The following is a 43,991-nucleotide window of genomic DNA, read 5'->3' as shown; positions in this document are numbered from 1 at the left end:
CGTGTAGCTGCCTGCCGCGCTGTAGCTCTTCGTGGCCGACACCCCGCTGGCGCTCGTGCCGTCCCCGAACGTCCACGCGTAGCTGGCGATCGGGCCTTCCGCATCGGTGCTGCCGGCGCCGGAGAAGCTCAGGTTCGCGCCCACCTGCCCACTCGTCGGGCCGCTGATGCTGGCCACCGGCGCCTGGTTGGCCATGCCTCCCGGCGTCCAGGCCTCCACTTCGACGATGCGCGAGAAGTTGTTCATCGCACCTGCTATCAGGACTCGAATACTGGTCGTACTAACCGATGCAAATACAAATTGCCGCCACACCTTGTCATTTCCGGTGACATTGCCGCCTTCTACAGTCACCCATCCGCCGCCATCCCAATACTGGACGTCGTACTGAGTGATTCCATATTTTGCGAAGGTCATCGCCAGCGTAGGCGCCGACGGCGATTCCTTATCATCCTGCAGTGTGAATACGTCAATTTCGCTGATCGTCTGCATGCCGTTGAAGTCGACCTGCACCCAGTCGGGATAGACACGCGACGTGGCATCGTTCCACCCCCCTCCGGCGCCCCAATTCAAACCCTTTCTATCACCGTCATTGATCGATTTAACCGGGTAATGGTCGTCATACACGCTGGAGGCAGATGCAATACCGCCATTGGCAGCCAACGCCACATTCGTGGCAACACCTGGAGGCGCTCCAACCGAAAACAAAGCGGTCTTCACAGAACTCAATCCATGATTATCCACCACCGTCAAGGCGACTTTATACGTGCCGATGTACTGGTATGTCTTGGCGACGCTGACTCCGACTCCGGTCGTGCCATCGCCGAAATCCCAAACATAAGAAGCAATGGAACCACCAGGGGCGCTGCTCAACGCAGCGGAAAACTGCGCAACCGCCCCTGCAGTTCCAACACCTGGCTGTATTTCAAAATTCGCGCTTGGCGGCGGGTAAGCCCCTTGTGAAACCACAACTTGCTGCGTAGCAGTAGATGTCGCACCCACGGAGTCGGTAACCGTCAACTGGACGGTGTAGGTTCCAGCGTTTGCATAAACCTTCCTAGCTGAAACTCCAACCGCGGTCGTGCCGTCGCCGAAGTCCCACCCATAACTTGCAATGTTGGCTTCAGCATCTGTACTCGCAGAACCGGAAAAGGTAGTGAAGATTCCGGCCTGCAAATTAACCGAGGGCACGGAAATGACCGCCACGGGGGGCGTGTTCGGCTGAAGGCAAAGCTCCCAGATGCCGAACAGCGCCGAGCCCCTGGAGTGGCCGTACACCGAGTAGCCGCACCCCGTGGAAGGTGCAAACGTAGTCAGCGCAAGAGACACGTTCCCCGGGTTTGTCGTCGGCACGTGCACCTCGGTCCACAAGAGGGTTCTCGTGTCGAAAGTCCACAGATCGTCCAATGCCGAACCGGAAGGCGAAACGCCACCAAACAGAACGACAACTCCATTTTTCGAGTCGAAATACATCTGCGCGTAGCTGCGTTCGCTCGGGCCAACGGCTCCGATTACTTCCCTCCAACTGTTGGTTGCAGGGTCGTACAGCCACGTGTCGTTTAAATAGGCATTGTTGATGCACCGCACCGACTGTCGATCAAAGCATACCCCTCCAAACAGCACGAATTGGCGACTGAAGGAGTCGTAGACAAACTGGTTCTCTATCTGGCCGCGGGGCTCAGGCGAAGTCCCTTGGCCAGCAGGGATCGCAAGCGTAAATTCTCTGGTCGAAAAATTCAGTTTATACAATGAATTATCATTGCTGGCACTTCCGAACATATAGGCATTGGCGCCATCTCCAGCGAACCCTGGGCTATGACGCTCTGTGGGCGCCAATCCGGTATAGCCCCAGTGACGCTCCATCAGCCTGATGTATTGCCCAGTACTCAGGGAGTATGCCCAAGCACCGCTTCCGAAGTCCGCGTATACGGAATAGGCCGCACCGGCGCCGATCCCGATATCGCGGTCCAACGTCAGCGTCTTGAGCGCCGCATCATAGGACAGGACCACGGCAGTCGGGCTACCGCCGTTTTGCACGAGCCAATCCTTGTAGAAGTCATTCGTCGTGGCTGGCAGCGTCGGATCTACCAACTTCGTGCCCGTCGTACCGGCACCAGCAGACCGCGTAAAACCCTGCTGGCTGGCACATCTGTAGCCACTACCACCATTCCAAAGCCAGAAATAGTTATTGATGGGATCAAATACCACGCCGCTTTCGTCTGAGCCATTGGGTTTATTGAACGAAGTATTGCCCGCGCAGCTGTTATTGGGATCGAGCAGCGTCCATGACTTGGCAAGAGGATCAAAAGCCCAAACATCGTTGAGATAGGCTCCGCCGCCGGCCCCTCCCCAAAAAACCGCCTGATTGAGCGAGTCCACCCACGTCATGGCGCTCCACTCGCGCCATGGGGGCGCATTGGTCGTGGAAATCTGACGCCATGTAGCAATAAATTCCGCAGCGCSCGCGTCGTTCGCCGCAAGTCCCAAGGAACAGATGCAAGCGCCGAGCAAGACCACGACTAGCCGGTTGAGAAGGACGCGCATAGGAACCGAAATCGAGATGTGTAAAGAATCCATCAAKACCTCAACGTGAAGCGGAGGTTCACGGAGCCCTCTTCCCTTGCGAGCGCGCATAGCGGACTCGCCTCGTCATCAAATGACCACTTTTACATCACACATGGACACTGGCGTCGACATTCCGCAACCCAAACCCTCGGCTCGGGGGTGCAGCAGGCACGTGTTGCGCATCGCCGTCGGCACACTCGCCGCCTGACCTTGGCCTGCACACCGTCATCAGAGAAGACCAGGCCCAGCCGCAGTTGCGGTCGTCTTGACCTCCAGCAACCGCAGCACGGCGGGGGCGACTATTGCGGCGCCAGTCATGCTGAGGTGGTTGTCGTCGAAGTACAGGCTGGCATCCCCCTCCAACACCTTACAACGCGGGCCGCCGCACAGCAGCTGGTCCAGCCCGACACGTTCGGCTTGCCCATCAGCGGTCAGCCGCTGCACCAGGGCCAGCGACGCGGCCTGCCGGATGCGGTAGTCGGCTGCCATCTGGYCCTGCGCGGCCAGCTCGTCTCCGCGTCGCCAGCGCATGGCGAGAGCCGCCGGCACCGGGTAGTGGTAGGTGGGCACCGGGTCCAGCAGCAACACCTGCTTGCCGGCAGCGTGCAGGCGCTGGATGCTTTGCACCAGGCCCGCCTCGAAGGCCGTCGCGCCGGGGCCGTCCAGATAGAACTGGTAGCGCGCCACCAGCAGCACGCTGTCGACACTGGTGTCAGCCACCAGCCTTTCCAGCAGCGCGCTGTTGACGGCCGCACAGCGTGGCCGGCCGGGGGGCTCGAAGCCCAACGCCGGCGGGCAGGTCGAGCCCGTCAGCTGAGCCACACGCCGGTCCGTCGCCTGGTCGCCCAACGCACGGGCGATCTCGACGCCATGGCTGTCACCCCAGACCGCCAGCGTCTTCGTGGCGGAGGCCGGCCCGAACAGGCAGCGGGCGTCGTAGTCCAACCAGCGGTTGCCGCTGGAGTGGCAGCGCTTGCGGTCGAGGCTGAAGTCGCTCGCGCCGGCACGCAGCACCGCATCGCGGCCCGGCTGGGCGGCACGCTGGTCGGACACGGCCGTCAGCGCCCAGGCCGCGGCCAGGCTGGCCACGATGGTGGACGCCCCCGCCACGAGCATGACCGGCTGCGCCACCTTGGAGCGCCGCACCGGTGCCTCCACCCAGCGCAGCGAGGCCCAGGCCAGCGCGACGGACAAGGCCACGGCCAGCGCGGCCTGCACCGGCGAGGGCTGGTCCAGCACCAGATGCCGCGTCAGCACCAGTACCGGCCAGTGCCAGAGGTAGAGCGAAAACGAATGCGCGCCGATCCAGCGCAGCGGCGCGGCCGACAGCCAGCGCGTCGCGACCGCCCGTTGCGTGGCACCGACCCAGATCAACGCCGCCGTCGCGAGGCAGGGCCACAGCGCCATCGGCCCCGGGAAAGCGTGATCGGCCCGCATCAGCAACAGCGAGGCGACGAGGGCCGCGAGCGCCGTCCAGCCCAGCCCCGAGTCCACCCAGGCCGGGCGCGCGGGCGGTGAATCACTGCGGCTGGACCACCAGGCCAGGCCCGAGCCGATCATCAGCTCGAAGGTGCGCGCTGGTGCCGCGTAGAAGGCCAGCTCGGCGTCATGAGGCATCAACCGCAGGCACCAGGCCAGCGACACGAGGCCCACGCCCAGCAGCACGATGCCGATATGCCGGCGCGCGAAGCGCCACAACAGGGCCAGCAGCGGCGGAAAGACGATGTAGTACTGCTCCTCGACGGCCAGCGACCAGGTGTGCAGCAGGGGCTTGAGCTCGGCGGCTCCTTCGAAATACCCGGTCGTCCGGTACAGCTCGATGTTGGAGACGAACAGCCCCGTGGCCCCCAGCAGTCGCGCAAACTCGCGCAGCGCCTGCGGCTCCAGCAGCAGCAGGCAGGCCGGCGCGACCAGGGCCAGCATCGCGAACAGCGCCGGGAAGATGCGCCGGATGCGCGCCGCATAGAAGGAGGCGATGCTGTAGCTGCCAGCGGCCAGGCGCTGCAGCAGCAGCGTCGTGATCAGATAGCCCGAGATCACGAAGAAGATGTCCACCCCGACAAAGCCGCCGGGCATGGCCGCGGGCCAGGCGTGGAAGACCACGACGGGCACGATGGCCAGGGCCCGAAGTCCCTCGATGTCGGGCCGGAATTTCATCCGCGAATGGTCAGGCCAGTGCCGCGGCCAAAGCCGCGACGACCTGGTCTTGCTGCTCCTCGGTGAGGTCGGCGCTCATGGGCAGGCTCATGACGCGAGCCGCCGCGGCGATGCTGTGCGGGCAGGCGTCCGGCTGGCCGTATTTGGCATAGGCCGGCTGGTGATGCAGCGGGCGCGGGTAATGCACGGCGGTCGGCACGCCGGCGGCCTTGAGCTTGGCCTGCACGGCCTCGCGGTCGTCCACGAAGACGGTGTATTGCGCCCAGACGCAGTCGCGGTCGGGCCGGACTTCCAGCAGCTGCAGGCTCGGGATGGCCGCCTGCAGCTTGGCGCGGTAGGCCTCGCCGAGCTCGAGCCGGCGGCGGACCTCCCACTCGAAGCGATCCAGCTTGCCCAGCACGACGGCGCATTGCAGCGTGTCCATGCGGCCACCCACGCCGACGCGAGTGTGCAGATAGCGCTGGCTCTGGCCATGGATGCGGATCTCGCGGCAGGCCTGGGCCAGCGCGTCGTCGTTGGTGAAGATGGCACCACCGTCGCCATAGCAGCCCAGCGGCTTGCTCGGGAAGAAGCTGGTGCAGCCGAAGGTGGAGGTGTTGCAGCTCTTCTTGCCGTTGTACGACGCGCCGAAACTCTGCGCGGCGTCCTCGATGACGGCCAGGCCATGCTTGCCGGCAATGGCGTTGATCTCGTCCATGTCGGCCACCTGGCCGTACAGGCTGACCGGCATGATGGCCTTGGTCTTCGACGTGATCGCGGCTTCGATGAGCTTGGCGTCGATATTGGCCGTACCGGGCTCGATGTCGACGAAGACCGGCACGCCGCCGGCCAGCACGATCATCTCGGCCGTGGCCGCGAAGGTGAAGGGGCTGGTGATGACTTCATCGCCGGGCTGCAGGTCCAGGGCCATCAGGCAGATCAGCAGCGCCTCGGTGCCGCTGGCGACGCTAATGCAGTGCTTGGCGCCGGTGTAGGTGACGAGGGCCTGCTCCATCTCCTTGACCTCGGGGCCCAGGATGTACTGGCCGTGGTCCAGCACCTTCTGGATGCGGGCGTTGATGTTGTCGCGCAGGGCCGCGTACTGGCTCTTGAGGTCGATGAAGTCCATCAGATGATCTCCAGGCGGTTGCCGCTCAGACGGTAACGGTCGCCGGTGTGGGGGCAGGTGGCGTCGACGGGCTGTTCGCTCGCGACGGGCAATTCCAGGCGCTCGCCGAAGCGGCTCATCCAGCCGATCTGCTTGGCGGGCACGCCCACCATCAACGCGAAATCGGGCACGTCACGGTTGATGACGGCGCCGGCGCCGATGAAGGCGAAGCGGCCGATGGTGGTGCCGCAGACGATCGTGCTGTTGGCGCCCAGCGTCGCACCCTGCTTCACGAGGGTGCGGCGGTATTCGTCCTTGCGCGTGACTGCCGAGCGCGGGTTGTAGACGTTGGTGAACACCATGCTGGGGCCGCAGAAGACGTCGTCCTCCAGCGTCACGGCGTCGTAGACGGAGACGTTGTTCTGGATCTTGACGTTGTCGCCGATGGCCACGTCGTTGCCGACATAGACGTTCTGGCCGAAGGAGCACTTGGCTCCGATGCGGGCGCCGGCGCTGATGTGCACGAAGTGCCAGACGCGGCAATCGGCGCCCAGCTGGGCGCCTTCGTCGACGATGGCGCTTGGGTGGATGGTGGTGGCCATTTCAGTAGGCCAGCGGCAGGTTGATGCGCTTGCCGTCGCGGGAGCTCATGTACAGCGCGATCAGCAGCTCCAGCGACTTCAGGCCTTCGCGACCGTCGGTCTCGGGGTGGGCCTCGCCGCGCAGCGTCTGGATGACGTTGTCGTAGTAGAGCGGGTGGCCGAAGCCGTAGACCGAGGTGGTCTGGTAGCTCGCGTCCTTGATCAGCGCGTCCATCTCATGGGGGGCATCGAATTCCCAATGCTGGATCTCGTTGACCGCCAAGCCGCCGACGCGCACCGAGCCCTTCTCGCCCAGCAGGGTGATGGAGCCTTCGAGGTTCTTGGGATAGGTCAGCATGCTGACGTTGACGGTGCCCATGGCGCCACTGCGCCACTTCAGCGCAGCCGCGCCGCTGTCCTCGACCTCGATGTTGCGGGCCAGCGTGCCGGTGTAGGCCATGACACTCTCCACGGGGCCGCAGACCCAGTCGAGCAGGTCGATGTAATGGCTGGCCTGGTTCATGAACGCGCCGCCGTCGAACTCCCACGTGCCGCGCCACTCGGCGCTGTCGTAATAGGCCTGGGGGCGGGTCCAGAAGACGTTGACGGCGACGTTGTAGAGCCGCCCGAAGCGGCCCTCGCTCATCGCGCGCTTGAGCAGTTGCAGCGTGGGGTTGCGGCGGTTCTGTTTGACGACGAAGAGGCGCACGCCGGCGTCGTCGCAGGCCTTGACCATGGCCAGGCCGTCCTGCCAGCGCGTGGCCATGGGCTTCTCCGTCATCACGTCGATGCCGGCGCGGGCCACCTCGATGGCCTGGCGGGGATGCAGGCCGCTGGGCGTGGTCAGCACGACGCAGTCGATGCCGAGTTCGGCCTTGGCAGCCAGCAGCTCGGTCAACGACGCAAAGCCGCGGCCCCCCGTCTTGGCGACGGCGGCCGCCAAGGCCGCGGGGTCGGTGTCGCACACCGCCACGAGCTCGGCGCGCTCGGCGTGCTTCTTGATCGCCTCCATATGGTTCTGGGCGATGCGGCCGCAGCCGATCAGCGCGAAACGGACCAGGCGGCCGATGACGGGAGGGCGGGACTGTTGCATAGGGTTCACCTGTGAGGGTTCGGTCTGTCTTGTCGGTCTAGGCGGCATTGTCGGCAGCTCGCCGCCAGAACCGCGTCAGTCTTGCAAAGGCCGGATCGGCGGCCAGCGGGTGGCGGCACCAGCCCAGCGCCAGCAGCCACGAAACGCAGCAGCTGAGGATGGCCAGCACGAACCAGAGGATAGGCATGGTCTGGCCAGGCTCGCGCGGGTGAAGCACCAGCAGCAGCGCGGGCGGCGCCAGCGCGATCAGCGCCACGGCCATGCTGCGCACGAGCTGGCCACGCAGCACGCGCCAGTCGTTGGGCAGGAACTTGCCCTTCACGACATAGACCAGCGGCAGCTGCAGCAGCATGGCCAGCGCCAGCCCGGCGGCGCAGGCCCAGGGCTCGCGCCAATACGCCGCCGCCGCGACGATGAGCGCCGCGCGCGCCGGCTGGAAGACCACCTCCATGCGGGTCAGCAGGTCCATGCGGCCCATGGCCACCATCAGGTTGCCGATCAGGCTGATCGCCGCGGCCAGCGCGCCGGCCAGGCAGAAGATGGGCACCAGCGGCGCCGCCGCGTCCCACTGCGGGCCGAACAGCAGCCGCAAGGTCTCCAGCCCGTAGAGGGCGACGAAGCCGTAGAAGGGCCAGGCCACCACGCAGACATAGGTGACGCTGGCGATGTAGAGCGGCTCCATGGCCTGCTGCTCGCGCACGGCCTTTGCGAAGGCGGGATAGGCCACGTTGCGCACGGCGCCCATCAGGTCGCGATGGAAGAGGTTCATCAGGCCCTGGGCGCGGCTCAGCAGCGCGACGGGCGTGAAGCCCATCAGCTTGCCCACGGCCAGGTCGTTGATGTCCATGGACACCGACGTGACGACGCCCACGACCGAGCTCTGGGCGCCGAACTTGAACAGGCTGCGCCATTGCGACAGCCCCGGCCGCAGCAACCGCCGCTCGCCCTGGGCCCACCAGGCGGCGAAGCCCGTGGTCGCACTGACGACCAGCGTGCCGGCCACGAGGCCGATGGGCCCCCAGCCGGCCCAGGACAGGCTGACGCTGGTGATGGCACCGGCCAGCGTCGCAACCAGGTTCGCGACGGCCAGGGCCTTGAAGGCGAGGCGGCGGCGCAGCAGCGCCAGCGAGATCGTCGAGAACGGCAGCAGCAGAAAGTTCATGGAGGCCAGCCACAGCAGGTCGCGCATGCGCGGCTCGCGGTAGAAGTCGGCCACCCAGGGCGCCACGGCAAAGACGATGAAGCCCAGACCGATGCCGATGATCAGCGTGACCCCCAGGGCCGTGCGGATGTGATCGTCGGTGAGGTCCTTCTCCTGGATCAGGTAGCTGGCGACGCCAAAGTCGCGCAGCACCTGGGCGATGCTCATGACAGCCAGCGTCACCGAGTAGACGCCAATCTGGTCCGGCGTCAGCAGCCGGGCAATGATCAGGTTGCTCGCCAGGTTGATGACGATCAGCGCATACCGCTCCGCGAAGGAGAACAGCAGCGCACTGCGTACGCCGCTCATCTCAGTGGCTCCAGGCACCGGCCGTCGGCGGCCGCGTCCAGCACGCCGGCCAGACGCCGTGCTGTCGCCGCGCGGCTGTAGCGCTCGATATCGCGCGGCGTGTCCACGCTGGCCTCGCCACGCAGCCAGCGCTGCAGCGTCTGGGCCAGACCCGCCACGTCACCCGGCTCGACGCGCACGCCGCCGCCGGTGCCGTTGAGCACCTGAGCCACCTCGCTGGCCTCGGGCACGACGGCCAGGATGGGGCGGCCGCAGCCCAGGTATTCGAACAGCTTGCCCGGCAGCGACGCGGTGGCGTAGTAGCCCGTCGGCACCGGCAGATAGAGCAGGTCGGCCTGCTTCATCAGTGTGACGGCCTGGCCGTGCGGCACGGGGCCCAGCTCCGTCACCCATGCGGTGACTCCAGCCTCAGCCGCCGGGCCTGGTTTGAAGCCAGCGGCCTGCACGCGCAGCCGCGAAAGCTCCGGGCAGCCTTGGGCCTGAAGCAAGGCGATGGCCGCATACAGGTCCTGCAAACCGTAGCCAGGGCGCCAGACGCCGGTGTAGGCGATGCGCAGCAGGCCATCAGCGACGGGCGAGGCCTCGCCAGCGAAGTCGGCCGGCTCGAAGCCGTTGGTGATCAGGTGCAGGTCGCCGCGGCCGCAGTCGCGGCCGATGCTGTCCACCAGTGCGTGGGTCACGGTGACGACGGCCGCCGCATCGCGCGCCGCCAGCCGCTCCAGCGCCGGGTTCTCGCGAGCCTGCTCGGCCGACACCTGCTCCCAGGCCATGTCGCCGCTGGGCGTCCACTGGTCGCGATAGTCGAGCACATAGGGTTTGCCGGTGCGGCGCGACACCTCGCGGGCGATGAGGAAACCGGTCCAGGGCCAGCCGCTGGCGTAGATGGCGTCAAAACCCACGCTGTCGCGCAGGGACAGGGCCCGCTCGACGGCGGGCTTGAGCCAGCCCGCGGCCTGGTCGGGCACTTCGGACCGCGCACGCAGCCGCCAGGCCAGCGCCGCGACGGCGCGCTCACGCAGGCGCCCGGGCAGCCAGCCGGCCCAGCGGCGGGCCAGCACGCGGCTCTGCAGCGGCACGCGCTCGACCCGCGTGCCAGGCCTGACCTCACTCAGCAGCTCCGAGTCGACGTGGGAGCGCGGGTCGGGCTCCAGGCTCAGCACCAGCGGCTCCCAGCCCAGATCGGGCAGATGGTTGGCGAAAGCGAGGCTGCGCCGCGTGCCGGAGTTGGTGATCGGCGGGAACAGATAGGCGATGAAGAGGACGCGGCGCATCAGCTGAGCAGGTTGCGCGCCAGCCGCAGGCCGAACTTCAGCCGGTCGCGATCCCAGGGCGTGAAGCGCGGGATCTGGAACACGTCGTCGCCGCGCCGCGCCGCGGCCCAGCGCGTGGACACGGCCGCATCGAAGCCGAGTTCGCGCACGAGGGCGGGATGCACCTCGGGCAGGTAATCCGTCCCCGGCTTGCCGTTGGGATAGGCGAACAGGCCGACCTTCTCGCCCAGCAGCTGCTGCAGCACATCGCGGCTGCGGCCGATCTCGTCGGCGGCCTGGCTGGCGTCGAGCGTGGCCAGGATGGGATGGCTGACCGTGTGAGCACCGATCTGCATGCCGGCACGACGAAGGCTGCGCACCTGCTCGCTGCTCATCATCAGGTCGTCCGGCGGGTTGACCTCGGCGCGCGCCGCGATGGCATTGACGCAGGCCAGCCGCGGCTCGGGAGGCAGGTATTTCACGCGTTCGATGAGCTTGCCCAGCATCGCGCGGCGGCCAGCGGTATCGCCCAGTGCCAGTTGCCCCAGGTCCTCGCCGCGACCGTCCTGCAGGCCGCGCAGGTCCAGCATGGACTTGGCGCTGAGCCGCACCGATTCGATCAGCGTGTCGTTCCACATGCGGCCGCCATCCAGAAAGCCGGTGGCGACAAAGAAGCTGCACGGCAGGCCGTGCTTCTGCAGCAGCGGCAGCGCGACGTCATGATTGTCGGCATAGCCGTCGTCGAAGCTCAGCGCCGCGGCACGTGCCGGCAGGCTGCCTTCGTGCAGCTGCCGGATCGCCGTGTCCAGCGGCAGCACGTTGAACCAGGACTTGGCCCAGCCCAGCAGTTCATCGAAGCGGGCCGCGTCGACCTCGTCGGGGAACAGCGGGTCGGGCTCGCGCAGCACGCGGTGGAAGATCAACACGGTCAGGCGCGCACGCGCGCCGGCCGGGGACAGCAGGCTGAACAAAGGCTTCATGGCAGGGGGATGCTTTTCTTCTTCTCGAAGCGCTTCTTCAGGAACTCGGGCCAGTAGATGACCGGCTCCTCCTTCTCCCGCAGCCACTCCTTGCGCTCCAGCCAGCGCCGGCCGACGACGGCCAGCACCAGCACGTTGTACGGCAGGTCCCAGTAGCTCAGGCTCAGGAAGGCGCCGCCCACGGCATAGCCGGCCAGGCTCACCTGCAGCATGCCGCCGAGGTCCGACAGCCATTGCGTCTCGGGCTTGCCGCGCGCCTTCGTGCGCAAGGTGCCGGCCGTGAACCAGCCCATGGTGAACAGCGCCAGGAAGATGAACAGGCCGACGAAGCCCTGTTCGCCCAGCACCATGAAATAGATGCTGTGGGCCGCGTGCACGTCGTTGGGGTCCGGGCCATAGACGGCAAAGATGACCCCCGTCCAGATCATGAAGCCGCCGCCGAAGAAGTTGGATTTCGCCAGATTCCAGGCCATGCCCCAGGCATTGATGCGGCCCATGGCCGACTCGTCCTGCTGGTAGGTCTTGATGGTGTTCATGCGTTCCCACCATTCAGCCGGCATCAGCGACAGCAGGGCCACCGCGACGACGACCATCGTGACCGCACCCACCATCTTGTTCTTGCCGCGCCACCACAGCACCAGCGCCATCGCGGCAATGGCCAGCAAAGCGCCGCGCGAATGGCTGCCCAGGGCCGCCATCGCCATCAGCACCATGCAGATGGTCATCGTCGTCTTGGCCCATTTGGCCTTCATCTGCATCTGCAGGAAGCGCATCAGCGGGATGACGATGACGATGGCCAGCGCGATCTCGTTGTTGCCTTCGATATAGGTGTTCTCGGGCCCCCAGACTTTGTAGCTGCCGCCGGTCAGGACCGTGAAGGCGCCCCCCTTGACACCGAAGAAACCGATGGAGGCGACCAGCACCCAGGTCAGCAGCATCATGTGGCGCTTGCTGTGCAGCAACACCATGGTGACCAGGATCATCAGATCGATCTTCATGACCCGGCTCCACAACTCGAAGCTCTGATCAAAGATCATCGAGAACGGCAAGGTGATGCACATCCACAGCATGAAGACCATCAGCGTGACGTTCTCGCGGTTCAACGAATAGTCACGTCTGTCCTTCGTGATGAAGAGGCCGATCAGCGTCGCTCCGCCGATGGCGGCGGCGAAGGGCATTGTCTTCAGCGCCCAGGACAGCTGGTGGGGATTCATGATGCTCAGCCAAGTCCAGCCGAGGATGCCAATCCAAGGCCGCCTGAACGCCTGCAAGAAGATCCAGCCCAGGATCACCAACAATGTCAGATCACGCATGCGCGGCCACTCCGGCGATGGACTTGAACAAAGCGATCTGACCGTCCGTCGTGGCCTGCCAGCTGAAGCTTTCGGCATAGCGGCGCGTGGCCGCGCGGTCTATACCCTTGGCCAGCAACGCCCCGATGGCCGCGGCGAACGCGCTGCCCGTGCGTTCGCTCACCAGCCCACCCGCCTCGGGTGCGGCAACAACCTCGGGCGTGCCCCAGATATCGGTGGCGGCGACCGGCGTGCCACAGGCCATGGACTCGAGCAGCACATTGGCCCAGCCCTCGCGGCTGGAACACAGCAGCAGCACGTCGGCGGCGCTGTACCACTTCAGCAGCTCGGTGTTGGGCAGCGAGCCCGTCAGGCGCACCTTGTCGGCGACGCCCAGACGCGCTGYCAGCGCCGTCAGTGCCGCCCTCTCCTCGCCCTCGCCGATGACGACGAGACGGGCTCCGGGCCGTTGCTTCGCCAGCTCTGCCAGCGCCTCGATAGCGATGTGATGGCCCTTGCGTTCGATCAGGTGCCCCACGGACAGCAGCAGCGGCTCGCCGGACACACCGAGCTCCGCGCGCATGTCGGCCTGCGGCAGGGGGCGGAAGCGCTCCAGGTCTACGCCATTGCGCAAGGTATTCAGCTTCGCCGGGTCATGGCCCCAGCCGCGCAGCACGTCCATCAAGGCGGCGCAGACGCCGATGGAGCCTGATGCGCGCTCGGCCGCCCACTCGATCATGCGTTTGGGCAGGACGTACTGGGGAATGAGGTTCAGGTCGGTGCCGCGCGCGGTGATGGTCAGCGGCTTGTTGAACCACCTGGACAGCAGCGCGGCGGCAACGCCGTCGGGATAGTAGTAATGGGCGTCGATGAGGTCGAAATCGAAGCCTTCGTCGATCAGTTTCTGCACCGCGCCACGCGCGCCCAAAGCCAGCGTCAGCGGCGCCAACGTCATGCCCACTTTGGGCAGCAACAGATAGCGCGGGTGCAGCACATCCAGGCCGTTGCGCTGCTCACGCGCCGGCGTGGCGGCGAACCTGGCGTAGTCGCCCCAGCGAGGGCTGGTGGACGGGAACCAGGGCACGGGGGCCACGACGCGAGATTCGACCTCGCCGCTCTTCATCAGCTCGCGCAGCCGCGTCTCCACGAAGATGCCGTGGCTGGGCCGAACACTGCTCGGGAACAGCGTCGAGAAGGTGAGGACCTTCAGCTTTCTCACGCGACGGCCTCCACGGCTTCGATCAGGATGCGGCCGAAGACTTCGGCGGCCACGCGGTGACCGAATTGGGCCTCGACCAACCGACGCGCCGCCTGTGACAGCTGCAGGCGCAGGGCGCCGTCATGGATGAGCCTGAGCGTCGCCTCGGCCAGCGCCTCGGCGCCGTCGGCGCGCAGAAAGTGGGTGCCGTCGTCAACGTCCAGGCCCTCGATGCCGATGCTGGTGGACACCACCGGCAGGCCCATGGCCATGGCCTCGAAGGCCTTGATGCGGGTGCCGCCGCCGACACGCAGCGGGATGACGAAGGCCTGGGCATCACGGGCATGGTCACGCACGTCGTCGACGAAACCCGTGAAGCTGACGCCGGGAACATTGCGCTGCACCAACGACGCCGGCGGATTCTTGCCGACGACGCGCAGCTGTGCATTCGGTACCTGGGCGCGCACACGCGGCCACACCTCTTCGATGTAGAAGCGGATGCCGTCGACATTGGCTTCCCAGTCCATCGAACCGGTGAAGACGACGGTTGGGCTGCCGTTAGCCGGTGCCTGCCAGGAGAAGAAGTCCAGGTCCACGCCGGTGGGGATGGCGCGGGCCGTCTTCAGCCCGTCGTTTTTCTCGAACATCTTGGCGTCGCGCTCGGACACAGCCACCACCCGCGTGAAGCGGGCCAGCGCCTCGCGTTCGAAGCGGCGCATCTTGGCCGCCTGCGAGGCCCACAGCCAGCGCAGCGGCGCGCTCGCCGCTGTCTTGGCATGGCGCTCGAAGATCTCGGCCTCGACGTTGTGCGTGAAGCAGACCGTCGCGCCTTTCAGCTTCTCTGGGCGCAGCACGGCGGCGTGGACGAAGTCGAAGACGACCACGTCGAAGTGCTCGGCTGCCAGCGCCTGCTCGACCGCGGCCACCGCGGCCGGCGTGCGGTCGTTGACCACGTTGATCGGTAGCGAAGACAGCAGGTCAGGTGCGCGCTGCCAGCGGGGGCGTGCCTCGCTCGGCTGCCAGCCGATGAAGCGTTCGCACAGACGGTCGAGTTCGCCCTGCCATTCGCGCTGCTGCTCAGGCGTGGCCGGCGACAGCAGCGTGACATCGAACCGGTCGCTCTCCTTCAAGCCGCGCAGGATGTTGCCCGTGCGGATCTTGCCGCCGGCATCGGCCGGGAACAGGAAGACCGGCGAGACGAACGCGACCCGAAGTCGGTTCACCAGCAGATGCCCTCGTACTGTGCGAATCCAGCGTCGCGCAGGTCGGCGTAGCCGTTCAGGTCGACAACGCGCGCGCGCTTGCCCAGCGCGATGATGCGCTGGCGGGTCTCGGCGTCGGCATGGCCGACGACGATGATCTCGGCGCGCGCCAGCACGGCGTCGGGCGTCTCCTGCAGCAGCTTGTCGAGGTGGGGAATCTCGCGGTCGATGTATTCCTTGTTCTTGCCCAGCAGGCGCGCGATCTTGACGAACTTGTCGTAGATCGTCAGATCGAAGCCCTTGCCCAGCAGCTTCTCGGCCAGCACCACCAGCGGCGAGTCGCGCAGGTCGTCGGTACCGGGCTTGAAGGCCAGGCCGAACAGGGCCACGGGCTTGCGGCCGTTGGCGGCGATCAGCTCATAGGCGCGGCCGATGTGGGCGTCATTGCTGTCCAGCAGCGCGCCGAGCACGGGGATGTTCACGCCGCGCTCGCGGGCGATGGTCAGGAAGCCCTTGACCTCCTTGGGCAGGCAGGAGCCGCCGAAGGCAAAGCCAGGGCGCAGATAGGCCTTGGAGATGTTGAGCTGGGTGTCGCGGCAGAACAGCTCCAGCACGTCGCGAGAGTCCAGGCCGGTTTCCTTCAGCACGGCGCCGGCTTCGTTGGCGAAGACGATCTTCAGCGCGTGGAAGACGTTGCACAGGTATTTGACCGACTCGGCCACGCCCACGTCGGCCGCGACGAAGTTGCCCGGCACGCCGGCATACAGGCGCTTCATGACCTCCACGCCAGCGTCATCCAGGCTGCYGACGATGGTCTGCGGCGGGTTGTGGAAGTCCGAGACCGACGAGCCCTCACGCAGGAACTCGGGGTTGAAGACCAGCGACAGCCGATCACCGATCTTGCGGCCGGCGGCCTTCTCCAGCAGCGGCGCGATGCGGGCGCGCGTGGTGCCCGGGGCGACCGTGCTGCGGATCACCAGTGTGTGCTGGCCGTCCTTCTTGGCGATCTCGGCGCCGATCTGGCCGACGACGGCGTCCAGCGCGGTCAGGTCGGGCATGTAGTTAGGCAGTGAGGGCGTGGCCACCGAGATCAGCGAGATCTCGGTGTCGCGCACCGCGGCGGCCACATCGCGCGTGGCCGTCAACTTGCCGGCCTTCACGGCGGCGCCAATCAGCTCCTCGATGCCTTCCTCGACGACCGGCGACTGCCCGGAAGCGATCAGCTCGACCTTGAGCGGGTTGATGTCCACGCCCACCACTTCGTGGCCGAGTTCGGGCAGGCAGGCGCAGGAGACCGCGCCGACGTAGCCGAGACCGAAAACCGAAACCTTCATGTCGTCCCTTTATCTCTTGAAATCGTTCAGGCCGCGGCGCGCGCGGTTGCGGCGCCCAGGCCTGCATTGCGCAGGAAGGCATCGAACATCAGCAGCACCCACAGCGGCTGGGCGTGGTCCATCACGCCGCGCTCATGCTGGTCCAGCAGGCGGCCGATGACGGTCGGGTTGAACCAGCCCGTCTGGGCCAGCGCGCCCTGCTGCAGGGCCTGGCGGGTCTGCTCGCGCAGCGGGCCGCGCAGCCAGCGTGCCAGCGGCACGGCGAAGCCCATCTTGGGCCGGTAGAGCACATCGTTCGGCAGCATGGGCTCCAGCGCCTTCTTGAAGATGTACTTGCCCTCCTGACCGCGCAGCTTCAGGTCTGAGGGCAGCGTCGCCACCCACTCGACGAGTTGGTGATCCATCAGCGGCTCGCGCACTTCCAGGCTGTGGGCCATGCTGGCGCGGTCGACCTTGGTGTTGATGTCGCCCGGCAGGTAAGTGTGGATGTCCAGGTACTGGATCAGCGCCAGCGGGTCGTCGGTGTTGGCGCGCTGGGCGTGGTGGTGGAAGACCTCGCTGGCATGCCAGCCCTGCAGGTCGCGCTTGAAGGCGTCGCTGAACAGCTCCTGGCGCAGCGGGTCGCGCACCAGGCCCATGGTGTTGAAGTAGGCATCGACCGAGTTGCGGGCGATGGCCTGGAAGGTGGTTTTGGCACGGAAGACGCGCGGTGCCCAGTCGGCTTTCGGGTAGAGCTTGGCCAGCGGGCCGAACACGCCCTTGCGCAGGGCCAGCGGGAAGGCGCTGCGCATGCGCTCTTCCATCATGTGCATCTTGTAGCGGCGGTAGCCGCCCAGGCTCTCGTCGCCGCCGTCGCCGGACAGCGCCACCGTGACGTGCTTGCGCGCCAGCTCACAGACGCGGTAAGTGGGAATGGCCGACGAGTCGGCATAGGGCTCGTCGTAGAGGTGGGCCAGCAGGTCGACGAGGCCGAAGTCGTCGCTGCTGACGACCTCGACGCGGTGGTTGGTGCGGTAGCGGTCCGCCACCTGCTGCGCGAACGCGGTCTCGTTGAACTTGGGATCGTCGAAGCCGATGGAGCAGGTGTTGACGGGTTGGTCGTCCAGCTGGGCCATGGCCGCGACGACGGCGCTGGAGTCCACGCCACCGGACAGGAAGGCGCCCAGCGGCACCTCGGCCTTCAGGCGCAGCTTGACCGACTCGGACAGGCGCCGGCGCAGCTCCTCGGCGGCCTCTTCCTCACCGATCTTGGCGTCGAGCGTGAACTTGACGTCCCAGTAGCGCTGCGGCGTGCCGATGGGCTGGCCGCGCTTGACGAGCAGGCGGTGGCCGGGGGCGAGCTTCTGCGCGTGGCGGTAGATGGTCCAGGGGTCGGGCACATAGCCCAGCGCGAAATAGGCCTCGACGGCGCGCGGGTCGATCTCCTGGCGCAGGCCGCCGTGGGCCATCAGGCTCTTCAGCTCGGAGCCGAACAGCAGCCAGCCGTCCTCGGTCATTGCGTAGTGCAGCGGCTTCACGCCCAGGCGGTCGCGGGCCATGAAGAGGCAGTCGCGCTTTCGGTCGTGGATCATGAAGGCGAACATGCCGCGCAGGTGGTGCACGCAGTCCTCGCCCCAGTGCTCCCAGGCGCGCACGATGGCTTCGGAGTCGCTCTTGGTACGGAACACATAGCCGTGGCCGCGCAGCTCGTCCATCAACTCCAGGTAGTTGTAGACCTCGCCGTTGAAGACCAGGGCCACCGTCTTGTCGTCGTTGAAGATGGGCTGCTGGCCGGTCGCGATGTCGATGACCGACAGGCGCCGGTGGCCGAAGCCCACGCCGGGCTCGATGTGCAGGTCGCCTTCATCCGGCCCGCGGTGATGCTGGGACTCGTTCATCCGGTGCAGACGCTCGCGCTCGGGGAGGCGCTGGCCGCGGGTATCGAACAGACCGGTGATGCCGCACATGGGTTGGACCTGGTTCAGCCAATCATTGGGTAAAGCCGCGCCTGCCGAAACGGCAAGGCACGGGGAAAGGCGGATTCTTACCGAGCTTGGTGACCGCGCCGGGCGTTCGCTGTCCCTGGTGTGATGTCAGGCACGGGTTATCCCCCTGTCCGGGGGATGCTTGACCCGCGGGCAAMGGGGGCTGCGGCCTGCCGGCAACGCCGATACTTCGGCGCCCTCCACCGCCCTGCTCCCAAAGCGCCGGCCATCTTGATCGCTCAGCTGTTCTCTTTTCTGTCCGTCGGCGTGCTCGCCACGGGCCTGCAGTACGTGCTGACGGCCGGCCTCGTGCTGGCGGGCTGGCTGCCGCTGGTGCCGGCATCCACCGTGGGTTTCCTGGTCAGCGCGACGTTCAATTACTGGGCCAATGCACGCCTGACCTTCGCCGCCCAGGGCAGCGCTGCGCGCAATCGCCCCCAGCAGTTGCGCTTCATCGCCATGGTGGCCCTGGGCTGCGCGCTGAATGCCGGCCTGCTGCGCGTCGCCGTGTCGCTGGGCCTGCACCCCGTCTTGAGCCAGCTCATCGCCACCGCCGGCGTGCTGGCCAGCAATTTCACGCTCAGCCGCCTCTGGGTGTTCCGCAAACCTTGACTGCCATCCCGCCATGGAACTGATCGACCCCGCCCAATTCCACCGTGCCAGCTGGGCCGGCGCCCAAGCGCCGGTCGTCAACTTCGTGCTGCCCTGCTACAACGAAGAGGCCGTGTTGCGCGAGACGGCCAGCCGCTTGGGGCTTTTGCTGAGCGAGCTCAAAGCCGAAGGCCTGATCGCCGCGGCCAGCTCGGCCTACTACATCGACGACGGCAGCCGCGACGGCACCTGGGCCCTCATCGAGACGCTGGGCCGCGAGCGCGATGACGCCTGTGGCATCAAGCTCAGCCGCAACCGCGGCCACCAGAACGCGCTGCTGTGCGGGTTGATGACGGTGAGCGGCGACGCACTGATCAGCCTTGACGCCGACCTGCAGGACGACCTGTCCATCATTCCGGACATGATCCGCGCCTTCCGCAATGGCGACGAACTGGTCTACGCCGTGCGCCGCCGCCGCGACACCGACACCTTCTTCAAGCGTTTCACGGCGGAGGGCTACTACAAGGTCCTGGCCATGATGGGCGTCGAGGTCGTCTTCAACCACGCCGACTACCGGCTGATGGGTCGCCGCCCGCTGGAGGCGCTGCGCAACTATGAGGAAACCCACCTCTTCCTGCGCGGCATGATTCCCCAACTCGGCTACCCCAGCAGCGTCGTCAGCTTCGACCGCGCCGAGCGCTTTGCCGGCGAATCCAAATACCCGTTATCCAAGATGCTCAGCCTGGCCTGGCGGGGCGTCACATCGTTCTCCGCCGCACCACTGCGGGCCATCACGGGCCTGGGCGCCATGGTGTCACTCGTCAGCGTGGCCTTCGGTCTTTGGGCGTTGTTCATCAGGCTGTTCACCGAGGTCGCCCTGCCCGGCTGGGCGTCCACGGTAATCCCGATGTATCTGCTCGGCGGCATCCAGTTGCTCAGCCTGGGCGTCATCGGCGAGTACCTCGCCAAGGTCTACGAGGCCAGCAAGCAGCGCCCGCGCTTCCATGTGGAGGCCATTTCGGGCCACTGGGGCCAGAAGTGAGCGGCACGGCGCAACGCGCCCGCCCGCTACAGCTGCTGGGCGTCGGCCTGGCGGTCGCGCTGGCCTACGCCTGGCTGTGCTCGGCGCTGAAGGTCGATGACGTCGACCGCTACTGGCACGAACTGGGCGCCAACAGCTTCTTCTGGGACCTGGGCCACCTGTGGATGCAGCCGCTGGCGATGCTGCTGTATCGCGCCAGCGGCGGCGCGCTGGGTGTGAACCACAGCCTGGAGGCGATCAATGTCCTCTCGGTGGCCTGGGGCTGCGCGGTCTTTTTCGCGACGCTGCGGGAGGCCGGCCATTCGATGCTGAAGAGCGTCGCCGCCGTCGTCTTTGTCGCGGTCAGCTTCAATCTCCTGACCCTCGGCCCCACGGCGCACATCAAGCTGATGGTGTTCCCGCCGCTGGCGCTGGCCCTGCACCATGCGCTGCGCTGGGAACGCGCCGAGGCCGCCGGCCAGCCCGGCACGCGCGACATGATCGCAAGCGCGGCCTGGTCGGGCGTGGGCGTGAACCTGCTCGTCAGCGTACTGCCCCAGGCCCTGCTGCTGGCCCTCTTCATGCTGATCCGCGGTGCACGCCGCCGGGGCTTCATGGTGGCACTTCGCCAGACCCTGCCTTATGCGATCACACTGGCCGTCGTGGGCTTTGCGCTGCTGCTGGCCGCCTATGTGATGGCACGCCAGACCGGCACGACGCAGGCGCAGGACCTGCTGGGCTTCACGCTGGGTGGCCTGAAGGAGAAGCAGGCCTTGCAGAACTGGCTGGTCTCCTGGAAGGAGATGCCGGTCCGCTTCGCCTTCAGCCTCATCAACAACTTCGCCTTCCTGCCGTCCCTCGGTACGCTGGGCCGGGCCTATATGTGGGGCTGGCTGCCCGATGTGCATGCGGTGCTGCCATCGTTGCTGGGCCAGGCTTTGCTGGCGGCGCTGGTGGGGCTGCTGCTGGCAGCCATCGCCGTCGTGGGCGCCCGCCAGGCGCTGCGCAGCGCCGAGCCCGGCCTGCTGTCACCCTGGGCCTTTGTGCTGGGCGCGGCGGCCTTCTCGTACTACTACAACCTCAACGACCCGGAGCACTGGTTCCAGTTCACGATGCCGGTCGCGGTGCTGGCGCTGCAGTTGCGCCGGCGCTGGCTGGACGTGTGGCTGCTGGGCGTCGCGATGCCGGCGCTGCTGGTCGTCAACCTCATCGGCTACGGCATCCCCAAGGCGCGGTTCGCGCTGGCCGAGCGCCAGCAGGCGCTGCAGGCGGCGCTGGGGCCGCAGGGCTTGTACGTGGGTTTTGCCGCCTACCCGGGTGAGCCGGACAGCAGCCTCTTCGACACGCCGGGCGTCGAGCGCTTCAACATCGACCTTGTGCAGATGAACGACACCAAGGCCGATACGGCGGCGCTGCTGGCACGCCTGGATGCGCAGGTCGATGCCGCGCTGGCACGCGGCGGTCGCGTGCTGGTGTTCCGTGCGCTGGACGAGCAGGACTGGCGCGGCCCGGTCATGCAGGTGGCGCTGGCCGGCTTGCCGCGCGCCAAGCTGCGCGAACACCTGGCGGCGCGCTATGCGATCAGCGGCCCGGTTGATGCCGGCGGGTTCCCCGCCTACGAGCTTCGGCCGCGCGCCGCCGACGCGTACAAGGCCCCATAGGCGGCGATCATGCCGTCCAGGCTGAACTGCGCCCGTACGCGGGCCAGCGACGCCTCGGCCAGACGCTGGCGCAGCGCCGCATCGTTGACGAGCCGGGCCAGCGCCGCGGCGAGCGCAGCGCTGTCCTGCACCGGCACGAGCAGGCCGTTCGCGTCGTTCTCCACCAGTTCGGGGTTGCCCCCCACGTCCGTCGCGACCGGCGCGCAGCCGCAGGCCATGGCCTCCAGCAGCGTATTGCTGATGCCTTCGGCCTGCGACGGCAGCGCAAAGATGTCGAAGTTCGGCAGCAGGGCCGCGACATCGCTGCGGTCGCCGGGCAGCCAGGCCTGATCGGCTGCGCTCCGTTCGGCCAGCCGCGTGCGCGCCGCGTCGAACAGCGGGCCGCCGCCAAGCATCACCAGGCGCAAGCGCGGCCAGTCGGCCGGGCAAAGCTCGCGCAGGCTCAGGAAGGCGTTGACGAGGTTGAGCGGGTCCTTCACGGCCTGCATCCGTCCCACCGCGCCGATGACAAGATGCTCGCCGCGGCGATAGGGCCAGGCCTCGGGCGGGACGGCCGCGGGCATGAACCGCTGCGTGTCCACGCCGTTGCAGATGCGCTGCACGCGCTCGGCCGCAAAGCCGACCGGGCCGGTCAGATAGGTTTCGATGGCCTTGGACAAGGCCACGAAGCGATGCACGCCAGAACCGTAGACACGGCGCAGGCGCTGGTTGGTGCGGCTGACGCCGCCGAGATCGTTGACGTCCCAGCCGTGCTCGCTGTGAACCCGCAGTGGCACACGGGCGGCCCAGGCCGGCAGCTGAAACTCCATCGCGCCGAGGTTGCGCGTGTGCACGACGGCGGGGCGCAGTTCGCGCAGCAGCCGGTAGACACGTGGATAGAGCCAGAAGCCCTGGCCAGGCGGCTTGTGCAGGGCGATGAACTGCGTGCCGGGCGCTTTCACCCGCTCCTTGAACGCAGTGATCTCGGTCACCGCCACCACCGCGTGCCGGAACGCCGGCAGGTGGTTGATGACGTTGACGACGCCGTTCTCCAGCCCGCCGGTGTCGAAGCGGTGCAGTAGGTGCACGACCAGGGGTCGCAGGTCCGCTTGCACAGGTCAGCGCCGCCCGGCCGCCCGTAGGCGCTGACGCGCCCCCTCGGGGGGCAGCGTGCGAAGCACGCGTGGGGGCTCCATCCTTACAGGCGCCAGAGGCGGAAGCCCGCGTCCACCAGCGCCTTGGCGTCGAAGGCGGCCTTCACGTCGATGAAGGCGCCGCCCTTGACGAGCTTCTTGCCAATGTCCGCGGCGCTGAGGCCGGCGTACTCGCGGTGCGACACGGCGGCCACGATGGCATCGGCCTGCGGCAGGTCCTCGAACTTCATCAGCCGCACACCGTACTCGTGCATGGCCTCCTCAGCCTCGGCCTGCGCATCGGTGACGAAGATCTCGACGCCGTAGGTCTTGAGCTCGTTGATGATGTCGATGACCTTGGAGTTGCGCAGGTCGCCGCAGTTCTCCTTGAAGGTCAGGCCCAGCACGTTGATGCGCGCGCCTTTCACCGGGCTGCCGCTGGCGATCATCTGCTTGATGGTCTGCTCGGCGATGAACTTGCCCATGCCGTCGTTGATGCGACGGCCAGCCAGGATGACCTGCGGGTGGTAGCCCAGCATGTCGGCCTTGTGCGTCAGGTAGTAGGGGTCCACGCCGATGCAGTGGCCGCCGACCAGGCCCGGCTTGAACTTCAGGAAGTTCCACTTCGTGCCGGCCGCCTCCAGCACCTCGGAGGTGTCGATGCCGAGCTTGTCGAAGATGATGGACAGCTCGTTCATCAGCGCGATGTTGAGGTCGCGCTGCGTGTTCTCGATGACCTTGGCGGCCTCGGCGGCCTTGATGCTGGACGCGCGGTGCACGCCGGGCTCGACGATCATCTCGTAGACCTTGGCGACCGTGTCGAGGGTCTCGGGTGTGTCGCCGGAGACGATCTTCAGGATCTTGGTGAGCGTGTGCTCCTTGTCGCCCGGGTTGATGCGCTCGGGGCTGTAGCCGACGAAGAAGTCCTGCTTCCATTTCAGGCCCGATTCGCGCTCCAGCACGGGGATGCAGACCTCCTCGGTAGCGCCGGGGTAGACCGTGCTCTCGTAGACGACGATGGCGCCCTTCTTCATGTGGCGGCCGACGCTGGTGGAGGAGCCGATAAGCGGGCGGAAATCGGGGATGTGGGCCTCGTCAACCGGCGTGGGCACGGCGACGATGATGACGTCGGCCTCGGCCAGCATCTTGGGATCGTCGGTGTAGACGGCGTGCTTGGCCGCCTGGACTTCCTCGTCCGTCAGCTCGCGGCTCGGGTCGGTGCCGCGTTGGCAGGCTTCCACCTTGTTCTTGGCGATATCGAAGCCGATGGTGCGCACCTGCTTGCCGAACTCCACCACCAGGGGCAGGCCCACGTAGCCCAGGCCGATGACTGCGAGCGTATTCATGGATCGTTTCTCGTTGCTGTGATTTTTGAAGGCGCGTGATTGTCACTGCTGGCGCGCGGCGTCGCGGTCGCGCACCCCGCGCAAAGCGGTGTCCAGGCTGCCCCAGTGCGCGTGCAGGAATTCGCGCAGCAGGGCGTCATCAGCGCCGGCGACGGTCTTGTCGGCATAGACCAGGATGACCGCCGCATCGTCGCCGTGGCCCAGCAGACTCTGCCAGGCGCCATAAAGCTTGGCCTGCCAGTCGCTGGTGAAGGGCCGGCCGTTGATCCAGTAGATCTGCCAGACGCGCAGCCGCGGCGCCATGTTGCCGCCGCCGCTGACCTGGTTCAGGGCCTGGCCGCGCAGCTCCCCGGTGCGCCAGGTCAGGCCGTCCAGCTGTGCCTGGCCGGCGCCCGTGCGCGACCATTCCTTGTCGTCCTCGTCATTGACGAGGTCGTTGACTGAGGTGACGAGCTGGCGACCATAACGCTGGTCGCGGTAATAGCCGACATAGACCCCCACCGGCGCGTCGCCGGTGGCGGGCGCGAACCGGCCACGCAGGACCGCTCTGGGGTTCTTGAAATGGGGGTTCCAGTTGGTCAGGGCTTCGGGCGACCAGGTCCAGCCCGCCAGTTGAGGCGCTGCAAGGCTGGGCTCGCCATGGGCACCCGAGTGCGCGGCCTGGGCCCGCATGCCCGAAGGCAGGGCCGCCAGCAGCAGCGCCGCCACCAGGACCGTCGCGAAGCGCGTAGGCGACAGCCCCAGTCCGGCCGCATCCGGCGAGGCCAGCACGGGCTCGGGGTCGGGGTCCGACCAGCGCGCCCCGATCATGAACATCGCCAGCATGATGAGTCCGAAGAAGACCCAGCCGTAGATGATGTGGTCTACGCCCACGGCGAGCTTGTTGCCCGAAAGATGGCCCAGCATGACGATCATGTAGGCGCGCAACCAGTTGGCCACCAGCGGCGTAACAATGGCCACGCCCACAAAGGCCCACCGCTTGCCGGTCGTGCGGTAATTCAAGTAGGCGAACAGCGTGCCCACCATGACCGAGGCCATCAGGTAGCGGATGCCGCTGCAGGCTTGCACCACGGACCACGAGCCCGACGGAATGACGAACTGCAGCGCCTCGCGGAACACCGGGATGCCGGTGGCGCGCAGGGCAACGATGGTGAAGTCGGCCGTGCGCTCCATCAGCCAAGGCGTCAGGAAGTCGCCGAAAGGCACGGCGAAGAACAGGAAGCCCAACGGGAAGGCAATGCGCCCGGCGGCCTGCGTGCCGATCAGCGCAGGCACCAGGGCCACGGCCATGCCGAGCAACGCGAATTGAGTTGCGGCATTGGCGGCGGCAAGGTCACCGATCAGCCACAGCAGGCCCAGGGGCAGCAAGGCCAGCAACCACCAGGGCGCTGGCCGCGGCGTGATCGACGCCAGCTCGGCGCGCCGACGCCAGACCAGCCAGGCCGAGATTGGCGGCACCACCCAGGCATGGGCAAAGGTCTCGGAACGGTTCCAGATCTCGACCATGGCGGCGCCGGTCGCGAAATACAGGATCGCGAGCAGCCCCCAGGCCAGGGCCAGGCCGAGCAGGGGCAGTCGCCAGGGCTTGGGCAGGGTGATCAAGCAACCTCCAGGTAGCGGTCCAGGCCAGCCAGATGGGCGTCCCAGCTGTAGGCGCCGAGCACGAAGTCGCGCGCCGTACGGCCGGCCGCATTGGCAGCCTCGTGATTGGAAAGCAGCGCGCCGAGGCGTTCGGCGTAGTCCGCTTCGGTATCGGCCGGCTGCAGCCCAGGCTGCACACCCGCCGCGATCGCACGCACGCAGGTACTGGCTGCGACAACCGGACGTGCCATGGCCATCGCCTCCAGCACCTTGTTCTGAATGCCACGTGCCAGCCGCAGCGGCGCAACAACCGCGGCCGCGTATTGCAGATACGGTCGCACGTCGGGCACAGTGCCGGTCACGTTGATGGTGTCGCCAGCGAGCGCCTGCACGGCGGGCGCCGGGCTGCGACCGACGATGTGAAAGCGCAGTGCCGGAAAGCGCTCGCGCAGCGCGGGCAGGATGTCGCTGGCGAACCAGGTCACCGCGTCGACGTTGGGCCAATAGTCCATGGCGCCAGTGAACACCAGCGGCAGCTCGCCGGACGCAAACGGGTTGGTGCGCGCCGCGTCCGGCGTGAAGAAATCGGCATCGACGCCGTTGCCCAGGGCCGCGAGGCGCAGCTCATGGCCGGGGCTCAACGCGCGGAACAGCGCGACTTCGTTGTCGGTGACGAAGAAGCTGCAGGCGGCGCCTTCTGCCACGCGCTGCTCGAAGCCAAGCAGCTTGGCGAACTCGCGGCGGTAGAGCCAGGACATCGGCCAGGCATGCTCGGGTGCGTAATCGCGCCACTTGGCGGAGTCGACGTCGACGAAGTCCACCAGCGTCTTCACGCCCTTCAGGCCGTGCGTGTATTGCGCCATCACGCCGCTGAAGACGACGACGGCATCGAAGCCGACACGGGCCGCGGCGTCGTCCACCCAGGCCTGCAGGCCGGCGTCGCGGTAGTACGGCAGGCTCAGCGCCTCGCCGCTGAGCAGGCCGCGCAGGCTCAGCAGCTTGGCCGAGCGCGGGTTCAGGCGCGCCACATGCACGTTCTTGCACAGCGCGCGCACGCGCGGCAGGTGCTGCTCGTCATCGGGGTCGTCGAGGAAGGTGCCGAGATGGACCTCGTGCCGCGCCGCCAGGTGCTTGAGCAGATGGTAGGAGCGCACCTTGTCGCCCTTGTTGGGCGGGTAAGGCAGGCGGTGGACGAGGTAGAGGATCTTCATGATCCGACGTTCACCCGAGGTTCTTCACGATGAAGGGCCCGAGCCAGTTCGCAAAGCCGATGGGCAGCTTGCGCCAGGCCTTGATCATCAGCTGGTACTTGGGGTTGTTCGGGTTGTTCTGGGGAATCGCGTCGCGCTTGAACAGCCGGTACTCGTAGCTCAGCGGCTGCGGCTCGAAGCCCCAGTTCTTCTTGAACGCATAGGGGCCGGTGCCCTGCTTGCTGCGGCCGTAATCGAAGACCTTGAGGCCCCGGGCGCAGGCCCGGCGCATCAGCTCCCAATACTTGAAATCGTTCGCCGCCAGGTCGCGTGCCGCTTCATCGTCACCGGCGTAATAGGGCAGGCATTCGTCGCGGAAGTAGAACGTCAGCACGGTCGACAGCGGCTTGCCGCTGGGGCTCGTGACGGTCAGCACCTCGGCATCCGCGCCAAATTCGTCCAGCAAGGCCTGGAAGTACTTCTTGGGCATGGCCGGCGTGCCGTGGCGGTGCACGTTGTCGGCGTAGAGGTCGAAGAAGCGATCGACATTCGCGTCGATCTCGGCCTTGAGCTCGTTCTTGATGCCCTTGCGCACCATCGCTCGTTGCTTGCGAGGGATGGCCAGCATGTTGGCCTCCTCCTCCGCAAGGATCTCCTTGCGGAAGGTCACGTAGAGATCCTGGCGCGGCCAGTCGGCGTGGCGCGTGGGGCCGAGGTTGCGGTATTCGAGGTGCTCGGCGCCCTGCCCTCGCGCGATCTTCTCGGCCTCGGCCTCCAGCGCTGCGGTAGCCTCGTCGTTCAGTGCGGCCACGCCACCGTAGACGCCAAAGGGCAGGCTCGTGACCGAGTGGCCGAACAGCCGGCTCTTGACCTCGGCCAGCGGCAGCACGCCCTCGATGACACCGTCTCGCTCGGCGTAGAGGAAGAATCCCTTGTGGCCAAACACCGACTGGATGATGCGCAGCCAGCCGCTGCGGTGGAAGAAGGTCGCTTGCGGGTGGGCGAAGACGAAGGCGTCCCAGCGCGCGGACAAGGCTTTGTCTTGCGCGGCCAGGCGCGCAATGCGAAGGGGGGAGTTCATTCAGGCCGGGCTCAGCGAGGGCGCCGGAGCGCGCGGGCTGGCCTCACGGCCGAGGAAGATCTCGTCCATCCGGCCCCAGCGGAAATCGCCAAGCAGCCGAGCGATCCGGTCATGGGTGCGCGGGATGTTGACGTAATGGCGGAAGCGCGTCTTGGCGTTGATGCCGGGGATGCGCGGCTGCTCGCTGTCGATCTCCCACGGATGGAAGTAGAAGACCGCTGGCTCGCCGTCAATCTCGTTGACGCGGCGGATCATCCAGCGTGACAGCGCATAGGGCAGCAGCCGGAAATAGCCACCGCCGCTGCTGGGCAGGTTGCGCGAGCCCATGCGCAGGGTGGTCACCGGGATCTCGAGCAGGCCCTCACGCACCGGGTAGGCGAAGCGGGGCGAGTCGGGCATGCCGTAGTGGTCATGGGCGATGGGATAGACGCTGCTGGAGTAGCGGTAGCCGGCATCGCGCAGCACGTCGAAGGCCCAGAGGTTGGCCTTGCCGATGGAGAAGCTCGGCGCACGGTAGCCGATGACGGGCACGCCGCCCAGGTCCTCGAGCATTTTCTTGGCGCGGCTGATGTCGTCCAGGAAGGCCGTCGGGCTGAGGTCGCTGGCACGCTCGTGGCCATAGCCATGGCTGGCCAGTTCGTGCCCGCCGGCCACGATGGCCTTCACCACCTGCGGGTAGCGTTCGGCGATCCAACCCAGTGTGAAGAAGGTGGCCTTGACCTGCTTGGCGGCCAGCAGCGCGAGGATGCGCTCGATGTTGCGCTCGACGCGGCATTCCAGGCCGTTCCAGTCCTCGCGCTTGATGTAGGGCGCGAAGGCAGAGACCTGGAAGTAGTCTTCCACGTCAATGCTCATCGCATTGCGCAGGGCCGGGGTCTTGGTGGGCATCAGCATGATCGGAACTCCATCAGTGCTGCTTCACGGCGTCCACCAGCTTCTGCAGCAGCGCCAGCGTCTGGAGATTGATGCGCTCCAGCCGCATCATGCTGCGCTCCAGGCGCTGCAGGCGGTCGGTGTGGTGATCGGCGCTGAGGGCCGCGATCTCGCTGGACAGGCCATCGACCTCGGCGACGCTCAACTTCAGCCTCGACACGTCCAGTGCGCCAGGTGCACTGTCCAGCGCACCGGGGCGGCTGTCGGGCAGTTTGGCTGGCGTGCTGTCCAGCGGGCTGACGTCGCTGTGGCGCGGGATCTCGCTCTCCTGGGCGATGTCGCGCAGCACTTCCTTCACGTCCGCCAGCGTCAGATGGCTGCGGCCCTGCATGAAGCCCAGCAGCAGCAGGCGGTCGCACAGGCGGTTGATGCGGCGTGGGATGCCGTTGCTGGCCTTGTGGATGGCCGGGAAGGCGTCGTGGTCGAAGGTCGGCTTGCCGGCGGAGCCCGCGCACTTCAGGCGGTGCTCCATGTAGCGCTGGGTCTCGTCCTCGTCCAGCGGGCCGATGTGGCAGGTCGCCGCGACGCGCTGGCGGAACTGCTCCATCTCGGGCTTCTGCAGGATGCCGCGGAACTCGGGCTGGCCGACGAGAAAGGTCTGCAGCAGCGACTGGTTGGCAAACTGGAAGTTGGACAGCATGCGCAACTCCTCGACCGCGCGGGCCGTCAGGTTCTGCGCCTCGTCGACGATGAGCAGGCAGCGCTTGCCCTGGGTGACCTGGTTGACGAAGAAGGCTTCCAGCGTCATCAGCAGCTCGGACTTGGGCGCATCCTTGACGCGCACGCCGAAGGCCGCGCCCACCATGCGCAGTGTGTCCTCGGCGTCGAGCTGGGTGGTCACGACATTGCCGATGACGACGTTGCTGCGGTTCAGGCTGTCCAGCAGGCCGCGCAGCAGCGTGGTCTTGCCGGCACCGATCTCGCCGGTGATGACGATGAAGCCGTCATTGCGCAGCACGCCATAGTCCAGGTACGCCTTGGCCCGGCGGTGCTGCTTGCTGCCGTAGTAGAAGTTCGGGTCCGGGCTGAGCTGGAAGGGCTTGCTGCTCAGGCCATAGAAGGCTTCGTACATGTCAGAACTGTTGCGTCAGGTTGGCGTAGGCCGCATTCTCGGAATAGGGCCTGACACCTTCGAAGCGGCTGTGGCGCGCACCAAGCTGAATGCTGATGCGCGAACCCAGGCGGCTGTTCCAGTTGGCCACCAGGCTGGTCAGCTGGGTGCGGCGATTGCTGGAGTCGCCGATAGTCTCCTGGCGCGAAGCCGTCAACGACACCCCCGACACCGGCGTGAGCTGGTAGCTGCCCGACAGCGAATAGGAGCGCTGGTCGATGCGCGAGTTGTTGGCCAGATCGCCCTGGTTCAGATTGTCCCCCAGGCGGCTGGTGACGGAACGGCTGACCGTGGCCGTCACGTTGCTGCGCACGCCCTGGAGGGCAAAGCTGAGCATCTGGTTGCGCAGCTGGCTCGGCCCGGTGGACAGGAAGCCCACCGCGGCCTGCGCATCGGGCGACAAGCCCTGTGAGAGCAGATAGGCACGCACCAGGGTGTCGCGCTTGATCGGGTCCGGCTCCAGCGATGCGAACAACAGGAAGTACAGGTCGTAGTTGGTCCGCACGCCGCCCGTGGCGCCAGCGTTGCCCAGCGTGACGTTGCGGGAGTCCGAGAAGCGCCAGACCGAGTTGCGCATGCGGTGTTCGAAGCTCAGGCCGTGGCTGTTGCCATAGCTGTGACGCTGCCAGTTGCCATTGACGCGCGTACGCGGCGTGGGCGTCCAATCGGCGGTCAGGCCGCCCGTGAGCCCGCTCTGCTCGCCGCCGCTGCGGCTGAGGTAATCATTGCGCTCCTGGCCCGCATTGACGCTGAAGAGCCAGTCGGGGTTGGGGTGGTAGTTCAGGCCCGCCGTCGCCGAGCTGGTGCGGTTGGAGAACGCAGCCTTGGGCCGTACCTGCTGTGTGTTCGCCTGAAGGAACCAACTCAGCACGCCAGCGCTGAGCTGTGCGATGCGCATGGAACCACCGCTGCCGTGACTGTCGCCCAGGGCGCTACCGCGCACCTCGGTGACCGAAAGATTGCCACGCAGATCCACGCTGGCCAATCCACCCAGCTGGCCGTGCAGCAGCGGTGAGACGTTCAAGGTACCCGTCTCGCGCCGGTTGGGGTTGTCCAAAGCGGACACCGAGCCTTGCGAGCCCAGCGTGGGTGCCGCCTGTGAGCCGAAGGCCGTCGCGTTCTGCTGCCCGATGCTGGCCTGCGCATCGACAAGGAAGGTACGAGGAATGATCTCGGCCTGGGCGGTTGCCGTCAGCGCGTTCTGCAGCTGGGACTTGTAGGTCGTCTTCAGGTAAGTGACGCCGTTCAGCGAGTAGTCCAGGCTGCCGCGCAGCGCACCCGTATTGCGCACGATGCTGACGCCGGGGGACACCGTCGCAATCACCGCCGCGTCCTTTTCTTGATCGTCGAGGCGCAGGTTGTCGGTCCAGCTCAGTGACACGCCGATGCGAGGCTGGATGGCGCCACCGCCGGCACCAGCAGCAGCGTCTCCCTGCTGGGCGTGAGCCGCGATCGCACAAAGGGCGAGGGCCAGAGGCAGATGGCGCGGCTCAGGTCTGGGCCGAGTCATTGCTGCCATAGCCGTATCCGTAGCCGTAGCCATACCCGTAGCCATACCCGTAGCCGTAACCACCGGCAGCGTTGGGGCTGGCCTGGTTGAGCAGCATCATCTTGACCGGGCAGGTTTCGATGGCGGCGAGGGCCTGCTGGACGGCGCTCTGCGCCGTCTTCTCGGCATGGACGACGATGACGATCTGGCCCATGTGCGAAGCCAGCACACGAGACTCCGTCGTCAGCAGCAGCGGCGGCGAATCGAAAATGATGATGCGGTCGGGATAGCGCTTGGCCATGTTGTCCAGCAGATGGCGCATGGCGTCGCTGGCCAGCAGTTCGGTCGCACGCGGGTGGGGTGTGCCGCTGGGCAGGATGGTCAGCTTCTCGACATTGGTGCGCAGCAGCACCTCGGACATCTCGACACGCTCTTCCAGCACGTCGAGCAGGCCGGGGCCTTGCGGCAGGCCCAGCATGCGCAACACCGATGGGCGGGCCACGTCGGCGTCGACCAGCATGACCGTGTTGTCCAGTTCGGCCGCGATGCTCAGCGCGAGGTTGATGGACGTGAAGCTCTTGCCTTCACCGGCCAACGCACTGGTCACCATCATCAGGTTGGCGTGGTTGATCGTCGCGGCGCCCTTGCCCATCGCGTTCTTGATCAAGGGGCGCTTGATGACCCGGTACTGGTCGCCCGTTTGCGAACGCGGCGTGTGGGGCATCAGGAAGCCCTGCGCGGCCAGCGCCACGACGTCCAGCTCCACGCGTTTGGACGACGGATGGAGCCCATCGTCCAGGACCGAGATGCCCACATGGGGCCGAGGCTCTGCCTGCGGCTGCGCAGGCAAAGCGGCGGCGGGCGCGGCCAAGGGCGCGACGACCGGCGGCTGCGCCGCCGCTGGCTGCGCCTGCTCGTCGCCGGGCAGCACAACGCCGGCCTGGCGCAGTTGCTCGAGCCGCTTGGCGGCTTGTTCAATCAGGCTCGTCATGTCAAACCACCTGCCGGCTCAGTTGCACAGCCAAGACCGTCAATGCGACGGCGAACATCGCCAGCAGCCCTCCGGCCCCCGCGGAGAAACGAATCAGGTCGACGCGCTGGCGGGCACGATCAGCATCCGTCACAAGCCGCGTCACGACACCCAGGATGGGCAATTCCACGCGGGTGCGCAGGTCGTTCGCGTCATGGAAGACGGGGCGCAGCTGGCTGGCGGCAAAGGTCGTGAACAGGCCGACGCCCAGGGCCGCCGCCATTGCACCGGCGAGCAGCAGCAGGCGGTTCGGCGCGACCGGCTTGGGATTGGCGCGCGGCGGGTCGATGACGCGGAAGTCCGCCACGCCGGACGCCACATCAAGCTCGCCGGAGATCGACGCCTGTTCGCGGCGCTGCACCAGATCCTCGTAGTTCTTCTTGTGAATCGCGTAGTCGCGGTTCAGCTGGGCAGCCTCGGCCTCAACCTGAGGCGCCGTCTTCAGCGCCACCAGGGCCTGAGAGTAGCGCCCCGAGTATTCGTCGACGCGGGCGCGCAGGGCCGCGACCTGGACTTCGGTCGTCACCAGGACGCGCACCAGTTCCTGCGTGGCCAGGCTGCCGCTGTTCTGGCCCACGGAAGCCGTCGGGACATTCATGGCGGCCTTGCGCAGCTCGGCGAGCTCGCGCTTTCTCTGCTCCTCGAGATCCTTGATGAGCTTGCGCGTGGCGATGATGTCGGGGTGCTGGTCGGTGTAGCGCTGCAGCAAGGCGTCGAGGCTGCGGCGATGCTCCGCCAGGCGGGCATCGAGTTCAGGCGTGCTGACGTTGGCGTTGGATTCCTGAATCAGGCTCTGGGCCGTCGTCTGGGCGCCGCCGCGGGCCTTCTCGGCCTCCAGCTGGGCCTTGGCGGCATCGCGCGCATTGACAGCCTCGCGGAACTCCAGGCGGGCGCGCTCCAGCTGGCCACTCAACTCCGCGATATGAGCCGCGGAGTCTTTCCCGTCACCCGACATATTGGACAGGTTCTTGAGCCGGAATTCCTTGAGCCGTGTTTCGGCCTCTTCCAGCTTGGCCTCATAGGACTTGATCTGCTCGTTGATGAAGGTCGTTGCCGTCGAGGTGCCCACGCGCGTCTGGCCCAGGCTGGATTCGACAAAGATCGACACCAGCGCCTGCACGACACGCTTGGCCGTTTCCGGATCGCTGTCGCGGTAGCCGAGGATGTAGAGGTTGTCCCGTCCGCTGCTCTGGATGGACAGATTGCTCGTCACCGTCTCGATGGTGGATTCCTGCTGGGCCTTGGACTGGTTCTTCAAGTCCAGGTCGGCCATGCGGACCAGCTTTTCGACATTGGGCCGGCTGATCAGCGTGCGGCTCAGCATCATCACCTGCTGCTCGACATTGGGCTGCACGGCAAGGCCGGACATCAGTGGCTTCAGGATGGACTGGGTGTCCACGTAGATGCGGGCGCTGGCCTCGTAGCGGTCAGGCAGCACGAACACCACCACGGCGCCGACCAGCCCGGCCACCCAGGCCACGACCAGGCCGACCCAGCGGTATTTCCACATCCGCCGGACGATGATCAGAAGCTGACCAATCAGCAATTCCATGGGGAACAGTCTCGGTTAAAGCTATGGCGAGGAGAGGCCGGCAGCGAACGCAGGTCCTCTCCCTTCAATTCAGAACAGGCTCTGCGGAATGATGAGGATGTCGCCCGGCCGCATTTCGACATTGGCCGACACGTCACCGCGCTTGATCAGGTCCTTCAGGCGCACCGAGTACTGCTTGTTGCCCTCGGCCGTGCGCAGGATGGTGGCGCTGTTGCCGGATGCAAAGTCCGTCAGGCCGCCGACGGCGATCATCACGTCCAGCACCGTCATCTTCTGCTTGTAGGGCAGGAATTGCGGCTTGGCCGCCTCGCCGACGACGCGGATCTGCTCGCTGTAGGGGCCAATGAAGCTCGTGACGATGACAGTGACGACCGGGTCGCGCACATATTTGCCGAGCTGCTTCTCGACTTCACGGGCCACCTGCACCGAGGTCTTGCCCTGCACGACCATCTCGTCCACCAGCGGGGCGGCGATCTTGCCGTCCGGGCGAACCGGCACCGACATCGACAGCTCCGGATTGCGCCAGACCTGGATATTGAGGTTGTCACCCGCGCCGATGATGTAGCTGTAGTCATCGTTGGCCACTGCCGCCGGCGCTGGCGGGAAGCTGGTGCTGGCGCAGCCGGCCAGCACGCCGATGGCAAGCATTGCCAGGGCCCGGCCCCACCACGCGCCGGCTGCCTTTGCCGCCCTCTGCGAGCCTCTTGCCGACGTCATTTGCGCATCACGGTTGTTGGAAGCGTTCAAGGCGAGTCCTCTGTGGGTCTGTTCATCGAAGGCCCCCGCAAACCGTTGCAGTCGAGAGGGAACGGCAAAACCTGCCGTCACCCAGGGCCAAAGCCTTGGAATGATGCCATAGCCCCACCCCATGTCTGGCAACCTAAATCGGGGGCTTCCCCCGGGCAACGCGGACTTTCACACGCGCGCGGCGACCGCGAAATCCTCTCAGGCGTCGGGTGCCCGAGCCAGGTTGTAACGCCCCGGAGCAATCAGATTGTCCGGGTCGAACACGGATTTCAGCGCCCAGGCAGTGCGCCAGAACGAATCCTGGGGGTCGACCACGTCCTCCATCATGTCCGCCCGCGCCCGGTACACCTCCAGGCCGCAACTGCGTAAATATTCCCACAGCGCCCGCGCGCAGGCTCGGGCGTTTGCAACCGCAGCCGCGTCGCCGCGGTCAAACAACAGATTGGCCACCGCCACCAGCGAGGTGGTCGTCTCGATATTCAGCGTCACATAGAGCTCATGGCCGAATCCGGCGGCAACCGCTTTCATGGCATCGACGACCTTCGCCACCGCCCCGCCCGCCATGGGCAGCGCCGGGTTGATGAAGATCAGGCCACAACCGGAGGCGTCCAAATCCCGCGCCGGCAGCTGCGGCTGGCCATATCGCCATAACAGGTTGGTGATGGCGGCATCGGTCGGCCGGCCATCCGCCAAACCCTGCAAGGGCCGGATGGCCGAAATAGCCGCCGCATTGGCGCGGGCCCAGGGCCACAGGTTTCGCAAGGGATTCAGCAGCCGAAAACCGGCCGCCAGCTTGGCATCGTCCACCACGGTCAACTTGGCCATGCCGCCCAGGACCCGCCTGACCTCGGCAATCGCGGCCTTCACCTGGGCGGCGCTGCCGGCGACGCCGCCCAGGCTGGTCCATTCATAGGGCGCCACCGTCGCCAGCGCCCGATCCGCCTCGGCCGCCAGGTCACTCTCCGCAACACCGCAGGAAATACGCAGGTATTCACTGATGCCCGACATCATGCTGGCCCGCGTGCGCGCCTGATTGCCGACATGGGTCACGCCAGCCATGACGCCCAGCCGCTTCAGCAGCGCCAGGCCATCCAGGAAGTCCCCTAACTTCGAGACATCACGCAGGGCCAGCGACACGGCAACCGAGCGGGCCGGCCGCGGCAGCAGTTTCAGGCAGGCGCTGGTGACGATGCCGTAATTACCCTGGAAGAACAGGCCATCCAGCATCGGCCCGAGGCCATAAGGGTGGGCATGCGCAAGCGGCGAATCCTCGCCCAGGCGGCGAAACCCGGTCCGCAGCAACTCCCCTCGGCCGGTCACCACCTCAAGCCCGAAAACATCCTCGCGGCGCGGCCCCAGATATCCCACGCCCCGGTCCAGCGCATTGCCGAGGATGCTGGTGTCCACCGACGAACCCGTCACGTTGAAGCTCAGGCCCGGGCAGGACTCGCTCAGGAATTCGTGCAACTGCCGCTGCGTCACCCCAGGTTCGATGACCGCGACAGGATTCGCTTGCGAGATCTCTGCCGCATTGCGTATGCGGTTCATGCCGCTCAGATCCAGCAGCACGGCGTCTGCCTGGGGCGGCGCAGCCGAGCCATACCCCCAGTTCAAGCCGGTCGATAGCGGGTAGAGCGAAATCCCCCGGCGGCGCGCCTCGTCCACGCAAGCCTTCACCTCATCGACAGTCGTGGCCCGCCAGCAGTCCAGCGCCCCGCGGTCCCAGCCGGTCACATTGCCAGAGTTCCGCCGCGTCACTCCATGTTCGCCTGACAGTCCGTCCACACCATCTCCCTGCCCGCCTGCCTGAGACGGGTGTCGGAGGACTTTACAGCGACCATCAACCAGCCCTCAAAACACCGGCAATACGTCATCCAAGAGCACGGCAACTCGTTGTTTTAAAAGGGAAAGCAGGCGGCACCTTCAAAGCTGGCACGCGACCTGCTTATTACCCAGCGTCCGGGGCCGCGCCCCAACTTCTAGCAAGTGAATCAAGGAGATTCAAATGAGCAAGACCCTGAAGACGCTGGTTGCTGCAGCGGCCCTCGCAGTGGYCACTGCCGCATCCGCCACCCCCATCGTCGGCAAGACGAGTGTCAGCCTGGGCCAAGTGATCGTGTCCTTCGGCACCGTCAACTGGGTTCCGGATCCCGCTCCCGATGCTTACCAGACCGCTGGCAAGACCTACGGCCAGTTCGCCACCAAGCAACTGGGCGGCACCGGTTCCTTCAATGACCCGGCGTTCGGCACGATCTTCGCTCCGACCGCTGGCTGGGTGCAAGACATGACCCAAGGCGCGGGTCCGAACAATGTGCCTATCGGCGTGAACGGCACGCCGATCCCCAACTTCCTGCACTTCGATGCCAAGCCGAACTGGCTGTTCAGCGAAACCTACCTGGCTCCCGGCCAGTTCGGTTCGCCCTTCATCTTCACCGACAACGCCGGCAATACGTCGGTCACGATGAGCATCCTGGGCCGTGCGTGTGATGACRCCAACGCCAACAAGAGCTGCGACATCGGCGAAGACGAAACCAAGTGGACGGGCATCTTCTCGGCGCAGTACACGAACACCTCGACTGCAGCCCTGGTTGCCGTCATCCTGGGTGGCGGCACCCTGGATCAGAACGACTGGTCTGCCACCATCGAAGCCACCAAGCTGCCTGAGCCCGCCACGGTGGGTCTGGTGGGTCTGGCTCTCGCTGGCCTGGGCTTCGCCGGCCGCCGTCGTCAAGCCAAGTGATGTGAACAGCGACGCCAGTCGTCGCTGCTCCGCACTCAGAGAACCCCGCCACGGCGGGGTTTTTTATTGGCCGCGCGATTTGTCTCGCTTGGACGGACAGTCGCCCGTCGACGCTGGTCAGCGGTCGATGTACTTCAGCATGGGCGCTGCATCGCGGATCAGCACGGCGTAGCTGATGCCCGTGGGGGCGCTGAGCGCGGCCTCCCGGGTTCCCTTGATGGCCCCGCCCTGCAGGACGCCGATCACTTCGCCGGTCTCGATGTCCAGCACCGGCCCGCCACTGTTGCCCGGGAAGGCCAGGACATCCAGCTGCAACACCTCGAAGGCACCGGCACGCAGTTGCCGCACCGCGCGTTCGGTCAGGCCCGAGGGCGCGGCGGCGGGCGGCACGATGGCCGTGCGCGCCGACACGATGCCTCTGTGCGTCACGTGCACGTCATAGCCCAACGCATTGCCGATCGGAAATCCGATCAGGGCGATGGAGGTGCCCTCCGGCGCCTCCCTGGCGGCTAGGCGCAGCGCGGGCGCGGGTGGTCCGTCCATCTGCAGCAATGCAAGGTCATGCGCACGATCCAGGCTGATGAGCTTGGCGCTTCGCATCACCCACTGCGCGTCGGGCGTCCAGATCTTGACCGCGATGCTGCGATCGACTCGATCGGGCGTTTCCGTCGGCACCACGTGCGCATTGGTCAGCACGTGCAGGCCGTCCGCGACAACAAAGCCTGCCGCCTTGAACCCGAAGCGGGGGTTGTCCATCAACCCCCAGCTGCCCACGACAACGACCGAGCGCTTGGCCCGCGCAATCAGTTCCGGCAGAGTTTCCGCACCGGCTGCGGTGCCGATGCATGCCAGTGCGGCCGCAAGGGCCAGCAGGCGACGTCGGCCGGGGCTGTTCACAGCTCGCCTGCAACGTACTCGGTTTCCAGCGCACTGACGGCGCGGCGCCAGACATCGTCGGGCTCATCCACGCGAAAGCCATAGAACTCGCCGGTGTCGGTGTGGTGGTGTCGCATCACCTTCACGTCCAGCGTGGCCTTGTCCTGCACGCCCAATTCCACCCGGACCGCACCATCAGCCCCGATCGGTATGTCGAGCTTGGACTGCGCCTGGAAGCCCGACAGGGAAATTTCGATGACGGTCATCACGATGGAGCGCTCATCGCCGTCGAGCCGCACACGCAGCTCGGCCGGGCAGCGCAACGAGAAGCGCTGATGCCGGCGCATCGGATGAAAGCCCGTGTCCGATCCACTCATCATCGGCAGAACGGCCCGGAACTCGGGCTGGTCGTAGATGGACCACAACAGCGCCTTGCGGCGGTCGTCCAGTTCCGCGAAGACCTGGCTGCGCTGATTGAAGAAGTGGTCGAGGATGTCCGGCGTCAACACCGGATCATTGGTCGTGAAATAGCGGCGCTTGGGCAGCTTGATGTTGGGCAGGCTCAGCTGGACGAAGTAGTTATAGAGGTTCTTGCGTTCCCTGCGCTTGCCGTAGACGCGCCGGAATATCTCTTTCGCTACCGGCAGGTCCAGAGTGGCGCCGACGGCTGGCGCACCATTGGCGAAGTCGTAGTTGGCAACGACGTTTTCCTGCAGCCGCTCAAAAAACAGCAGCGACTCGTAGAGCTCGATCTTGTCCGGATTGACCGCGATGACGAGGTGGCGCGTGTCGAAGTACTTGGTGCAGTACTCGTACATGAACTTCATCAGCGGGAACAGGATGGCGCCACCCGTCTGGCGGAAGTCCGGATGCACGGCCAACGCTGAAATCTCGGCGATCTGGCCCTGCTTGGCGCGCACCTCACTGAGGTCGAAGACCGACTGCAGCGGAAAGCCGAACACACCCTCGCGGATCATGGACATGGTACCGACGACGCGGCCGTCGTACTTGGCGCACAGCGTGGTTGTCGTCGGCAGCGCGTGATACATGGTGACGCGCAGGCCTGAGGGCGACGGCTTCATGAAACCGCTGGCCACGTAGGCATCATGCAGGATGCGGAAGCAGTCCTCGAGCTCCTCGCGGGTCTCGGCGACCTTGAGCTCCAGCCTTGGATCCGGCGCCGGGTCGCAGTCGATCATGCCGCGATAGATGGCATGCCGTGTGTCGCGCGGCAGTCGGCCGAAGCCCCGCCGCATCAACTGGTGCAAGCGTTTTCTGAAGCTGGCTTGTTTGATCTTCATGACGCTGCCCGGTCGATCCGAGGGTTAGTTGAGCAACAGATTACAGCTCCGCCAGCAACTTCTGCACATCCGCAGTCCTGGCAAAACTCTTGCCCAGTTCGTTCAGCTTCTGCAACTCGATCTTGGCTTCGGCCTTCTGGTTGCTCTTGATCAGGTATTCGGCGAGATGAAGGCGGTGCAAGGGCTGCTCGGGATCCAGCTGAACCGCACGCCTTTGCAGCACCAGGGCCTTGTCCACGTGACCCGCACCCGCCTGGATTTCCGCCGCAGTGTCGGTGAGGGAAGGTGAATTCGGCGCCAGGCTGAGCGCCTTCTCGATCATTTCCAGTGCGCCGGGCCGGCCAGCACGATGCAGCAACCAGGCCAGATTGTTCAGCGCCACCGCATTGTTGGGCCGCACGGCAATCACCCTTCGGAAATGCCGTTCTGCCCGGTCGAACTCACCGCGTGCCAGCGCCTGGTCGCCCAGCAGGTAGTCGAGCGCCGGCGAATCCGGGTACTTGGTCAGCCAGTCGGCAGCCAGCTTGTCGGCCTCCGCCTGCGATCCCGCGCTGGCCTGTGCCAGATAAAGCTTGATGACCGTCTCTTCCAGCGGACGCTTGGACAGGCTGGTACGGAATGCCACCAMCGCCGCCGGCCAGTTGCGCTTCGCGGCCTGCACATCGCCTTCAAAAGACCAGCCCTGCGGCTCGTTGGGCGCCTGGGCCTGCACGGACTTGGCGATGGCGAGGGCCTCATCCATCTTGCCGGCGCGCCCCAGCAGCGTGATCAGCCGCATCTGCGCTTGCAGATGGTCGGGCTTGATGGCCAGCACCTTGCGCAGCTGGCTCATCGCCGCTGGCGCATCCTTGCGCGCGTCGTACAGGTCGACCATACGCATCATGGGCAGCACCGAGTTCGGCTGCAGCGTCGTCATCTTGTTGAACGCCTGGGCGGCCTGATTCAGGTTACCGACTGCCATCTCGGCCAGGCCCACCGCCTCGTACACCTTGGGGCTGTCGGTGAAACGGCTGGCGGTCTCATTGGCGATCTGGCTCGCCAGCTTGTTCTCTCCAATTTCCATCAAATAAGAAACCAGCGCGAGGCGGGGCAACTGATGGTCCGGGAAGCGCCTGATGGCAGCGTCCAGCTGGCTGCGGATGTCCTCCGCGCGTGCGCCAGCCCGGGTCTTCGCCGAGATCAATGAGACGGTGCCGTCAATTGACTGCGGATCTGCCGCGACGACCTTTTCGAAGCGGCCGACCGCGGCTGCCGGCTTGCCATCCTCGTAGTCCATGGCCGCCAGCACGGTGGCGGCAGCCATATAGGACGGCAAGCGCCGCAAAGCCTCTTCGTAATGTGCGCGAGCCTTGTCGCGATTGCCGCGCAACTGCTCGGTACGTCCGCGCAACAAGGGTGCCACCGGCGTGCCGGGCTGCTTCTTTTCCACTGCATCGATGATCGCAGCGACGTCGTCCAGGCGATTGCGGCGGTACAGCGACATCGCCATCGCCACTTCGGCCTCGACACCGGGATCCTTGGCGGCGACGGACTTGAGCTCTTCCATGGCCTGCTCGGTCTGGCCCGCCGTCATTTCAGCCACGGCCAGGGCCGTACGGCCGCGCGTGTTGCCAGGATTGAGCTTGACGGCCTGGGCGTACATGCGCTTGGCCGCCTCACCGTTCCCCATCTGCAGATGGGCATCGGCGGCCACCGAATAGGCTTCGGAGCTGGCCAGCTTCTCGTCATCGAGCAGCGGCAGCACGAACCCCAGCGCCTTTCGCGCATCGCCGGCGCGGAGCTGCGCACGCGCCATCAGGACGCGCACGGGGCCTGGCGCCGGCGAATTCGGCAGCGCCTTGCCGAGGTGGGCCACGGCCTGGAGGTAGCCGCCTCGCTCGTATTCGATCGTGCCAGCCAGGTACAGGAAGGACGGGTTCTGCGGCGCCATCTTCAGCAGTTGCTGGGACAACTCGGCGGCCTTCTTCAGGTCACGCTTCTCGAAGGCCAGCGTGGCCGAGTAATACAGCACCAGGGGATTGTTCGGCTGCACCTTGCGCAGTGCGGCCAACTGCTTGTCGACGCCATCGAAGTCACGCTGCGCCATCAGCAGCCGCATCACGCCGACGTGGGCCTGCAGCTCGTCACCGTTGCGCTTGAGCGCTTCGCGATAGGCCAGCATCACCTGGGCGGGGTCGGCACCGTTGCTTTGCAGCAGCTCGGCCTTGGACACCCACGGCCGCGCCGATTCAGGATGGGCCTTGAGCGACTTTTCCACCTGCTCCATCGCACCGACCCGGTCGCCGGCGACGAACATCAGCTGGGAAACGGCGAGTTGCGCGACGATGTTGTTGGGATCAGCCTGCAGGGCGGCGTCTGCCGCGGCGCGCGCCTGCACATACTTGCCCTTGGAGCCATAGGCCGTGGCCAGCGCCGCCTTCAGCTCCGCCTGGCGCTTGGGGTCGGTGAGCTGGACATCCGCATATTCGGCGATGAACTTGGTGGACTCGCCGCGCAGGATCATCGCTGCGGCCATCAAAGGCACGAGCTCGTCCTTGCTGTAGCCACCTTCGCGCGCCTTCGACAACTCGACCCAGGCGCCGTTCGCATCGCCGGTCTCCAGCAGGGCCTTGCCAAGCCAGAAGCGGGCATCGACGAGCGACGCATCCTTCTGCAACGCGTTCTTGAACTCGATGACGGCCGCCTTGTATTCAGCCTTCTGCATGCGGGCCTTGCCCGACTCGACCATCTGCGGCGCCGACGGACCCCAGCAACCGGTCAGCAGCACCGAGGCCACGAGCACGGCACCGGCGAACCGCGCGGGTGTGGAATGCATCTTGTTGTTCATTTGATCTGCAACCGGTTCATCATGTCGTAGAGGGTTGGGCGGCTGATGCCTAACAGTTCGGACGCACGGACGATGTTGCCATCGGTGCGGGCGAGCGCCGTGATGAGGGCCTGGCGTTCGGCGTTTTCGCGCACGGTGCGCAGGTCCAGCGTCACGTTGTCATCGGCCGGTGCCGACGCCGGCCGCAGACCGAGGTCCACCGCCGCGATGCGGTCCTCCTCGGCCATGATGACGGCACGCTTGAGCATGTTCTGCAGTTCGCGCACATTGCCCGGCCAGCCATGAACCTCCAGCGCGCGCACGGCATCGTCCGCCAGTGTCGGCACGGGCCGGCGCATCTCGGTCGCGAAGCGGCGCGCAAAGGCGTGCGATAGCAGCACCGGGTCGCCCACACGATCACGCAGCGGCGGGATCTCGACGACGATCTCTGCCAGGCGGTAGTACAGGTCTTCACGAAAGCGACCGTCGACGATCCGGGCCTTGAGATCCTGGTGGGTCGCGCCGACGACGCGCACGTCGATGGGGATCTCCTGGCGGCCGCCGACGCGCTCGATGACCCGCTCCTGCAGGAAGCGCAGCAGCTTGGCCTGCAAGGGCATGGGCAGGTCGCCGATCTCGTCGAGCATCAGCGTGCCGCCATTGGCGGTCTCGATCTTGCCCAGCGTCGACTTGTTGGCGCCGGTGAAGGCTCCCTTCTCGTAGCCGAAGAGTTCGCTCTCCAGCAGCGTCTCGGGGATGGCCGCGCAGTTGATGGCGACGAAGCGGCCCTTGCGCTTGGAGGCGTCATGCAGGCCCTGGGCAAGCACTTCCTTGCCGGTGCCGCTTTCGCCAAGCAGCAGCACGGTGGCGTCGCTGGGGGCCACCTTCTCGATCATGCGGCAGACGCGCTGCATGCCGGGGTCGCGCGTGATGAGGCCCGAGAAGACGTCGCTGCTTTGCTGCGTCTGCAGGCGGCGGTTCTCCTGCTGCAGCTCATAGAGCCGGTAGGCGCGCTCGACGGTCAGGCTGAGCACGTCGGGATCGACGGGCTTGGCGAGGAAGTCGTAGGCACCCATGCGGATGGCGCGCAGCGCATTGCCTTGGTCGTTCTGTCCGGTCAGCACGATGACCTTCACGCCGGGGTCGAGCTCCAGCAGCTTCTCCAGGCATCTGAAGCCCTCGGACACCGAGTCCCGATCAGGCGGCAGGCCAAGATCCATCGTGACCACAGCCGGGTTGTGACGGCGGAACTGCAGCACCGCGCTGGGGACATCATCGGCCGTGACCGATTCGAAGCGGTCCAGCGACCACTTGAGCTGCTTCTGCAGGGCCAGATCGTCTTCGACGATCAACAGCGGCGCATGGCGAGGCGTGTTCATTGAACGTCCAGCGCCGTCAAGGGTGCGTCCGCCTGCGCATGGAACAGCGGGAGTAGCAGGGTCACGGTGGTGCCCCGGTTCAATTCACTCTGCACGCTGATCTTGCCTCCCAGTTCCTGTATGTATTGATAGCTCTCGTGGGCGCCTATGCCCATGCCGCTGGCCTTGGTGGTCTGGAACGGCTTGAAGAGGCGATTCTGAATGAAATCCTCGCTCATGCCGCAGCCGCTGTCC

Annotated in this window: 34 protein-coding genes; 4 read left to right on the top strand and 30 right to left on the bottom strand. The window is 66.3% G+C overall.

Translation table 11 applies throughout. From position 1 onward, the window contains the following. The 13 genes from ACXJKJ_RS23305 to ACXJKJ_RS23245 all read right to left on the bottom strand — a co-directional run. On the bottom strand, positions 1 to 2,574 hold a 2,574-nt coding region (locus tag ACXJKJ_RS23305), incomplete at its 3' end, for a PKD domain-containing protein (RefSeq protein WP_457392850.1). A gap of 216 nt (positions 2,575 to 2,790) precedes the next feature. Next, on the bottom strand, positions 2,791 to 4,719 hold the full coding sequence (locus ACXJKJ_RS23300) for an acyltransferase family protein (RefSeq protein WP_457392847.1): 1,929 nt from the start codon (positions 4,717 to 4,719) through the stop codon (positions 2,791 to 2,793). A gap of 10 nt (positions 4,720 to 4,729) precedes the next feature. Then, positions 4,730 to 5,827 carry a DegT/DnrJ/EryC1/StrS family aminotransferase gene (locus ACXJKJ_RS23295; protein WP_056195844.1) on the bottom strand — a complete coding sequence of 366 codons (1,098 nt, stop codon included), beginning with the start codon at positions 5,825 to 5,827 and terminating at the stop codon, positions 4,730 to 4,732. Continuing rightward, positions 5,827 to 6,408: an acyltransferase gene (locus ACXJKJ_RS23290; RefSeq protein ID WP_056195841.1), complete on the bottom strand. Its 582-nt coding sequence runs from the start codon at positions 6,406 to 6,408 to the stop codon at positions 5,827 to 5,829. Before ACXJKJ_RS23290 ends, ACXJKJ_RS23295 begins: the two co-directional genes overlap by 1 nt. 1 nt (position 6,409) lies before the next feature. Continuing rightward, a complete protein-coding gene (locus tag ACXJKJ_RS23285) occupies positions 6,410 to 7,480 on the bottom strand; it encodes a Gfo/Idh/MocA family protein (RefSeq protein ID WP_056195838.1) in 1,071 nt (356 codons plus the stop codon). Positions 7,481 to 7,517: 37 nt separating this feature from the next. Next, complete coding sequence (locus tag ACXJKJ_RS23280; protein ID WP_056195836.1) at positions 7,518 to 8,990, bottom strand: lipopolysaccharide biosynthesis protein; 1,473 nt, start codon at positions 8,988 to 8,990, stop codon at positions 7,518 to 7,520. Further along, a complete protein-coding gene (locus ACXJKJ_RS23275; protein ID WP_457392843.1) occupies positions 8,987 to 10,261 on the bottom strand; it encodes a glycosyltransferase in 1,275 nt (424 codons plus the stop codon). Before ACXJKJ_RS23275 ends, ACXJKJ_RS23280 begins: the two co-directional genes overlap by 4 nt. Beyond that, positions 10,261 to 11,220, bottom strand: coding sequence for a polysaccharide deacetylase family protein (locus ACXJKJ_RS23270; protein ID WP_457392841.1), 960 nt, complete (start codon positions 11,218 to 11,220; stop codon positions 10,261 to 10,263). Before ACXJKJ_RS23270 ends, ACXJKJ_RS23275 begins: the two co-directional genes overlap by 1 nt. Continuing rightward, complete coding sequence (locus ACXJKJ_RS23265) at positions 11,217 to 12,533, bottom strand: putative O-glycosylation ligase, exosortase A system-associated (RefSeq protein WP_056195828.1); 1,317 nt, start codon at positions 12,531 to 12,533, stop codon at positions 11,217 to 11,219. The genes ACXJKJ_RS23270 and ACXJKJ_RS23265 overlap by 4 nt, the downstream gene beginning before the upstream one ends. After that, positions 12,526 to 13,722 (bottom strand): glycosyltransferase family 4 protein, encoded by a 1,197-nt coding sequence (locus ACXJKJ_RS23260; protein ID WP_457392856.1) that lies wholly within the window; start codon positions 13,720 to 13,722, stop codon positions 12,526 to 12,528. Before ACXJKJ_RS23260 ends, ACXJKJ_RS23265 begins: the two co-directional genes overlap by 8 nt. A gap of 5 nt (positions 13,723 to 13,727) precedes the next feature. Continuing rightward, positions 13,728 to 14,933, bottom strand: coding sequence for a glycosyltransferase family 4 protein (locus ACXJKJ_RS23255; protein WP_457392839.1), 1,206 nt, complete (start codon positions 14,931 to 14,933; stop codon positions 13,728 to 13,730). Beyond that, on the bottom strand, positions 14,930 to 16,246 hold the full coding sequence (locus tag ACXJKJ_RS23250) for a nucleotide sugar dehydrogenase (protein WP_457392836.1): 1,317 nt from the start codon (positions 16,244 to 16,246) through the stop codon (positions 14,930 to 14,932). Before ACXJKJ_RS23250 ends, ACXJKJ_RS23255 begins: the two co-directional genes overlap by 4 nt. A gap of 26 nt (positions 16,247 to 16,272) precedes the next feature. Beyond that, the gene (locus ACXJKJ_RS23245) at positions 16,273 to 18,192 is read right to left on the bottom strand and encodes an XrtA/PEP-CTERM system amidotransferase (protein ID WP_457392833.1); all 1,920 of its coding nucleotides are present in this window, start codon (positions 18,190 to 18,192) and stop codon (positions 16,273 to 16,275) included. 249 nt (positions 18,193 to 18,441) lie between these two features. On the opposite strand from ACXJKJ_RS23245, the gene ACXJKJ_RS23240 reads away from it, so the two are divergent. Genes ACXJKJ_RS23240 through ACXJKJ_RS23230 form a run of 3 tightly spaced genes read left to right on the top strand, consistent with a single transcriptional unit; the run spans position 18,442 to position 21,483 of the window. Further along, positions 18,442 to 18,822, top strand: coding sequence for a GtrA family protein (locus ACXJKJ_RS23240; RefSeq protein WP_056195815.1), 381 nt, complete (start codon positions 18,442 to 18,444; stop codon positions 18,820 to 18,822). A 13-nt stretch (positions 18,823 to 18,835) separates the two neighbouring features. Continuing rightward, entirely contained in the window at positions 18,836 to 19,843 is a 1,008-nt protein-coding gene (locus ACXJKJ_RS23235; protein WP_457392829.1) for a glycosyltransferase family 2 protein, read from the top strand. Beyond that, entirely contained in the window at positions 19,840 to 21,483 is a 1,644-nt protein-coding gene (locus ACXJKJ_RS23230) for a hypothetical protein (RefSeq protein WP_457392826.1), read from the top strand. The genes ACXJKJ_RS23235 and ACXJKJ_RS23230 overlap by 4 nt, the downstream gene beginning before the upstream one ends. Here ACXJKJ_RS23230 and ACXJKJ_RS23225 read toward each other — a convergent pair. From ACXJKJ_RS23225 to ACXJKJ_RS23170, 12 genes are all read right to left on the bottom strand, one after another. Then, the gene (locus ACXJKJ_RS23225; protein WP_457392823.1) at positions 21,438 to 22,550 is read right to left on the bottom strand and encodes a TIGR03088 family PEP-CTERM/XrtA system glycosyltransferase; all 1,113 of its coding nucleotides are present in this window, start codon (positions 22,548 to 22,550) and stop codon (positions 21,438 to 21,440) included. The genes ACXJKJ_RS23230 and ACXJKJ_RS23225 overlap by 46 nt on opposite strands. A gap of 110 nt (positions 22,551 to 22,660) precedes the next feature. Continuing rightward, on the bottom strand, positions 22,661 to 23,941 hold the full coding sequence (locus ACXJKJ_RS23220) for a nucleotide sugar dehydrogenase (protein ID WP_056195807.1): 1,281 nt from the start codon (positions 23,939 to 23,941) through the stop codon (positions 22,661 to 22,663). A 42-nt stretch (positions 23,942 to 23,983) separates the two neighbouring features. Then, positions 23,984 to 25,543 carry an exosortase A gene (xrtA, locus tag ACXJKJ_RS23215; RefSeq protein ID WP_457392820.1) on the bottom strand — a complete coding sequence of 520 codons (1,560 nt, stop codon included), beginning with the start codon at positions 25,541 to 25,543 and terminating at the stop codon, positions 23,984 to 23,986. Continuing rightward, positions 25,540 to 26,733, bottom strand: coding sequence for a TIGR03087 family PEP-CTERM/XrtA system glycosyltransferase (locus ACXJKJ_RS23210; protein ID WP_056195801.1), 1,194 nt, complete (start codon positions 26,731 to 26,733; stop codon positions 25,540 to 25,542). The genes xrtA and ACXJKJ_RS23210 overlap by 4 nt, the downstream gene beginning before the upstream one ends. A gap of 10 nt (positions 26,734 to 26,743) precedes the next feature. Next, entirely contained in the window at positions 26,744 to 27,793 is a 1,050-nt protein-coding gene (locus ACXJKJ_RS23205) for a FemAB family XrtA/PEP-CTERM system-associated protein (RefSeq protein WP_457322866.1), read from the bottom strand. Next, positions 27,794 to 28,687: an XrtA system polysaccharide deacetylase gene (locus ACXJKJ_RS23200; protein ID WP_200955257.1), complete on the bottom strand. Its 894-nt coding sequence runs from the start codon at positions 28,685 to 28,687 to the stop codon at positions 27,794 to 27,796. It abuts the gene before it with no gap. Between the two features lie 13 nt (positions 28,688 to 28,700). Next, positions 28,701 to 29,798: an XrtA/PEP-CTERM system-associated ATPase gene (locus ACXJKJ_RS23195; RefSeq protein WP_056195797.1), complete on the bottom strand. Its 1,098-nt coding sequence runs from the start codon at positions 29,796 to 29,798 to the stop codon at positions 28,701 to 28,703. Position 29,799: 1 nt separating this feature from the next. After that, complete coding sequence (locus ACXJKJ_RS23190; RefSeq protein ID WP_457392816.1) at positions 29,800 to 31,356, bottom strand: TIGR03016 family PEP-CTERM system-associated outer membrane protein; 1,557 nt, start codon at positions 31,354 to 31,356, stop codon at positions 29,800 to 29,802. Next, positions 31,328 to 32,317: an XrtA-associated tyrosine autokinase gene (locus ACXJKJ_RS23185; protein WP_056195792.1), complete on the bottom strand. Its 990-nt coding sequence runs from the start codon at positions 32,315 to 32,317 to the stop codon at positions 31,328 to 31,330. The genes ACXJKJ_RS23190 and ACXJKJ_RS23185 overlap by 29 nt, the downstream gene beginning before the upstream one ends. 1 nt (position 32,318) lies before the next feature. Beyond that, positions 32,319 to 33,908, bottom strand: a complete 1,590-nt coding sequence (locus ACXJKJ_RS23180) for an XrtA system polysaccharide chain length determinant (protein ID WP_056195789.1) — start codon at positions 33,906 to 33,908, stop codon at positions 32,319 to 32,321. Positions 33,909 to 33,977: 69 nt separating this feature from the next. Next, the gene (locus tag ACXJKJ_RS23175; RefSeq protein WP_235531973.1) at positions 33,978 to 34,556 is read right to left on the bottom strand and encodes an XrtA/PEP-CTERM system exopolysaccharide export protein; all 579 of its coding nucleotides are present in this window, start codon (positions 34,554 to 34,556) and stop codon (positions 33,978 to 33,980) included. A gap of 297 nt (positions 34,557 to 34,853) precedes the next feature. Then, entirely contained in the window at positions 34,854 to 36,389 is a 1,536-nt protein-coding gene (locus ACXJKJ_RS23170; protein ID WP_457392853.1) for an FAD-binding oxidoreductase, read from the bottom strand. 271 nt (positions 36,390 to 36,660) lie between these two features. Between ACXJKJ_RS23170 and ACXJKJ_RS23165 the strand changes: the two genes are divergently transcribed. After that, the gene (locus ACXJKJ_RS23165) at positions 36,661 to 37,395 is read left to right on the top strand and encodes a PEP-CTERM sorting domain-containing protein (protein WP_457392814.1); all 735 of its coding nucleotides are present in this window, start codon (positions 36,661 to 36,663) and stop codon (positions 37,393 to 37,395) included. A 117-nt stretch (positions 37,396 to 37,512) separates the two neighbouring features. Here the strand turns inward: ACXJKJ_RS23165 and ACXJKJ_RS23160 are convergent, their stop codons facing one another. The 5 genes from ACXJKJ_RS23160 to ACXJKJ_RS23140 all read right to left on the bottom strand — a co-directional run. Next, complete coding sequence (locus tag ACXJKJ_RS23160) at positions 37,513 to 38,292, bottom strand: S1C family serine protease (protein WP_457392811.1); 780 nt, start codon at positions 38,290 to 38,292, stop codon at positions 37,513 to 37,515. Beyond that, positions 38,289 to 39,572, bottom strand: coding sequence for a GNAT family N-acetyltransferase (locus ACXJKJ_RS23155; RefSeq protein ID WP_457392809.1), 1,284 nt, complete (start codon positions 39,570 to 39,572; stop codon positions 38,289 to 38,291). Before ACXJKJ_RS23155 ends, ACXJKJ_RS23160 begins: the two co-directional genes overlap by 4 nt. Positions 39,573 to 39,612: 40 nt before the next feature. Continuing rightward, entirely contained in the window at positions 39,613 to 42,399 is a 2,787-nt protein-coding gene (gene prsT / locus ACXJKJ_RS23150) for an XrtA/PEP-CTERM system TPR-repeat protein PrsT (protein ID WP_457392807.1), read from the bottom strand. Beyond that, a complete protein-coding gene (prsR, locus tag ACXJKJ_RS23145) occupies positions 42,396 to 43,757 on the bottom strand; it encodes a PEP-CTERM-box response regulator transcription factor (protein WP_457392804.1) in 1,362 nt (453 codons plus the stop codon). The genes prsT and prsR overlap by 4 nt, the downstream gene beginning before the upstream one ends. Further along, positions 43,754 to 43,991, bottom strand: a 238-nt coding sequence (locus ACXJKJ_RS23140; protein WP_457392802.1) for an ATP-binding protein, incomplete at its 5' end; no start/stop codon positions are given. The genes ACXJKJ_RS23140 and prsR, both read right to left, overlap by 4 nt.

The sequence above is a fragment of the Roseateles sp. P5_E1 genome, assembly GCF_054049335.1.
This window is presented reverse-complemented; position numbering and strand designations above follow the sequence as displayed.

Bases quoted from the DNA above. Each gene is read 5' to 3' on its own strand.
- ACXJKJ_RS23220 (WP_056195807.1), bottom strand. From the start codon at position 23,941: ATGAATACGCTCGCAGTCATCGGCCTGGGCTACGTGGGCCTGCCCCTG.
- ACXJKJ_RS23195 (WP_056195797.1), bottom strand. From the start codon at position 29,798: ATGTACGAAGCCTTCTATGGCCTGAGCAGCAAGCCCTTCCAGCTCAGC.
- ACXJKJ_RS23205 (WP_457322866.1), bottom strand. From the start codon at position 27,793: ATGAACTCCCCCCTTCGCATTGCGCGCCTGGCCGCGCAAGACAAAGCC.
- ACXJKJ_RS23190 (WP_457392816.1), bottom strand. From the start codon at position 31,356: ATGGCAGCAATGACTCGGCCCAGACCTGAGCCGCGCCATCTGCCTCTG.
- ACXJKJ_RS23290 (WP_056195841.1), bottom strand. From the start codon at position 6,408: ATGGCCACCACCATCCACCCAAGCGCCATCGTCGACGAAGGCGCCCAG.
- ACXJKJ_RS23270 (WP_457392841.1), bottom strand. From the start codon at position 11,220: ATGAAGCCTTTGTTCAGCCTGCTGTCCCCGGCCGGCGCGCGTGCGCGC.
- ACXJKJ_RS23175 (WP_235531973.1), bottom strand. From the start codon at position 34,556: ATGCTTGCCATCGGCGTGCTGGCCGGCTGCGCCAGCACCAGCTTCCCG.
- ACXJKJ_RS23285 (WP_056195838.1), bottom strand. From the start codon at position 7,480: ATGCAACAGTCCCGCCCTCCCGTCATCGGCCGCCTGGTCCGTTTCGCG.
- ACXJKJ_RS23295 (WP_056195844.1), bottom strand. From the start codon at position 5,827: ATGGACTTCATCGACCTCAAGAGCCAGTACGCGGCCCTGCGCGACAAC.
- prsR (WP_457392804.1), bottom strand. From the start codon at position 43,757: ATGAACACGCCTCGCCATGCGCCGCTGTTGATCGTCGAAGACGATCTG.
- ACXJKJ_RS23155 (WP_457392809.1), bottom strand. From the start codon at position 39,572: ATGAAGATCAAACAAGCCAGCTTCAGAAAACGCTTGCACCAGTTGATG.
- ACXJKJ_RS23280 (WP_056195836.1), bottom strand. From the start codon at position 8,990: ATGAGCGGCGTACGCAGTGCGCTGCTGTTCTCCTTCGCGGAGCGGTAT.
- ACXJKJ_RS23245 (WP_457392833.1), bottom strand. From the start codon at position 18,192: ATGTGCGGCATCACCGGTCTGTTCGATACCCGCGGCCAGCGCCTCCCC.
- ACXJKJ_RS23275 (WP_457392843.1), bottom strand. From the start codon at position 10,261: ATGCGCCGCGTCCTCTTCATCGCCTATCTGTTCCCGCCGATCACCAAC.
- ACXJKJ_RS23185 (WP_056195792.1), bottom strand. From the start codon at position 32,317: ATGACGAGCCTGATTGAACAAGCCGCCAAGCGGCTCGAGCAACTGCGC.
- ACXJKJ_RS23200 (WP_200955257.1), bottom strand. From the start codon at position 28,687: ATGCTGATGCCCACCAAGACCCCGGCCCTGCGCAATGCGATGAGCATT.
- ACXJKJ_RS23210 (WP_056195801.1), bottom strand. From the start codon at position 26,733: ATGAAGATCCTCTACCTCGTCCACCGCCTGCCTTACCCGCCCAACAAG.
- ACXJKJ_RS23235 (WP_457392829.1), top strand. From the start codon at position 18,836: ATGGAACTGATCGACCCCGCCCAATTCCACCGTGCCAGCTGGGCCGGC.
- ACXJKJ_RS23265 (WP_056195828.1), bottom strand. From the start codon at position 12,533: ATGCGTGATCTGACATTGTTGGTGATCCTGGGCTGGATCTTCTTGCAG.
- ACXJKJ_RS23180 (WP_056195789.1), bottom strand. From the start codon at position 33,908: ATGGAATTGCTGATTGGTCAGCTTCTGATCATCGTCCGGCGGATGTGG.